Origin of the sequence: Borreliella americana (genome assembly GCF_021043605.1) — a bacterium.
Lineage (GTDB): Bacteria > Spirochaetota > Spirochaetia > Borreliales > Borreliaceae > Borreliella > Borreliella americana.
In genome coordinates, this window is the sequence record NZ_JAJNFB010000003.1 from 1 (window position 1) to 57671 (window position 57671).

The 57671-nt window shown below is 27.5% G+C and carries 51 protein-coding genes and 1 tRNA gene (1 of these 52 running past the window's edge); 29 read left to right on the forward strand and 23 right to left on the reverse strand.

Annotated elements, in window-relative coordinates; all coding sequences use genetic code 11:
- Positions 1 to 864: 1-phosphofructokinase (locus LRB30_RS01295; RefSeq protein ID WP_231018667.1), on the forward strand; the 864-nt coding region annotated here is incomplete at its 5' end.
- A gap of 77 nt (positions 865 to 941) precedes the next feature.
- On the opposite strand, the gene LRB30_RS01300 is transcribed toward LRB30_RS01295, so the two are convergent.
- From LRB30_RS01300 to LRB30_RS01325, 6 genes are all read right to left on the reverse strand, one after another.
- Positions 942 to 1259, reverse strand: a complete 318-nt coding sequence (locus LRB30_RS01300; protein ID WP_231014445.1) for a hypothetical protein — start codon at positions 1257 to 1259, stop codon at positions 942 to 944.
- 150 nt (positions 1260 to 1409) lie between these two features.
- Positions 1410 to 1483: transfer RNA gene (locus LRB30_RS01305), tRNA-Asp, on the reverse strand.
- 37 nt (positions 1484 to 1520) lie between these two features.
- Positions 1521 to 3359: an exodeoxyribonuclease V subunit alpha gene (recD, locus tag LRB30_RS01310; protein WP_231018668.1), complete on the reverse strand. Its 1839-nt coding sequence runs from the start codon at positions 3357 to 3359 to the stop codon at positions 1521 to 1523.
- Positions 3356 to 6865 (reverse strand): exodeoxyribonuclease V subunit beta, encoded by a 3510-nt coding sequence (gene recB, locus LRB30_RS01315; protein ID WP_231018669.1) that lies wholly within the window; start codon positions 6863 to 6865, stop codon positions 3356 to 3358. Before recB ends, recD begins: the two co-directional genes overlap by 4 nt.
- 5 nt (positions 6866 to 6870) lie before the next feature.
- Positions 6871 to 10110, reverse strand: coding sequence for an exodeoxyribonuclease V subunit gamma (locus LRB30_RS01320; protein ID WP_231018670.1), 3240 nt, complete (start codon positions 10108 to 10110; stop codon positions 6871 to 6873).
- Between the two features lie 3 nt (positions 10111 to 10113).
- A complete protein-coding gene (locus tag LRB30_RS01325; protein WP_231018671.1) occupies positions 10114 to 11559 on the reverse strand; it encodes a nicotinate phosphoribosyltransferase in 1446 nt (481 codons plus the stop codon).
- Positions 11560 to 11692: 133 nt separating this feature from the next.
- Here LRB30_RS01325 and zwf point away from each other — a divergent pair, with 133 nt between their 5' ends.
- The 3 genes from zwf (at position 11693) to LRB30_RS01340 (ending at position 16258) form a co-directional block, all read left to right on the forward strand.
- A complete protein-coding gene (gene zwf, locus LRB30_RS01330) occupies positions 11693 to 13129 on the forward strand; it encodes a glucose-6-phosphate dehydrogenase (protein ID WP_231018672.1) in 1437 nt (478 codons plus the stop codon).
- A 314-nt stretch (positions 13130 to 13443) separates the two neighbouring features.
- On the forward strand, positions 13444 to 14787 hold the full coding sequence (locus LRB30_RS01335; protein ID WP_231014640.1) for a Na+/H+ antiporter NhaC family protein: 1344 nt from the start codon (positions 13444 to 13446) through the stop codon (positions 14785 to 14787).
- A gap of 115 nt (positions 14788 to 14902) precedes the next feature.
- The gene (locus tag LRB30_RS01340) at positions 14903 to 16258 is read left to right on the forward strand and encodes a Na+/H+ antiporter NhaC family protein (protein WP_231014641.1); all 1356 of its coding nucleotides are present in this window, start codon (positions 14903 to 14905) and stop codon (positions 16256 to 16258) included.
- Between the two features lie 46 nt (positions 16259 to 16304).
- Here the strand turns inward: LRB30_RS01340 and LRB30_RS01345 are convergent, their stop codons facing one another.
- The 5 genes from LRB30_RS01345 to ylqF all read right to left on the reverse strand — a co-directional run bounded on the left by LRB30_RS01345 (position 16305) and on the right by ylqF (position 20935).
- Complete coding sequence (locus LRB30_RS01345; RefSeq protein ID WP_231018673.1) at positions 16305 to 17351, reverse strand: ABC transporter substrate-binding protein; 1047 nt, start codon at positions 17349 to 17351, stop codon at positions 16305 to 16307.
- Between the two features lie 19 nt (positions 17352 to 17370).
- Positions 17371 to 18162: an ABC transporter permease gene (locus LRB30_RS01350; protein ID WP_231014530.1), complete on the reverse strand. Its 792-nt coding sequence runs from the start codon at positions 18160 to 18162 to the stop codon at positions 17371 to 17373.
- Positions 18163 to 18165: 3 nt separating this feature from the next.
- Positions 18166 to 18969 carry an ABC transporter permease gene (locus LRB30_RS01355; RefSeq protein ID WP_231014529.1) on the reverse strand — a complete coding sequence of 268 codons (804 nt, stop codon included), beginning with the start codon at positions 18967 to 18969 and terminating at the stop codon, positions 18166 to 18168.
- Between the two features lie 5 nt (positions 18970 to 18974).
- Entirely contained in the window at positions 18975 to 20018 is a 1044-nt protein-coding gene (locus LRB30_RS01360) for an ABC transporter ATP-binding protein (protein WP_231014528.1), read from the reverse strand.
- A 77-nt stretch (positions 20019 to 20095) separates the two neighbouring features.
- Entirely contained in the window at positions 20096 to 20935 is an 840-nt protein-coding gene (gene ylqF / locus LRB30_RS01365; RefSeq protein WP_231014527.1) for a ribosome biogenesis GTPase YlqF, read from the reverse strand.
- A gap of 191 nt (positions 20936 to 21126) precedes the next feature.
- Between ylqF and LRB30_RS01370 the strand changes: the two genes are divergently transcribed.
- Together LRB30_RS01370 and LRB30_RS01375 are read left to right on the forward strand one after the other, a co-directional pair.
- Positions 21127 to 21792, forward strand: a complete 666-nt coding sequence (locus LRB30_RS01370; protein WP_231014532.1) for an N-acetylmannosamine-6-phosphate 2-epimerase — start codon at positions 21127 to 21129, stop codon at positions 21790 to 21792.
- A gap of 45 nt (positions 21793 to 21837) precedes the next feature.
- Positions 21838 to 23376, forward strand: coding sequence for a maltose/glucose-specific PTS transporter subunit IIC (locus LRB30_RS01375; protein ID WP_231018676.1), 1539 nt, complete (start codon positions 21838 to 21840; stop codon positions 23374 to 23376).
- 33 nt (positions 23377 to 23409) lie between these two features.
- Here LRB30_RS01375 and LRB30_RS01380 read toward each other — a convergent pair whose 3' ends face one another.
- The 3 genes from LRB30_RS01380 to LRB30_RS01390 all read right to left on the reverse strand — a co-directional run bounded on the left by LRB30_RS01380 (position 23410) and on the right by LRB30_RS01390 (position 26711).
- Complete coding sequence (locus LRB30_RS01380; RefSeq protein WP_231018679.1) at positions 23410 to 24396, reverse strand: alpha/beta hydrolase; 987 nt, start codon at positions 24394 to 24396, stop codon at positions 23410 to 23412.
- Positions 24393 to 24923, reverse strand: a complete 531-nt coding sequence (gene bosR / locus LRB30_RS01385; RefSeq protein ID WP_231014524.1) for an oxidative stress transcriptional regulator BosR — start codon at positions 24921 to 24923, stop codon at positions 24393 to 24395. The genes LRB30_RS01380 and bosR overlap by 4 nt, the downstream gene beginning before the upstream one ends.
- A 99-nt stretch (positions 24924 to 25022) precedes the next feature.
- Positions 25023 to 26711: a histidine kinase gene (locus LRB30_RS01390; protein WP_231018681.1), complete on the reverse strand. Its 1689-nt coding sequence runs from the start codon at positions 26709 to 26711 to the stop codon at positions 25023 to 25025.
- Between the two features lie 189 nt (positions 26712 to 26900).
- On the opposite strand from LRB30_RS01390, the gene groL reads away from it, so the two are divergent.
- From groL to LRB30_RS01420, 6 genes are all read left to right on the forward strand, one after another.
- Positions 26901 to 28538 carry a chaperonin GroEL gene (gene groL / locus LRB30_RS01395; RefSeq protein WP_231014385.1) on the forward strand — a complete coding sequence of 546 codons (1638 nt, stop codon included), beginning with the start codon at positions 26901 to 26903 and terminating at the stop codon, positions 28536 to 28538.
- A 65-nt stretch (positions 28539 to 28603) separates the two neighbouring features.
- Positions 28604 to 28900 carry a hypothetical protein gene (locus LRB30_RS01400; RefSeq protein ID WP_231018683.1) on the forward strand — a complete coding sequence of 99 codons (297 nt, stop codon included), beginning with the start codon at positions 28604 to 28606 and terminating at the stop codon, positions 28898 to 28900.
- Positions 28901 to 28908: 8 nt separating this feature from the next.
- On the forward strand, positions 28909 to 29226 hold the full coding sequence (yajC, locus tag LRB30_RS01405; protein ID WP_231014383.1) for a preprotein translocase subunit YajC: 318 nt from the start codon (positions 28909 to 28911) through the stop codon (positions 29224 to 29226).
- Positions 29227 to 29287: 61 nt separating this feature from the next.
- Positions 29288 to 31048: a protein translocase subunit SecD gene (gene secD / locus LRB30_RS01410; protein WP_231018685.1), complete on the forward strand. Its 1761-nt coding sequence runs from the start codon at positions 29288 to 29290 to the stop codon at positions 31046 to 31048.
- A complete protein-coding gene (gene secF / locus LRB30_RS01415) occupies positions 31032 to 31931 on the forward strand; it encodes a protein translocase subunit SecF (RefSeq protein ID WP_231014381.1) in 900 nt (299 codons plus the stop codon). Before secD ends, secF begins: the two co-directional genes overlap by 17 nt.
- Positions 31932 to 31956: 25 nt before the next feature.
- The gene (locus tag LRB30_RS01420) at positions 31957 to 33099 is read left to right on the forward strand and encodes a hypothetical protein (protein WP_231014380.1); all 1143 of its coding nucleotides are present in this window, start codon (positions 31957 to 31959) and stop codon (positions 33097 to 33099) included.
- Here LRB30_RS01420 and LRB30_RS01425 read toward each other — a convergent pair.
- Entirely contained in the window at positions 33096 to 33926 is an 831-nt protein-coding gene (locus tag LRB30_RS01425) for a DnaJ domain-containing protein (RefSeq protein WP_231014379.1), read from the reverse strand. The two genes, LRB30_RS01420 and LRB30_RS01425, sit on opposite strands and share 4 nt — an antisense overlap.
- A gap of 108 nt (positions 33927 to 34034) precedes the next feature.
- Between LRB30_RS01425 and psgB the strand changes: the two genes are divergently transcribed.
- Positions 34035 to 35168: a HemN-related non-iron pseudo-SAM protein PsgB gene (psgB, locus tag LRB30_RS01430; RefSeq protein ID WP_231014378.1), complete on the forward strand. Its 1134-nt coding sequence runs from the start codon at positions 34035 to 34037 to the stop codon at positions 35166 to 35168.
- Here the strand turns inward: psgB and rpiA are convergent.
- Complete coding sequence (gene rpiA, locus LRB30_RS01435) at positions 35155 to 35841, reverse strand: ribose 5-phosphate isomerase A (RefSeq protein ID WP_231014377.1); 687 nt, start codon at positions 35839 to 35841, stop codon at positions 35155 to 35157. The genes psgB and rpiA overlap by 14 nt on opposite strands.
- A 145-nt stretch (positions 35842 to 35986) precedes the next feature.
- Between rpiA and gpmA the strand changes: the two genes are divergently transcribed.
- Positions 35987 to 36733 (forward strand): 2,3-diphosphoglycerate-dependent phosphoglycerate mutase, encoded by a 747-nt coding sequence (gpmA, locus tag LRB30_RS01440; RefSeq protein WP_231014376.1) that lies wholly within the window; start codon positions 35987 to 35989, stop codon positions 36731 to 36733.
- Positions 36734 to 36794: 61 nt separating this feature from the next.
- On the opposite strand, the gene lysS is transcribed toward gpmA, so the two are convergent.
- Both lysS and era read right to left on the reverse strand, forming a co-directional pair.
- Positions 36795 to 38366, reverse strand: coding sequence for a lysine--tRNA ligase (lysS, locus tag LRB30_RS01445; RefSeq protein ID WP_231014375.1), 1572 nt, complete (start codon positions 38364 to 38366; stop codon positions 36795 to 36797).
- A gap of 82 nt (positions 38367 to 38448) precedes the next feature.
- Positions 38449 to 39321, reverse strand: coding sequence for a GTPase Era (era, locus tag LRB30_RS01450; RefSeq protein ID WP_231018687.1), 873 nt, complete (start codon positions 39319 to 39321; stop codon positions 38449 to 38451).
- 104 nt (positions 39322 to 39425) lie between these two features.
- Between era and LRB30_RS01455 the strand changes: the two genes are divergently transcribed.
- The 3 genes from LRB30_RS01455 to LRB30_RS01465 all read left to right on the forward strand — a co-directional run bounded on the left by LRB30_RS01455 (position 39426) and on the right by LRB30_RS01465 (position 40672).
- Positions 39426 to 39782, forward strand: a complete 357-nt coding sequence (locus LRB30_RS01455) for a hypothetical protein (protein WP_231018689.1) — start codon at positions 39426 to 39428, stop codon at positions 39780 to 39782.
- 9 nt (positions 39783 to 39791) lie between these two features.
- Positions 39792 to 40202: a hypothetical protein gene (locus LRB30_RS01460; RefSeq protein WP_231018691.1), complete on the forward strand. Its 411-nt coding sequence runs from the start codon at positions 39792 to 39794 to the stop codon at positions 40200 to 40202.
- Between the two features lie 62 nt (positions 40203 to 40264).
- Entirely contained in the window at positions 40265 to 40672 is a 408-nt protein-coding gene (locus LRB30_RS01465) for a DUF192 domain-containing protein (protein ID WP_231014555.1), read from the forward strand.
- An 8-nt stretch (positions 40673 to 40680) separates the two neighbouring features.
- Here LRB30_RS01465 and LRB30_RS01470 read toward each other — a convergent pair whose 3' ends face one another.
- Positions 40681 to 41352 (reverse strand): hypothetical protein, encoded by a 672-nt coding sequence (locus LRB30_RS01470; protein ID WP_231014552.1) that lies wholly within the window; start codon positions 41350 to 41352, stop codon positions 40681 to 40683.
- A 57-nt stretch (positions 41353 to 41409) separates the two neighbouring features.
- Here LRB30_RS01470 and LRB30_RS01475 point away from each other — a divergent pair, with 57 nt between their 5' ends.
- From LRB30_RS01475 to LRB30_RS01510, 8 genes are all read left to right on the forward strand, one after another.
- Positions 41410 to 42369 (forward strand): glycosyltransferase family protein, encoded by a 960-nt coding sequence (locus tag LRB30_RS01475; protein WP_231014551.1) that lies wholly within the window; start codon positions 41410 to 41412, stop codon positions 42367 to 42369.
- On the forward strand, positions 42353 to 43360 hold the full coding sequence (locus tag LRB30_RS01480; protein WP_231018715.1) for an N-acetylmuramoyl-L-alanine amidase: 1008 nt from the start codon (positions 42353 to 42355) through the stop codon (positions 43358 to 43360). The genes LRB30_RS01475 and LRB30_RS01480 overlap by 17 nt, the downstream gene beginning before the upstream one ends.
- Positions 43350 to 43901, forward strand: coding sequence for a flagellar filament outsheath protein (locus tag LRB30_RS01485; protein ID WP_231018693.1), 552 nt, complete (start codon positions 43350 to 43352; stop codon positions 43899 to 43901). The genes LRB30_RS01480 and LRB30_RS01485 overlap by 11 nt, the downstream gene beginning before the upstream one ends.
- A gap of 79 nt (positions 43902 to 43980) precedes the next feature.
- The gene (gene flaA, locus LRB30_RS01490) at positions 43981 to 44991 is read left to right on the forward strand and encodes a flagellar filament outer layer protein FlaA (RefSeq protein ID WP_231014549.1); all 1011 of its coding nucleotides are present in this window, start codon (positions 43981 to 43983) and stop codon (positions 44989 to 44991) included.
- An 80-nt stretch (positions 44992 to 45071) separates the two neighbouring features.
- Positions 45072 to 47666, forward strand: coding sequence for a chemotaxis protein CheA (locus tag LRB30_RS01495; RefSeq protein ID WP_231014548.1), 2595 nt, complete (start codon positions 45072 to 45074; stop codon positions 47664 to 47666).
- A gap of 7 nt (positions 47667 to 47673) precedes the next feature.
- Positions 47674 to 49074: a CheR family methyltransferase gene (locus LRB30_RS01500; RefSeq protein ID WP_231018695.1), complete on the forward strand. Its 1401-nt coding sequence runs from the start codon at positions 47674 to 47676 to the stop codon at positions 49072 to 49074.
- 11 nt (positions 49075 to 49085) lie between these two features.
- Complete coding sequence (locus LRB30_RS01505; RefSeq protein ID WP_002557258.1) at positions 49086 to 49571, forward strand: chemotaxis protein CheX; 486 nt, start codon at positions 49086 to 49088, stop codon at positions 49569 to 49571.
- 39 nt (positions 49572 to 49610) lie between these two features.
- Positions 49611 to 50051, forward strand: coding sequence for a response regulator (locus LRB30_RS01510; RefSeq protein ID WP_002557259.1), 441 nt, complete (start codon positions 49611 to 49613; stop codon positions 50049 to 50051).
- A 40-nt stretch (positions 50052 to 50091) separates the two neighbouring features.
- On the opposite strand, the gene LRB30_RS01515 is transcribed toward LRB30_RS01510, so the two are convergent.
- Genes LRB30_RS01515 through LRB30_RS01530 form a run of 4 tightly spaced genes read right to left on the reverse strand, consistent with a single transcriptional unit; the run spans position 50092 to position 53166 of the window.
- Positions 50092 to 50607: a hypothetical protein gene (locus LRB30_RS01515; RefSeq protein WP_231018697.1), complete on the reverse strand. Its 516-nt coding sequence runs from the start codon at positions 50605 to 50607 to the stop codon at positions 50092 to 50094.
- Positions 50604 to 51650, reverse strand: coding sequence for a hypothetical protein (locus LRB30_RS01520; protein ID WP_231013840.1), 1047 nt, complete (start codon positions 51648 to 51650; stop codon positions 50604 to 50606). Before LRB30_RS01520 ends, LRB30_RS01515 begins: the two co-directional genes overlap by 4 nt.
- A complete protein-coding gene (locus LRB30_RS01525) occupies positions 51644 to 52507 on the reverse strand; it encodes a hypothetical protein (RefSeq protein ID WP_231013838.1) in 864 nt (287 codons plus the stop codon). Before LRB30_RS01525 ends, LRB30_RS01520 begins: the two co-directional genes overlap by 7 nt.
- Positions 52504 to 53166, reverse strand: coding sequence for an HAD family hydrolase (locus LRB30_RS01530; protein WP_231013836.1), 663 nt, complete (start codon positions 53164 to 53166; stop codon positions 52504 to 52506). The genes LRB30_RS01525 and LRB30_RS01530 overlap by 4 nt, the downstream gene beginning before the upstream one ends.
- 275 nt (positions 53167 to 53441) lie before the next feature.
- Between LRB30_RS01530 and LRB30_RS01535 the strand changes: the two genes are divergently transcribed.
- From LRB30_RS01535 to LRB30_RS01550, 4 genes are all read left to right on the forward strand, one after another.
- Positions 53442 to 55052 carry an ABC transporter ATP-binding protein gene (locus LRB30_RS01535; RefSeq protein WP_231013835.1) on the forward strand — a complete coding sequence of 537 codons (1611 nt, stop codon included), beginning with the start codon at positions 53442 to 53444 and terminating at the stop codon, positions 55050 to 55052.
- Positions 55053 to 56204 carry an ABC transporter permease gene (locus LRB30_RS01540; RefSeq protein ID WP_231013833.1) on the forward strand — a complete coding sequence of 384 codons (1152 nt, stop codon included), beginning with the start codon at positions 55053 to 55055 and terminating at the stop codon, positions 56202 to 56204. It abuts the gene before it with no gap.
- Positions 56176 to 57102, forward strand: a complete 927-nt coding sequence (locus tag LRB30_RS01545) for an ABC transporter permease (protein WP_231013832.1) — start codon at positions 56176 to 56178, stop codon at positions 57100 to 57102. The genes LRB30_RS01540 and LRB30_RS01545 overlap by 29 nt, the downstream gene beginning before the upstream one ends.
- Before the next feature lie 154 nt (positions 57103 to 57256).
- On the forward strand, positions 57257 to 57671 hold the beginning of the coding sequence (locus LRB30_RS01550; protein ID WP_231013831.1) for a methyl-accepting chemotaxis protein. 1850 nt of this gene lie beyond the right edge of the window; only the first 415 of its 2265 coding nucleotides appear in the window; its start codon is at positions 57257 to 57259; its stop codon lies beyond the right edge, outside the window.

Here is a 57671-nt window from a genome sequence, read left to right on the forward strand (position 1 = left end):
CAGGAAGGAAGTCTTAATTATGCTTTAAATAACAATTTTTTTGCTGGTGGTAAGGGAATAAATGTAAGCACTGTTCTTAAAAATTTGGGAAAACCCAGTACGGCTTTAGGATTTTTGGGAGGTTTTACAGGTGATTATATAAGATTTTCTCTTGATTCTAGGGGCATAAAAAACGATTTTATTAAAATAAAGCATGATACAAGATTAAATATTAAAATGATAGCAAATGGCAGAGAAACAGAAATTAATGCCAATTCTCCAGATATTTCTGAGAATGAATTTGAACTTTTGAAAGATAAACTTAAAAGTTTAACAAGTAATAGTATATTGGTGATGTCAGGAAGCGTTCCTTTAGCTCTTGGTGAGAATGCATACAATGAAATAGCTAATAGCATTTCTAATGATGTTAGACTTATCATTGATACTAGTGGCAAGCCTTTGCAAAAAATTCTTAGATTAAATCCCTTTTTGATAAAGCCCAATATTTATGAACTTGAGGATCTTTTTAATGCTAAATTTAACTCTATAAAAGAATTGGTTAAAATCGGAAAAAATCTTGTAGAAAGCGGGGTTCAAAACATTATAATTTCCATGGGAAGTGACGGAGCTATTTTTATTGGCGTTAAAAATGTTGCTTTTAGGGCTTTTGTTCCAAAGATTAATTCTGTTAGTACCATTGGAGCAGGAGATTCTGTGATTGCAGGATTTGTATATGCTTTTGATAATGGAAGTACTTTAGAAGATTCATTTAAATTTGGTGTTGCAGCTGGTACGGCTACGGCATTAAAAGGTAATCTTTGCGAATTTCAAGATGTTAAAAAGATGCTTTGTGAGATTAGGATTGAGGATATTTGCACTTCTTAATCTTTTAAAAATAAGCTTAAGAAGTGTTTTAAAACTTTACTGTAGCTTTTCAAAAGCTACAGTAAAGTTTAGTTTGCTTAAATTTTTGATTTATATAATTTCTTTTTTACTAAGGCTAATAATCCTGTAGCTACTATTAGCAATGCAACTATAGCCATGCTTGCAAATAGGCTGGTGGTTGTATTTGATTGAGAAATTTTTGCAGCGATTTCTGTAGTTTTCTCATCGCAAATACAGTTAACATACCCGCATATTGGACAGATTTCTTCTATTCCAAATTGGCTTAAGTTCCCATTTGGAATTACATTTTCTTTTATTATTGTTTTGGTTTGTGCAAAAACAGATGTTGAAATCAAAAGTAAAGCAGTGAAAAATAGATATTTTTTTAGATTCATTTTACATTCTCCTTATATATTTTTTCTTTTTTAATCGCTTAAATTACAACTTTTAAATTAAATGTTTATAAATTTTTCTTAAAACCTGCCAGAATATCAATAGATTCTAAAAGAAAAGCTTCTGACACGATAAAATGTAAAATTCATCATCGGGAGCGACGGGTCTCGAACCCGCGACCTCCTGCGTGACAGGCAGGCGTTCTAACCATCTGAACTACGCCCCCAAAGCCATTCTTTTAAAAGATTATAGTAGTTTTTAATTTATTTGTCAATTTCTTTAAATGAGTTTATGTGTTCTAGTATTTTTGAATCTCTTTTGCTAGATTTTTTGCTTAGCTTAATTATAGTTTCTTTGTTAGAAATTATTTCTAAGCTATATTTAGCTCTTGTTATTGCAGTATACATAAGTTCTTTTGTCAAAAAAGGGTTATTTTCTAATATTACTTTTATATGTTTATATTCAGAGCCTTGGCTTTTGTGTATTGTTGTGGCAAAGCTGAATTCATAATTTGTTAATAAATCTAAATTTATTTTTTTATATTTTTCCTCTTTTCTTTGGAATAAAGCATAAAATTTAGAATTTTCATTAAAAATAACACCTCGTTCTCCATTAAATAATTTATTTTTATAGTCAGTTTTAGTTATCATTATTATTTGGCCAATAAAGTTTCCATAGGTCTTTTTTAGGTAAGTTTTTATTATTTCATTTAGGTTTTTAGTTCCAAATTTGCCAAAATTTTTTGAACTTAAAATTATATTTTCAAGTAAAGTTTCAAGTATTGTTTCAATTTTTGATTCTTTTAGCAATTTAAGATTAAAAGTGGGTATTTTTTTATATAAATTGTTTGTATATTCTATTAGATCTTTTTTTAAGTTTATTTTTTCTATTTCTTTCAGTTGAATATTTTTATTGTTATTAATATATTTGCAAATCAAAGAACTATCTTCTTTGTATATTGCTTTTGAGAGCAAATTTATTTCTTTGTTGCTTCTAAAATTTTCTTTAAGATCTTCTACATTATCGTTATTTATTTTTTTTAATCCTAAAAGACTTGAATATACATTTCCTTCGTTTACTGATGGGAGTTGATTTTTATCTCCTACCATTATTAACTTAGTGGTTATTGGAGTTGCTTTTAGCAGTTTTAAAAAAGTATATGCATCTACCATTGAAGCTTCGTCAATTATTATTACGTCAAAATTTAATTGATTTTCTTCATCGTATAGATTTTTTTTGTTTATGAATTTGATTCCCAATAATTTTTGGATTGTGTTGCATTCTATTTCTAAATTTTTGAATGAATAGTCGATACTTGCTTGCAGCCTTAGGCTAGCTTTTCCTGTAGGGGCTGCAATTGCTACTAATCCTTTTTTTTTCTTGTCTAATGTTTTGTTAATTGCTTTTAAGATATAGTTAATAGTTGTAGTTTTGCCTGTTCCCGGGCCCCCGCTTAATAGAAAAAAATTGCTTTTTAATGCCTTTCTTACTGATGTAATTTGCTCTTTATTTAAATTATTGGTATTTAAATTTGATATTATATTTTGTATTTTATTTTCATTTAATTTGCTGTTATGGTTTTCTAATCTTTTTATGATTTGTTTTATTAACTCTTCTTCTTCTCTGTAGTTTTTTTGAGTATAAATGTAGATATTGTTTTCCAAGATTAGGGGAGTTGTAATTTTAAGCTTATTATTATTAAATTCCATTATTATATTGTTTTTCTTTAAAAGAAAAACAATGTACGTAATAGTTTCTGGATTTCCAAATGTTTCTAGTCCTTTTAGCATTTTTATTAATTTGTTGTAACTTTTATTGGTTTTTTCTAGGTTTTCTTTTGTGAATATTATTGTATTTTGAATATCTTTTGCTAATAGATTTATGTCGGCCCTTAGGTGGCCTTTATCAAAGTAGTTAAATAAAAATATTAAAAATATTACAATATTTTCATTGTTTATGGACTTTGCAAGTGTTTGTGCTTTATAACAATTTTTTTTATTGATATTTAAAAGTTCAATTATTTCATAAAGTTTAAGCTCAGGGGTTAAAAATTTTTTGGTTTTATTTTTTAAAAATTCTCTTAATACTAAAAAATCTCTCATAAGTATCTTTTAATGCTTAACTCCAATATGATTTTGTCTAAATCTACGTCGTTAAATTTTGGAAGATTAAAATAAATACCATTTTCAAATTTTGATTTTAAACATTCAACATTGTTTTTAAATGCTCTTGTAAAAAGATATATTATTCCACCAAATTTTTGATTATATTCTTTTTTGTTTTTAAATAATATTTTTTTTATCCCAAGAGCATATATTTTATATTGCAAATCATAATATTCCTTTTTTATTGTATTTTCTAAATTTGTTATATTATAATCATCCCTATCTTTTCCAAGATAGTTTGTTTTATAATCTAGGATATATATTTTATTATTAGCTTTAAATATGAGGTCTACTATTCCTTTTAAATATCCATCGTTTAATTTTATGTGAAGATCTTCAAAGTGTTTGTCAAAAAGATATTTTTGTTTTTGAAATTCAGGATTTATTTTTATTAAAAATTCCATTTCTTTTTGTAATTCTTCAATATCACACAGTCGAGCATTAATTGCTCTTATATTATAAGTTAATATGTTGTAAATCATTTTAGTTAATGAATTTTGTACTTCTATTGTATTGAGATTTGGATTAATTTTTTGTATTTGTTTTTCAATAATTTTAATGTTATTTTTTTTAAAATTATCAAATGTATCTTTTGCTGTGCTAAAGATTATTTCCTCCATAGCAGCATGTAAAATGTTTCCACTGTCTTTTCCTTTGGGCAAGGTCTCTTCTAATCCAGGCTCATAATCAAGTTCTGTATCTTTTTCATAGTTAATATTTTTAAAATCATAGTTTTCATAAAATGCTTTATGATGAGCTTGTGCTGTTAAACTTGAAAAACTAGATGTATATTCTTTTTTAAACATGTTTTTAATTATTGGTTTTGGCGGAATTAATTTTATATTTACATTTGTATTGTCTTTTTTTTTATTGAATATTTTTTGTTCAATAAATTCATATATGTTAAAGTCATGTTTAATATCATCAACAGTAAAAATTTTTGCTATTTCTAATAATTTGCTAGTTATGCTATTTGTTTTTGTAATAAAAAGAGCAAATTTAGCTCTTGTTGCTCCCACATAAAATATATTTTTTTCTTCGCTTAGTATTTTTAGTCTTGCATGTTTTTTATTTTCTTCCAATTTAAAAAAATCATATTCAATTTTTCCGTCTTGATAAAATTTGTAAAATTGATTTTTTTTTGAAAAAAAAATGCTATTTTCTATTGGAGTTGTATTTATTAAGAACACAATATTTATGCTAAGCCCTTTTGATTTGTGTATTGTCATGAGCTCTATAGATTCATTATCATTATTTATATTATTTGTTTTTTCTTCTATTTCTTCAGGCTCTTCATTTATTATTAGGCTTTCTAAAGTAGAGATTAGAGATTGTATGTTTTGTTCTTTATAATATATTTTAGAGATGATCTCAAGTATTGTTTCATGAGTTTTTAAATTTTCAAGCTTACCTTCTTTAATAAGAAGACCTTTGTAATTTATTTTATTTTTTGCCCATTCAATAATTTTTTGATCTTTGGTAATATTTGCAATTTTGATCCACAAATTTTTTTCGAATGTGATTTTGTTAATTGCATTTACTAATGTTATTTCATTTTTTTCAAGCGAAACTGTTATATTTTCAATAAATTCTTCTATAAGGTGAATTTTGTCTTGTTTGATTAAAATTCTTTGTAAATTCCACGGCACATTTAATATTTTGCTGCTTAGAATATAATTTAAGGTTTTAAAGTTTTGCTTTCGGTCTAAGCACTTAATAATATAAAAAATTTCGCTAAATTCTTTGGTTTTTAAAAAATTTTCTTGAGTTTTGTTTGTTTGAATTTGCTCTTTTTTTAATGCTTTGTCTATTAAATTGATTTCATTTTTTCCTCTGCAAAGTACTTTAATGTCTTGCATTTTAATATTTCTAATTGTATTGTTTTGAACAATTTTCCCATATGTAAGCAAATATTTTATTGTTAGTGCTGTTTTTTGGTAAATGTCTTCTTCGTTTTCTGTATTTGTGGTTATTATATTGATTCCTTCTATTTCTTTTCCGCCGATGACAATTTTATTATTGTCGTTTTTTTTATTTGGAAGTGAATTGGTAAATTCAATTTTTTCCATTTCATCGGCTATTGCATTATTGTATATATTATTAAAAATTTTATTTAAAGGCCCGATGAGTTTTTTACTTGATCTGTGATTTATTTTTAGTACAACTCTGGCGTCTGTATTGATTTTATTTTTTATTTCTTTGTTATAAAATGAAATGTCTGCTTTTCTAAAGGAATATATTATCTGTTTTGGATCGGCTATGAATATTAATTTTATTCCTGCTTTTTTTAATATTTTAAATATTTCAATTTGTATTAAGCTTAAATCTTGTGCCTCATCAATTAAAATGATTTTGTATCGATTTTTAATTGCATTTAGAAGTTTTTTGTCTTCTGATTTTAAGTGATTTTTTAAATTTGAAATTATGTAATTTTGATCTATTGTGTTTGTTGATTTAATAATTTTTTCTAATTCTTTTTCTATATACTTTAGTATTTTGTATTCAACTTTTAAAATAACATATTGCTTTAAATTGTTTCTATTTTTATTTCTATTGTCCTCTGATTTATATTTTTCATGTTTAATATTAATTCCCAAACAGATTAAATCATTTTTAATTTTAAGTTCTTTAGGCGATAATTTAGAATTTTTTTTAGTTTCTTTTTCTATTAGAGTTGAAAAAAATTTATTTTTTAATAATGTTTCTGCTATTTTGAATATGTCGTTTTCTTTAGAGTATTCTATTTCAAGTTTACCAGTTTGAATATGTTTATTATAAAAACTTAATATTTCATCTTTTGTCATTTTATCTAAATTTTCTATTATTTTGTTGTAATCTTTGATCAGCTCTTCCTTTTTAAGAAGAATGTTTTCAAATGCCTTTTGGGTTTTAAGCCAATCCCCAAGCTCTTGAGTTGTGTCTCTTTCGTAAGCTTTTTTTATTTTTAAAACAATCTCTTCTGTTTTCTTGGCATCAGATTTAAATACTTTAAGTTCGTAGTCTTTAATATCAAGAGTTTGAATTAGTCTGTCTGATTTTCTTAAAAAGTCATAAACTATTTCATCTATTTCTTTTGAAAATTTTTCTTTAGGTTTATATTTGGAGTAATTTTCTGTTTCAATTTGAAAATTATTTAAGGCATGTAATGCAAATTTATTGATTGTTGATATAAAGAGTTTTTTTGATTGCTCATAAGCTTCTTTTAAAATTTCATTTGCTTTTGAGTTCGAGTAAGCATTTTCTATTACTTTTAGTATTCTTGTATGCATTTCTTCTGTGGCTTTTTTTGTAAAAGTTAATACCAAAATTTCATTTATAGAGTACATCTTGGTTTTTATTAAATTTATAACCACGTTTTCAAGTATGTGAGTTTTGCCGGTGCCCGCCGATGCTTCTATTAATATTGTTGTGTTATTTTGAATTTTTTCTAGGATTTTGTTCATAAATTTTAATTTTTTGTCCTTACGAATTTAATGTAAAATTTTTCTATTAATATTAATAAATTTTCGTCTAACTTGAAATCATGAGTGTCTTTAAATCTGTTATAGTAATCGCAGAGTGTTATTTCGCTAGGTTTTAAAAATCTCTCGTGTGCTTTGCTTATGAAATAAGCTTTGGAAGGATTTTTTATCTGCATTTTTATGAAATTCTTAAAACAATTTGAAAAATTATTTTGATTTGTTTTTGTTAAAATTTTAATTATCAAGCTTTGATAAATTGGAGTTGGATAGCTTGATATGTATGCAAATTGCATAAGCATATTTTCAATGTCGTCAATTATTATTTCTTTGTTATGATAACAAATAGTCGTTTTTGCAGTTAAGTTTTCAAGATCAATTTTTACTTCTGTTAATGAATTAAAGTTTTGTATTTCTTTTTTTATTAATAGTCCTGTTATATATAAATCTATTTCATTTTTTATTTTATCTGAGATACTGCAATAGTCTTTTTTTACAAAATTTAAATAAAAATAATCGTTTTCGACTTTATACACATTCTCAATATCTTTTTTTAATTCAAATTCTATATTTTTTTTTTGAAAATTTAGTTTTATTGTTTTACAGAATTTAATTTTACTTTTTGTCATTACTGAAAGCTTTTTAAAGCTTTCAGTAGCATTGTATTTTAATTTGTTTATTTTTTTAAAGATTTTATTTACAATCGTTTTTTGATCTATATTGAAGGGAATGTTTCCTTGTTGTATTTCATATTTAATGTGGTTTTTAATAATTTCTATTGCTTTTCTTGCATCATCTTTTTTCCCTATTATGTATTCATGCAGTAATGTTGAATTTATTATAAGTCTGTAAATAATTTCAATAATACTGAAAATTTGTTCTTCTTGTTTTTCTTTGATTTCATTTTCCAATCTTATGTCTTGTATTTTAACGTTTAAAATTTTTTCATAAAAGTGTTTGTAAGGGTTAGAAAGGGCGCTTTTTAATTCGTATAAATTTAGTTTAATTGGGCTTTCTAGTTTAATTTTATTTTGCTTAAACCTAATTGGTTTAGAATTTTGTAGTATTTTTGCGATATTAAATGCTTCTGGATCATAGTTTATTAAATAATTTTCTTTTACATCTTTAAAATATGCTAGGTCGTGGTTTTCATTTGGATGTTTTTCTATTTGAAAATTTTTTTCATACTTTTGTATGTGTTCACATATTTTGTTTATTGTTTTTGATGTATTAATTTCTGGGCTTAAGTTGTCTTGAAATGAATAGTAAAGGTAAAATTTTTCTGATGTTGCAAAAATCAAATTAAAAAGAGCCACGATTGCCTCTTTTTCGGTATTCTCATGCTCATAGTATTCATTTAATAAATTCATATTATCATAATTTATATTAGAGTTGAATTTTTGAAATCCCAAAAAATGAATTTCTTTTTTTTGAAGATATTCTATTTCTTTATAATTGGCGATCAATATTCCATTTTTTTTATACATTACTCCGTATTTTTCTTTTTCAAGACTTTCCTCAAACATAATCTTAAAAAGATAAAATTCAATTTTTATTTCATTGATTTCTTTTAAATAGTTTTTGTAAAGATTGTCATTTAAATCTTTAGGAAAATTTTTAAAGGATTTTATCTTATTTTGTAAATATTCATCGGTTGTATTAAAGTCTTCAAGGTCAATATATTTTTGAATAAAAATTTCTATGATTTCTGCCCATTCATGTACTTTATATGCTTTATTTTTAAAATAGTTTATATCTTCGTACAAGCTTTTTACTATTGTTATAAGCTTTATTATTGATTCTTGATCTTGGAATCTTATGCTTTCTTTTTGAGTTTCTTCTTCGTATTTTTCTTCAAATATTTCAGACATTAAAAATCGATTAAATCCATCTTCCCATGAGTTTAAAAAGGTTTGATCATAGTTTAGATTTTCTTTGTGAATGTTGTTTGCACCAAAACTAATGTTCATTGCATCGCTAAATTCTATTAAATAGTTTAATTCAGATGTTGATATATTAAATTTTTTCATTACTTTGTTGTTACTTAGTAGGTCAAATATTTCTTTTCTACTAAAATTGCTAATTGTTCCGTTTTTTGATATGAAAAGATCCATTAGCCTTTTTAAGGCTATTATGCTTTCTCCTTTTGACAAATTGTTATAACATAGAGCGCTATATTCGATTTCATATTTATTTAGGCACTCTTCTATATATGGCAAATATTCATTAAATTTTTCTTGCAAACAAGTTATTGCTATGTCGCTTAATTTTAGGTTATTTTTTTGCATCGAGTGTACTATTTGATTTGTTAAAATTTCTACTTCACGTTTTTGATTTTTAGCTTCTATTATTTTAAAACTATCGTCCAATTTTGAAATTGGAGTTTTTGCTATGATATTATTTTTAATGCTTGTTAAAAAATTTTTACTTTTAAATAATTCAATATCTACTTTTTCTAAAGCTTGATATTGAATTGGGCTGATTTTTGTTTTTGTTAACAACAATTCTTTAACAAGAGTGGATTCATAGTTGAGTAAATCTTCAAAAATTAATACATGCACGTCAAAGTTAAAAATTTTTTCTAAAGAGTTGAGAATTTTTTTTTCAACCTCTCTGTTATTGCCAATAAATATTATTTTTTTAATTTCAATTTCTATATTTTTTGTTGGTTTTTCTTGAATTATTTTTTTATGCAAGTTTAAAAGATTTTTTTGATTTTCAAAGAGCTTTTTAAATAGTTCTCTTTGCATATTCTCGTAGGGTTTTAAATTTTCTTCTTGGAATAAAAATCCATTGTCTTCCCAAGTTTCAATTAATTTTGAAAATTTTGAGTAATAATGGTGGAATAAATCTATTATTTTTGATGCAAAAAAGTATCTATTCTTTGTTGATTTGAAATCTTTTATGTATTTTAGCTTTTCAGTTTTTAATATGTTATATAAAATGAATTTTTCTGTTTCCAAGTAAAATGAAAAAGTGTTTTCTTCTATGTATTTTTTTATATTGGGATTTTTAAAAGAAATTTCATATATGCTTTTTACGGCATTTTTTTTAATATTTAGATTATAAGAAATCCCATTTAGTTTTGCTATAGTTTTTTTAATTTCTTCTCTTAAGAGATCATTTTTTACTATGATGAGTGTTTCTTTTTTAAAAATATTGTCGTTTTGAGTTAGTTCTTTAATTTTATTATAAATTTTATTTACTTTGTTAGTTTTATATATATGCATATATTAATTACTTTTGTTATCTTTTATGAGCTTGTTTTTTAACTTTCTTAAGTTTTTACTGATACTTACTTTATATATGTGAGGATTAATTATTCTCCTATATGTATGTTCAAGTTTGCTTAAGTCAAGCTTGGTTTTATTTCTAATATTGGTTAAGCTAGACTCGTAGCCTTTGCTAAGTTTCTCATTTTCTAAGACAGTATGAATTAGAAATTCAAAATCGTCATATTGTTTGATGGTTTTGAAAATGTTATCTTGTATTGGATGAAAAACGGTAAATTCTTTTCTTGAATCTAAATGGTTTTTGATTTTATCTTTTTCTTCTTTTAAAAATATAAAATCAAGGATCATTTGTCCATTTAAATAGATTCTTACAATTTCTTTTTCATCAGGCAATGTGGATTTTTCTGCGTTATTTGATATTTTTATTTTTGGTATAAATTTTCCATTTTTTTCTATAGAGATCATTTTATATACTCCCGAAAGGTTTGGATCTCCTTTTGCTGTAACTAAATTTGTTCCAACGCCCCAAATATCAATTGGCGCATTTATTGAATTTAAGTACATGATAATATTTTCGTCAAGCTCATTAGATGCAATAATTTTTACATGATTTAATCCATTTTTGTCTAATTCTTTTCTTGCTGCTTTGCTTAAATATTCAAGATCTCCGCTATCAATTCTTATTGAAAAGTTATTTTTCTCTTCCTGTTTTAGTTCTTTGAATATTTTAATGGCATTTTTTAATCCGCTGTTAAGCGTGTCGTAAGTATCTATTAGCAAGCTTACTTTTTTTGGATATGTTTTTGCATATTCTCTGAATGCTTGCTCTTCGTTTTCAAAACTCATTACCCAACTATGAGCCATTGTTCCTGTAACTGGTATATTGTATTTATATCCAGCTAGCATATTGCTTGTAAAATCTGCTCCTCCTATGTAGGCAGCTTTGCTGGCAGAGAGCGCTCCATTTATTCCTTGCGCTCTTCTTAGCCCAAGTTCTGCTAAAATTTTTGCACCAGATTCTTTTATTCTAGCGGTTTTTGTTGCTATCAAACTTTCAAAGTTTATTATATTTAAGACCAATCCTTCTATTAATAATAATTCTATTAAGTGTCCTTCGATCACGACTACTGGAGTATAGGGAAAAACCAGGCGACCTTCTTCTATTGAGCTTATTTTTATGTTTAGTTTAAATTCTCTTAGAAAGTTTAAAAATTGTTCATCTAATATATTAAAGCTTTTTAAATATTTAAGTTCATTTCCTCCAAAACGAATATTTTTTAATTCATTAATTAATGTGTGCATTCCAGCTAAAACAATATAGCCATTTTTAAACGGTGTTTTTCTAAAAAATACTTCAAATTTTGCTTTAGGATTAATGCCTTTTGTAAAATAAGCATTCATCATTGAAATTTCATAAAAATCTGTAAATAGTGATAGATTTTTCATTCTCCTTATTATATACTAGTTTTGTTTGTAAAAAAATGATATTTAATTAAATGATATTTAATTTTTGCTTGCTAATCTTTATGAATATGTTTTTTGTGATATATAATAAATTGACCAGATTGGACTAAATTCTATGAAAGAAAAAAGTGTTTCTAATTTTGATATTGTAATTTTTGGAGTTACTGGGAATTTGTCTAGAAAAAAACTTATTCCTTCACTTTTTAATTTATTTAAAAATAAATGTATTAGTAATTTTAGAGTTATTGGTTTTTCTCGTAAAATTTTTACAGATAAAGAATTTAGATTGTATATTAAAGATTCTTTATGGCAGGAAGAGACCGATTCTTTGATTGAGATTTTTTTAAATTTTTTTGTTTATGTATTTGGCGATTTTAATGAAAAGGAGCCTTATAAAAATTTATTTAAATTTTTAGATAAAAGTCGAGAAACGATATATTATCTTTCGACGTCTCCTGCATTTTATGGACCTATAATCAATCATTTGAAAAAGTATTTTTTAAGTGAAAGATTGGCTTTGTCAAAAATAGTTCTTGAGAAGCCTTTTGGCTCTAGCCTTGAGACAGCAAAAAAATTAAATACTTTGCTTTATTCTGCTTTTAAAGAAGATCAAATTTATAGAATAGATCACTATTTAGGTAAAGAAACGGTTCAAAATATTTTTACATTTAGATTTGGCAATTCTATTTTTGAAAATATTTGGAATAATCGTTATGTAGATTTTGTTCAGATTACGGTAGCAGAAGAATTGGGTCTTGATGGAAGGGTAGAGTATTATGATTCTGTTGGGGCTTTGAAGGATATGGTTCAAAATCATATTTTACAATTGTTAAGCCTTGTTGCAATGGAGTCTCCCATTAAATTTGATTCTGAGTTTATTCATGCTGAAAAAGTAAAAGTTTTAAAAAGTTTGAGAAAAATTAGCAAAGAAGACATTAAGCATTACATTGTTAAAGGTCAATATATAGGCTCACAAGTTCAAGGGGTTTTTAAAAAAGGCTATAAAGATGAAACAGAATTTTTAGGAAATTCAAATACTGAAACTTATTTAGCTATGAAGGTGTTTATTAATAATTGGCGTTGGTCTGGTGTTCCTTTTTATCTAAGAACTGGCAAAGGTCTTGCTAGGAAATTTTCAGAAATATATATTCAATTTAAAAAACCAAGCTTTACTCTTTTTAACAATAGTTCTGTTGATTTTTCCAATGCTTTAATATTTAGGATTCAACCAAGGGATGGAATTGAAATTAAATTCAATACTAAAAAACCCGGATATAATTATGAAATTCAAACTGCTAATATGGAATTTTCATATCACGGGACATTTAAAAGATTGTTTGATGAGGCTTATGAGCGTTTATTGTTAGACGCTTTTTTAGGGGATGGTACTTTGTATGCGACAAGCGATGAGATTGAAAGTTCTTGGGAATTTGTTTCAGACATTGCAAATAAATGGGCAGATATCGAAATTTGTAATTATTTTTATGGCTCTGAAGGACCAAAAGAGATAGATTCTATTTTAGAAAAAGACCATTTTTGGCGTAAAATTTAATCTTCTAGTTTTTTAAAAAATATTTTTTAAATAGATAAATAGATAAATGAGATAGAATTTTTTATGTAATTTATCCCTATCCCTTTTTAACGCTTGTTTTATTTATAATGAGTGCCTTCAGATTTTTATTTCTTGTGACTTAGTAGTAAAGTTTTTGATAAATTTTATTTTTCTTTTTATATATTTTAGGATAGTTTATGATTATTGTTCTTGATTTGATTGCAAATTTATGCATCAATCAATAATTTGCGGTATCATTAAAAAATATAAGTAATCTTTTTTATAAAAACAATGCTTATATTGAAAGGATGTATATGGAAAATATTGAAGTAAGAGGGCAGCCAAATTTTTTTGGACTTATTCCTTTTTTTGTTTTTATTATTATCTATTTAGTCACGGGAATTTATTTAGGGGTTATTGGTGTAGAAATGGCCTTTTATCAACTACCGGCTAGTGTTGCAATGTTTTTAGCTTCCATTGTTTGTTTTTTGGTGTTTAAAGGAAAATTTTCTGATAAAATTCACATATTTATTAAAGGAGCTTCTCAGTACGATATTATACTAATGTGTCTTATTTTTATGCTTTCAGGCGCTTTTTCTTCTCTTTGCAAAGAATTGGGCTGTGTTGAAGCTGTAGCAAATTTAGGAATTAAATATATTAATCCTAATTGGATTGCTTCTGGTATATTTTTTGTAACTTGCTTTCTCTCTTTTTCTGCTGGTACTTCTGTTGGATCTATTGTTGCAATTGCTCCTATTGCTTTTAATATTGCTGTTAAAAGTGGTATTAATCCCAATTTAATAGCGGCATCTGTAATGTGTGGGGCAATGTTTGGGGATAATCTTTCTTTAATATCAGATACAACTATTGTTTCTAGTCGAACTCAAGGTAGCAGCATTTTAGATGTTTTTATTAGTAGTAGTTTTTATGCTTTTCCATCTGCTATACTAACTTTTTTTTCTTTTTTCTTTCTTTCTGAAAATTTGTCTAATACCACAAGCTTTTTACATGAAGGTTCAATAGATTTGGTAAAAACCGTTCCTTATTTAATAATTATAATTTTTTCTTTGGCTGGAATGAATGTTTTTATAGTTCTTTTTTTAGGCATTTTTTCCATATGTCTTATTAGCGTTTTGTATGGTAATTTATACTTTCTAGATGTAATGAAAAACATTAATAAAGGGTTTTTAAATATGGCAGATTTAATTTTTCTCTCAATTTTAACAGGAGGAGTTTCTTTTGCCGTGATTCATAATGGAGGTTTTAAATGGCTACTTGTTAAATTAAAATCTTTAATTAGAGGGAAAAGTTCAGCGGAATTTTCTATTGGGGCTTTTGTTTCAATAGTTGGTGTTTTTCTTGCTAATAACACAATTGCCATACTTATTTGCGGAAAAGTAGCAAAAAATATAGCTTTTGAAAATAACATCAGTGTTCAAAGAAGTGCTTCTATTTTAGATATGTTCTCTTGTATTTTTCAAGGCATTATTCCTTATGGTGCTCAAATGATTATTTTAGTTAACTTTTCAAATGGACTTGTGTCACCAATTAGTGTTTTGCCATTTTTAGTTTATTTTGGGTTTTTATTTTTTTTTGTTATTTTATCTATTGTGGGCCTTGATATAAAAAAACTTTTTTTATTTTTTTTAAAAAAATAAAATTTTGAAAATTTTAAGATTTGCATTGTTTAATTTTGTTTGATTTTATTTAGAATAAATTGTTCTTAATTATGTTATATGATTTAGGAGGTTTAAATTGGAAAGAGATTTGAGGTTGGGAAGAGAAACTAATGTAGTTCCAAATTTTTGGGGACTTATGCCTTTTTTTCTTTTTATAGGGATTTATATTGGTACTGGAATTATTCTTTATTTTAATGGTATAGAAAGAGCATTTTATCAAATGCCTCCCTTAGTTGCTATGTTTATTGCTATTGTTTTGACATTTATTATTTTTAGGGGATCTTTTTTAGCAAAAATGAATAAATTCATTGAGGGATGTGCTCAGCAAGATGTTATTTTTATATCTTTAATATTTATGTTATCCGGTGCCTTTTCTGCTGTTTGTAAAGAAATAGGAAGTGTTGAGGCTGTAGTAAATATTGGCCTTAAATATGTTCCATTGAATTTGATAGTATGTGGCATTTTTTTAATTACTCTTTTTTTGTCTTTTTCTACTGGGAGTTTTATGGGTACTGTTGTTGCTGTTGCTCCTATTGCTTTGGAACTTGCAGATAAGGTAAATATCCCTCTTCCATTGATTGCTGGTACTATTCTTAGTGCTGGTGCATTTGGAGATAACATGTCTTTAATATCAGATACTCCTATTATTTCAAGTCATACCCAAAAGGTTAATATTGTTGATGTTTTTAAAAATGGAGCTTTTTATACGTTTCCAGCAGCAATTTTAGCAAGCATAGTTTTTGCATTTTTAGGTTCTTATTATTGCAAGACCGACAGTTTTATTATTGAGCCTGGTGAGATAAATTTTTTTAAAATTATTCCATATGTTTTTGTTATGGTTGTTGCAATCTCAGGTTTTGATGTATTTTTAGCCTTGTTTTTAGGTATTGTTGTTGCCGGCATTATTGGAATTTATTACGCAGATATTACTTTTTTATTGCTGGCTAAAAAAATCAATGAAGGATTTTTAGGCCTAGGGGAAATGTTTATTCTTGTTATTTCTACAGGTGGAATTTCTTATATGACAATTAAGTATGGGGGGTTTGATTGGTTGCTTTTAAAATTGCAAAAATTATCAAAGTCCAAAAGAACTTCTGAATTTGTCATTGTTGTTTTAGTTGGTATTTTGACCATGTTTCTTGCAAATAATGGGCTTGCTATTTTAATGAGTGGTTCTGTTGTAAGATCAATAGCTAAGGAGAATAATTTAAATTCAAAGCGTATTGCGGCCTTACTTTGTATGTCTTCATGCTTTTTTTTAAGCATTTTGCCTTATAGTATGCATGTTATAGCTCTTGTAGATTTTACAAAAGGCAAGCTTTCTCCTTTTGCCATTTTTCCATTTTTAATTTATCAAGGATTTTTGTTCTTATTGATTGCTTTATCTCTGATTGGACTTGATATAAAATTAGTATTTAAATCTTTTTTAAAAAATAGTTGCAAAACTTAAAAGCTTTAAATTTTAAAAGCTTTTAAGTTTTCTTAAATTTAAATATTCAAGAAGATAGATTTAAATATATTTTAAGGATTTCTTCTTTTATTTTTTTAGGTATTTTTTTAAAAATTTCAAATTTTGAAAAATCTTTTGGTAAAAATTTTTCTTCTAAATATAACTTCATTTCGGGGTTGTTTTTTGCCTCTTCTTTTATTCTTTTTATTACGTTTTTGTTTGGAGAATTATATCTAGTTTCTTTAAAATTTTTATAAGATGGCTCATTCTCGTATAAAAAGTTTATAAATTTGTAAGCCAAGTTTTTATTTGGAGCATCAATAGGAATTACAAATGCATCTATCCATAGATTTGTGTTTTCTGGCGCATAAAAATCTAAGTTTTTGTCTTTTAGCATAGCGTTTTGTGCTTCGCCGCTCCATGTGAGTTGAATAGATGCTTCTCCATTTAGCATTAATGATTTTGCAGGCACATCTGAAAAATATCCGATTAATAGTGGATTTTGGATTTTTAAAAGCTCCCCCGCTTCTTTAATTTTATCTTTATCATGTTCATTTATTGAGTATCCAAGTTTTTTTAAAGCAACTCCAATATTGTCTTTAGGGGAATCTAGCATTGTAATCTCTTTTTTGTATTTTTTATTAAATAATATGTCAAAACCTTGCATATCATTTAAATCTATTTTAGTTTTATTGTAAAGTATTCCCATTAATCCCCAGTAGGCTGGCACTGAATAAAGATTGCCAGGATCATGTTCCAAGTTTGTAAGATTTTGGGTAATATTTTTTGTTACATTTGGCAATTTTGAGTAATCTAATTTTTCAATTTTACCTTCATCAATTAATTCTTGGATTAAATATTCTGATGGGACTATTATATCGTAGTAATTCTTTGTGTTGTTAAATTTAGCCATCATTTCTTCATTGTTGTGAAAGATTTCGTAATTAATTTTTATATTGTTTTCCTTCTCAAATTGATCTAGCAAAGTCTCGTCAATATATTCTGCCCAATTAAATACGTTTAAAGTTATTGTGTCTTTGTTAGTGCAAGCAAAAGTTGTAAGAATTGCTATTAATATAAAAATTTTTTTCATAAGTACTCCTTTTTTCATTTTAAAGTTCAGCACCTGTTGTTAATTTTTTAATTCCTATAAATTTATTAATAATAAACAAAAGGCTTAATATTGTGAAAAACAATATTGCAGAAATAGCATTTATTACGGGCTTGATGCCCCTTTTTGTTAGTGAGTTTATTAGGATAGATAAATTATTGAATCCCTGCCCAGTGGTGAAAAATGATATCAAAAAATCATCTATTGATAATGTGAAAGCAATAAGAGCTCCAGTTGCTATGCTTCCGACGATTTCTGGATAAATTATATTGAAGAATATTTGAATTTCTGAGGCCCCCAGATCTTTGGCAGCATCAATAATATTGTTAGGAAGAGAATATAATTTGGGTAAAATTATTATTACTACGTATGGTGTTGAAAAAATTATATGTGATATTAGCATTGTGGAAAATCCCAATTGCATTTTTATTGTAGAATAAAATGTCATTAAGCTTATCCCTGTTACAATGTCAGGATTAATTATTGTTATTTTATTTGCAGATAATAGTGTTGTTTTTAATTTTTTGTTTTCTGATTTATAAATTGCATAAGCACCAATAATTCCAATAACAACAGAAGTCAAAGATGAGATTGTAGCTATTAAAATGGTGTTAAATATTGCTGATTTGATTTGACTTGAGGCAAAAATTTCTTTATACCATTTTAAACTAAATCCTTGCCATATGAATCCACTGTCACCAGAGTTAAAAGAATAAATTATTAAGATTATTATTGGAAGGTAAATAAAGCTAAGTATTAGAAATAAGAAAATGTTTTTAAAGGCTCTAAACATATTTTACTCTCCATTATTTTTTCGCATTAATTTTATTATTATTAAATTAAAAATTAATATCACTAACATTAAAATAAATGAGATTGCAGCTCCAGTATTCCAGTCTTCTATAAAGAGAAACTGTTTGCTTATTAGATTTCCTATTAAAATTTGTTTAGAGCCCCCTAGTAAATCTGAAATGATAAATACCGTAATTGAAGGAATAAATACCATAATTATTCCTGTTGCCAGGTAAGAGAGTGTTAGGGGTATTTTTATATAAAGTAATATTTGCCACATTCTTGCTCCAAGATCTTGTGCTGCTTCAATGTATTCTGGCTTAATTTTTAAAAGTCCTGTGTATATTGGCAAGATCATAAAAGGCAAAAAATTGTATACCATGCCTATTGTAACAGCCTGTTCATTATAAAGAAGATCTAAAGTTCCAATTCCTATCTTTTCAAATAAGTTATTGATGAATCCGTTTTTTCCAAGTATTCTCATCCAGGCATAAGTTCTAAGCAATGTATTTATCCACATAGGAAGTATTATCATGATTATTAATTTGTTTTGAGCACTTTTTTTTGATAAGGAAATTAGCCAGGCGGCAGGATAGCCTATTAAAATGCAAAAAGTCGTTGCTATTGTTGCGAGTTTTAGACTTCTTGAAAAGATACTAAGATAATTTGGATTTAAAAGTTCAATAAAATTATAGATAGTAAATTCATTTTTTTCATTTAAAAATCCAAGCAATATTATTATTAGTAAGGGAAAAATACTAAATGTCAATAGGAATATGGAATATATGATTAATATCAACTTTTTCACAACCATTATTCCTTGTGCATAACATGAATATCATCAGGTTCTAAGAATATGTCAACCTCTTCTCCAACTTTTGTAAGTCTTGTGCTTTGAACTATCCAATTTGTTTTTTGAATTTCTAGAGTCATTTCGTAATGAACTCCTTGAAAAATTGCCGATGTTATAGTTCCACTTAAATGTCCTTTTCCTTTTGGAAGCAGTTTTACATCTTCTGGGCGTATTACAAGGTCAACTGCTTCTTCAGATTCAAATCCCCTGTCAAGGCATTCAAATTCATGGCCAAGCAAACTTACAACCAGCTCCTTTTTATATGTTCCATCAAAAATATTACTTTCTCCAATAAAATCGGCTACAAATTTTGTTTTAGGTTCATTATAAATTTCTTCAGGAGTTCCTACCTGTAAAATTATTCCTTCATTCATTACAACAATTCTATCACTCATTGTTAGTGCTTCTTCTTGATCATGAGTAACATATATGAATGTGATTCCAAGTTGTCGCTGTATTTTTTTTAATTCTTTTTGCATTTCTTGCCGCATTTTTAAATCAAGCGCAGAAAGTGGCTCATCTAGCAATAAAAGCTTAGGTTCCATTACTATTGCTCTTGCTATTGCAACTCTTTGTTTTTGCCCTCCCGATAGTTCGTTAATATTTCTGTATGCATATTTTGGCATGCCTATCAGTGAAAGAGATGTTTTTACTTTTTCTTTGATAATATCTTTTGGCGTTTTTTTCATTCTAAGTCCAAATGAAATATTGTCAAAAACATTCATATGCGGGAAAAGCGCATAATTTTGAAATACAGTATTAATTTCTCTTTTGTTTGGGCTGGTTTTAGATATTTCTTTAGAAAAGAAATAAATTTCTCCATTTTTTTGATTTAAAAAACCACCCAATATTTTTATTAATGTTGTTTTTCCACATCCGGATGGGCCTAGTAATGTAATAAACTCATTTTTTTTAATTTTTAAATTTATGCTATCTAGAATTTTGTTTTCGCTGTTTTCATAATAATGACTTAGATTTTTAATCTCTAGGATACAATTATCCAACTAATTCCAACCTCCTTATGGCTGTATTAATACAAATCAAGATTATACTTAATATTATTATTTATGTAAATGCCTTTTTAAAGGGCATTATAATTCTTGTCAAGAATTATTTTGCCAAATTTACCTTCTCTGAATTCTTTAATTAATATTTTTGATGCTTTCTCAAGGTTGAGTTCATTTTTTTTACCGATTAATTTTCTTGCTTTTGCAAAATTTTGTAGAATATCAAGTGAATTTTTATGAAATATTTCGTATTTTTTTAGTAAAATATTTTTATTATTTTGATCCATTATTTCAAGCAAATACAGTGCAAGATCTATATTATCTACTATTTCATTTTTAATCATACCCAATATTGCAAGTTTTTTTGCAATCGATTGGTCTACTAGATTATGCCATAAAACTCCCGGCATATCAAAAAGATTGATTTCTTCATTTATTTTTACTATTTGTATATTTTTAGTATATCCAGGTTTATTAGCAACTTTTGCACTTTTTTTACCGGACAATAGGTTTATTATTGAAGATTTTCCAACATTTGGGGCTCCAATAATCAAAACCTTTATTTTTTCTTTATAATTTTTTATCTTTTTAACAATGGTTAATTTTTTAATAATATCTATTATTTGCTTACGCATTCCTTTTTTGTAAATATTGCTTATTATTACAGTATTGTCAAGATTTTCAAAATATTTTTTCCATTTTATAATTTCATTTATTTGAGCAATATCAGATTTGTGTAAAAGAATTATTTTAGCTTGATTTTTAATAATTTTTTCAGTTAATGGATTTTTACTGCTAAATGGAGCTCTAGCATCAAGTATTTCTAGCACAATATTAGCTTTTTGCAAATTATTCTTTATCAGATCCAAGGCTCTTTTCATGTGTCCAGGAAACCAGTTGATTTTATTTATCATGCCTAAATTATAGCTTAATGTGTATTGAATGATAAATTATTTTTATGTTTCGAATTTATGCTAGTTTTCTTTAAAAGAATTGTTTTTTTTAAAGAAAAAATATAATCTGTATTTAAGTTTTTATATTTCTTTTAAAAAAATAAATTTTATAGGAGGTTTGAATTATTATTGCAAAAATCAAAAGAGGGTTAATAGTATCTTGTCAAGCCCTTGAGAACGAGCCTTTACATAGTAGTTTTATTATGTCTAAGATGGCTTTAGCAGCTAAAATAGGTGGAGCTATTGGAATAAGAGCCAACGGAGTTAATGATATTAGCCAGATTAAGTTGGAAGTTGATTTGCCAATAATAGGTATTATTAAAAAAAATTATAATAATTGTGATGTGTTTATTACTCCTACCATGAAAGAGATCGATGAGCTTTGTAATGAAGGGGTAGATATAATTGCCCTTGATGCTACTTTTAGAAATAGACCTGATGGTGTGTTACTTGATGATTTTTTTAAAAATATTAAAAAAAAATATCCAAAGCAGTGTTTGATGGCAGATATTTCTTCTTTAGATGAAGCTATTAATGCCGATAAATTGGGATTTGATTTTATTGGAACAACTTTGTATGGCTATACAAAAAATACCAATGGCTTAAATATCGCGGACAATGATTTTAATTTTTTAAAGACCTTGCTTAATTCTAATTTGAAATCTACTTTAATAGTGGAAGGAAAAATAGACACCCCTTTAAAAGCTCAGAAATGTTTTGAAATGGGGGTTGATTTAGTGGTTGTAGGGGGCGCTATTACAAGGCCTGCTGAGATTACTAAAAAATTTGTAGAAAAAATAAATCAAATTAAAAAATAATTTTAAACTTAAGGGTTAATTTATTTTTTATTTTAGGAGGGTTTTATGTTAAAGGGTTTTGAACAAGCCCAGAAATTTGGACGTTCTTTTATGCTTCCCATTGCTATTTTGCCAGCAGCAGGATTGCTTTTAGGAATTGGAGGTTCTCTTTCTAATCTAGAAACTATTAAGACATATTCTTTTTTGAATATATTCTTCTTACAATCAATTTTCAAAATAATGAGTGCATCAGGTTCTATTATTTTTTCAAATTTAGCACCAATATTTTCTATTGGAATTGCTGTTGGACTTGCAAAATCAGATAAGGGTACATCTGGAATTGCAGCATTTATTGGCTACCTTGTCATGAATGCTACTATTGGAATTTTAATAGATGTATCAGGCAGGGCAGAGTCTTTCTCTAGCGGTGCTGTGGGTTTTGTTCTTGGAATTAAGACTTTAGAAACGGGAGTTTTTGGTGGTATTGTAGTTGGTATTTTGACTTATTATCTTCATAATAGGTTTAACAAAATAGATTTGCCCAAGATTCTTGGATTTTTTTCCGGATCTAGATTTGTGCCGATTGTTGTTTCTTTTTCTAGTATTTTTCTTGCTGTTATTATGTTTCTTTTTTGGCCATTTGTGCAAAGTGGAATTAATAAAGTAGGAGGCTTAGTAGATTCAACCGGCTATATTGGAACGCTTATTTATGGGGTTTTTTTAAGAATGCTTGGACCTTTTGGTCTTCATCATATATTTTATTTGCCATTTTGGACAACAGGTCTTGGGGGATCTGTTATTATTGATGGAAAGTTGGTTGAAGGGACTCAGAATATCTTTTTTGCAGAACTTGCTGCTCAAGGTACAAATAGATTTTTTATTGGAACTAGCCGTTTCATGAGTGGGCGATTTATTACTATGATGTTTGGTTTGCCCGGAGCCGCACTTGCTCTATATTACACTGCAAAGCGCGAGGAGAGAACAAAAGTTTTTGGTCTTTTGATGTCTTCAGCGTTAACATCATTTTTAACAGGTATAACAGAACCCCTTGAATTTTCTTTTCTTTTTGTAGCCCCTATTCTTTATGTTGTTCACGCCACATTTGATGGATTTGCTTTCATGCTAGCTCATATTCTTCAAATTACAATAGGGCAAACGTTTTCTGGAGGGTTTATTGATTTTGTTCTTTTTGGTATTTTGCAGGGAAATTCAAGAACTAATTGGCTTTTGGTGCCAGCTGTAGGCATCATTTGGTTTTTTCTTTACTACTTTACTTTTATATTTTTAATAAATAAGTTTGATTTTAAAACTCCAGGTAGAACTAAAGATTTAAATTCTGAAGATTCTCCAAGTTCTAAGAGTAGTGAATTTGAAGAAAATTATGCTACTAAGGTTATCATCGGGCTTGGTGGCGCTTCAAATATTGTTGAGCTTGATTGTTGTGCAACTAGGCTAAGAATTACAGTAAGGGATGTTCTTAAAATTTCTGAAAAAATTTTAAAAAAAACTGGTTCTAAAGGGGTAATTATTAAAGGTAATGGGGTTCAGGTAGTTTACGGACCAGGTGTTAGTGTTCTTAAGAATGAAATAGAAGAATTACTATAAGATTGATTTTTTAAATAAGTAATAGCCTTACGGCTATTGCTTATTAATTTTGTTTATGAAATCAACTGCATATTTTGTAAAGTATGATGTGTTTTGGGCACTTTTGTAGCTTTGGTTTCCAATAGGCACGTGCGCATGTGAATTTTCAAGAAGTATAATGGGAATATCCTTTTTTTTACCCCCATAATTTTTTATAAATTCGTTTATTTTTATTGGGTCTACTGTGTGATCATTGGGCGTGTGGGCTATTATTAAAGGTATTTTGATTTCGTCAAAATTATATGAATTTAATAATGTAACAAGGCCCATCATTGCAATAATTGCGTCTATATGCTGCACTTTTGAAGAGGGGCTTTTTATGCTCATGTGTTCTTTTCGTTTATATTCTTTTGTTTCAAATTTATTGTAGCCACCTGTTATAAGATGTGCAATTTGTCGCCCCCAAGGATAGTAAACGATATTTGTTCTCTTGTCATAAGGGAATATATTGGGAGAAATTAATGCTACCGAGTTTATTTGATCTGGATAGTTTGCTAAGGCCCATATGCTGGCAGCTCCCCCATTAGAGGTGCCAATTAATATTAATTTATCACCTATTAATTTACCAATATTAACGGCTTCATCAATGTCTCTCAGCCAATCTTGGGTAGTTATTCCCCGAAATGCATTTTTATTGTTAATCCCGTGTCCTTTAAGTCTTGTAAAAAAAATATTTGCATTAAGAGCTTTTGCAATATTATTTGGAACCGGATAAATTTCATTTTTTGATGCCCCAAATCCATGAATATAAACCACAGAATATTTTGTTTTTTGTGCTTTTTCTTTATACCAGATTATTTCTTTTTTTGTATTGTTTTCTAAATTAAATTGTAATTCTTCTTTTAATAAGTAATTGTCAATTTCTTCTATGTTTTTAGGAATTGGTTTTTTTGAAAATTCATTTTTAAATTTTATCCTAGGACTAACTAGTATTAAGAGTAATAAGAATATAAGTATAAAAATTATATTTTTTATATTCATAAAGTGATTCCCTTGTTTTCTGTTGGGACATTGTTGTTATTATGGGTATCTTTTTTATAGCAATTATTGCAATGTCCTGAGTAAATTATTTCAATAGATTTTGTTTCCCAGTCTTCTCCAAGTTTGTCTTTCAAAATATCTTTAATATCGTCAAGTTGAATAGGGTGGACTTGATTGCATTTATTGCATTTAAAGTGAGCTATTGTGGAAGCCAAGCTTAGATAAAATTTTGTTTCTTTTTGATCAGTAGTTTTTATATCTTTTAGTATATTTCTTTCTTTTAGAATATTTAATGTGTTGTATACTGTTGCTTTTGATAGGCTTGGGATTTCTTTTATAAGTTTGTTATAAACTTCTTTAGCTGTAAAGTATTCTTTTGGATTTGATGCTATGTACAGAATGATTCTGTTTCTCGAGTGAGACGCTTTCATTCCTAATTCTGATGTTAAGTTTTTCAATAATACAGGATCGTTTGTAATGCCGACTTTTTCCAATGCGGAATGCACGTCTGTTATGTTATCGTTCATATTATTATACCTTTTTTATTTAAATTTAATATTAAATACTTTTTATGTTCTTCTTAGGATAATTTTATACCCAGTTATTAATATTTTACTACTTATTATTTATTTATTTTCATATTTTTTTATATTAGTATAAAAAATTAAATTTTTTATTTTTGAATTCAGTTTTATTTTGTTATCAAAATTATTATTTAATGGTAGTATCATTAAATTTATTGTTTGAGAGTAATTTATTACATCTTGGATCTTAACTGTGTTATAAGAACCCCCTATATTTAAAATTAACCATTTTTTAGAATTTATTTTTTCAATTTTATAATTAATTGTATGAATAATATGTTTTTCAACATTTAAAAAGCTTATAAAAAAGTTACTGTTTTTATCATTTCCTTTAGATATCAAAAATTCTGTGCCATTAATGTAGCCTTTGGAATTGTTTTTAGTTATTATTATTTTTTCATAAGTATCAAGATCGCTATATTTTGCTGTTATTTTTAAATTGGTGCCTTTTGCAATTTCAAAAACAGGTATTTCAAGAGCTGAATATTCAAGAAGATAATCAGGATTGCATTTTTTTAATGTTTTTTTATCTAGATCTATTTTAGAAGGCCATTTTATTTTAATTGATATAAAGAAGCTAGAGATGTTCTCATCTATAAAAAAATCAATTGTTGATTTTTTAGCAGAGTTAAAAGCCAAATATTGTTTTATGCCTAAAATTTTTTCGTTTGAGAATGAAAATGAACTTTCAATAGCTGCTTCTTTTATTAATTCTTTTTTTGATGAAACTTTAAAATAGGTTCTAGATGTGTTTAGAAATTCAATTTTTTTGTCTTTAAATTTTATTTTATTTAATTTTCCATTTTCGAATTTGATATTATATTTATCGTGAGATAGTGTGAAATTTCCTTCCATATTGTATTCTAAGTTCTTAGGCACAATTGATTCTGAATTTTTGACAATTTCATCTTGGTGTTTATTTATTAAAAATTCTCTTAAGCTTTTTTCGTTGATTTGATAATCTTTGAGCCTTTTGTTTTGAAAATTTATTATTGGCTCTTGCTCTTTAAGGGAGTTAAATTTTGGAATCTCTAGTAGTTCAGTAGTAAGCTTGGATCCTTCTAGATTTTGTATCTTAATGCTGTGTAAGTTGTTTTCTAGGGCTTTTAAATAAAGTAAAAAATTTTTTAATTCTTGATTATCATAAGTTTCTTTGATTTCATAAAAGTAAATAAGAGTTTCTACGTTGCTTTTTGGAGAATCTATTTTTTGTACTTCATATAAATATTGGCAGTTATTTTTATAAAAAATTAAGTAATTTTTATTATTTTTACTTTGCCTTATTCCTTCTGTATAATTGAAATTAAGCTTTCTATAAAGCTCAGTCGCCTTTTTCCTAAACTTTTCTATGTTGTATATATAAAACATAATAGGCGTATTTTGAAATATGTCTTTATAACCACTTTTAAATGGATTTTTTAATGCCCAATACAAATCTAAATGTATCTCATCGTGCAGCATGTATTCATGAGGGCTTCCACTGTAAGTTCCAGGCATATATATATCTGTATTAGTTTTGAATCTTTCAAATAGCCATTTATTTAATTCCTCATGTTCTCTTAGAATTTCAAAAAAGTATATTGGAAATGTCCAATGTATTTTGTAAGCTAACTGTTTGTGCTCAATCAAATATTTTATATTTGATATTATTAATAACAGATTATCTTCTGAAAATTTAGTTATGGAAATAATAATAATATAAGTTTTCAATTTTTTTAGTTTTCTAAACATAAATTCTTTGTCTTTATAACATAAAGATTAGTCAATATTTACATTATATAATAAAAATTTGTGCTGGTTTTCTATATTTTGTATTTTTTGATGTATAGAAGCAATACGCTATAGCGAATGTATTAAGTTTATGTTAATCTTATATTGTTATATAAATTATTTTTATTTATAGAAAGGGGTAAAATTTTTATGGCTAAAGACATATATTTTAATGAAGATGCTAGAAAAAGCTTACTTAGTGGCGTTGAAAAATTATCCAATGCTGTAAAAGTAACTCTTGGGCCAAAAGGGAGAAATGTTCTTATTGATAAAAAGTTCGGTTCTCCAACGGTTACAAAGGATGGGGTTAGCGTTGCTCGTGAGATTGAGCTTGAAAATCCGTTTGAAAACATGGGGGCACAGCTTTTAAAGGAAGTTGCTATTAAAACAAATGATGTTGCTGGTGATGGAACAACAACCGCTACTGTTCTTGCTTATGCTATTGCAAGAGAGGGCCTTAAGAATGTGTCTTCAGGAATTAATCCTATTGGAATAAAAAAGGGAATAGATCACGCTGTAAATTTGGCTGCTGAGAAAATTCGTCAGTCTGCAAAAAAGATTACAACAAAAGAAGAGATTGCGCAAGTAGCTTCAATTTCTGCTAATAATGACAGTTATATAGGTGAAAAAATTGCTGAGGCAATGGATAAAGTTGGAAAAGATGGTGTTATAACAGTTGAAGAGTCAAAAACTTTTGATACTACGATTTCTTATGTTGAGGGTATGCAATTTGATAGAGGATATCTTTCTCCTTATTTTTCTACCAATAAAGAGAATATGAGTGTTAATTTTGATGATGCTTTCATATTGATATATGAAAAAAAGATTAGTTCTATTAAAGAGCTTTTACCAGTTCTTGAGAAAGTTTTAGGGACAAACAAACCTTTATTAATTATTGCTGAGGATATTGAAGGGGATGCTCTTGCTGCGCTTGTTTTAAACAGTGTTAGGGGAGCTTTAAAGGTATGTGCAATTAAATCTCCTGGTTTTGGCGATAGACGAAAAGCAATGCTTGAAGATATTGCGGTGCTTACTGGTGGTGTTTTAATCAGTGAGGAACTAGGCCTTACTCTTGAGACAGTTGAGATTGAGCAACTTGGACAGGCTAAAACTATTAAGGTTGATAAAGACAATACCACTATTATTAATACTGGCAATAAAGAACAAATAAAAGAGCGCTCAGAGCTCATTAAAAAGCAAATTGAAGATTCAACATCTGAATATGATAAAGAAAAACTTCAAGAACGTCTTGCAAAGCTTGTTGGCGGAGTTGCTGTTATTAATGTTGGAGCTGTTACCGAGGTAGAGCTTAAGGAGAAAAAACATAGAGTTGAGGACGCTCTTTCTGCAACTCGTGCTGCTGTTGAAGAAGGCGTTGTGCCTGGTGGTGGATCAACTCTTATTGAAGTTGCCATGTATTTAGATACAATAGATACAAGTAAATTAAGCTATGAGGAAAAGCAAGGTTTTGAGATTGTAAAAAGAAGTCTTGAAGAACCAATGAGACAGATTATTTCAAATGCTGGTTTTGAAGGATCTATTTATATTCATCAAATTAAAACCGAGAAAAAAGGGTTAGGGTTTGATGCTTCTAGCTTTAAGTGGGTAAATATGATTGATAGTGGAATAATTGATCCTGCTAAGGTTACAAGAAGTGCACTTCAAAATGCTGCTTCAATTGCTGGGCTTTTATTAACAACAGAATGCGCAATAACAGATATTAAAGAAGAGAAAAATACTTCTGGTGGTGGTGGTTATCCTATGGACCCAGGAATGGGAATGATGTAAATTAAAGCTTCACCGGTAAACTTGTGTTTTTGCCGGTGAATATTTTATTATTCAAAGGAATTATTTTGAGTGAGAATGAATTTGTTTTTTGTGTAGGCTATGATTGTTCAAAAGCAATAGTAGATAGGCAGCTTTTAAGAGAAAATAAAGGTAAAAGCGCTAAAGAACTTTTCGATCTTGGCCTTTACAGAAATGCTTTTAGCAAAGCTCTTTATAGAAATGACGATGATCTTATTAATTATTTAATTGAAGAGTATAATAAAATAAGTAACTCTAATTATACTAAAAAAGATGATTTTAAGCTTTTATTTGGAGTAGTTTATCCTGATGATATTAATAAGATAAAAGTGACATATGTATAGGAGGTTTTGTGTTTTTATTGCAAGAATTTAGCGGCAATAGTAGCTTCTTGCGAAGTTTATTAGTTTTTGTGCCTGTTATTGCTATATTTTGGTTTTTAGTGATATCTCCTCAGCGTAAGGAAGAGAAGAATAAAAAAGAAATGATAAAAAATCTAAAAAAAGGCGATAAGGTATTAACAATAGGTGGAATTTTTGGAGTTGTGAAAAAATTAGGCGATACGGATGTTATTTTAGAATTAAGTCCAAATAACGAGGCGGTATTTATAAAAAACTCTATTGATAAAGTTTTGTCTGAAAAAAATGAAATTAAAAAAAGTATTATTTAAAGGTAAAATTAGAACTGTTAGCTAATAATGGTATTTTTTAAAAATTTTAAGGATTTGTATAATGAAAAAAGGATCTAAGCTTATATTGATATTGTTGGTGACGTTTTTTGCATGTCTTTTAATATTCCCGACTTTAAAGTGGTATTTTTTAATGAGCGTTGAGGATAAAAAAATAAGCTCGTATTCACAAGAAGCTTTAAGAAATTATTCAAAGAAAAAAGCTTTGGATGATCTTGTTAAGCTTAAGGATCTGTATAATAAAGATCCTAATAGTAGTATTCCGGTTAGTCTTTCTTATTTAATTCCAATAGCAAAAAATAATTATAGGTCTTCAATGAAAATTCCACCCAATACTTTTACTGCTAAAACCTTACGTGAAGGATTTTTGACTGATTCGGATATGGGAGAAGTAAGCTTAGAGATATATAGATATTATGAGAACATAAAGAGGGGTAAAAGTAGAATAATACATCTTGGGCTTGATTTGTCCGGAGGGATGAGTGTTACTATTTCTCTTGATTATTCAAGTATTGAAAAAAAATTGGGGCGTTTTTTGACTTTTGCTGAGAGAGAGGATGCTATTTATCGGATAATGCAAATTCTTAAGGATAGGGTAGATAGGTTTGGGCTTACAGAGCCTAAAATTGTAAGAGAGGCTGGGGGAAATAAAATTTTCTTAGATATTCCTGGAGAAAAAGATGAGAGTAGAGTAGGCACTCTTTTGAGCGGAAAAGGTAATTTGACTTTTTATGTGGTTGATGATGAGTCTACATCTCTTTTACATAGAAAAATATTAGAAGCGGGTTCTCTTTTTTCTGTTTCTGAAATTCAGGCAAGTATGAACCTTCCAGATAGTAAACAAATTTTTCCTTGGTATGTTAAAGATTCTTATGGTGTGGATGATGAGTCATCGGTTCGTTATTATGTAGTTAATGTAAGTCCTGAAGATTCGTTTGATGGTGCTCATATTAAAGATGCTGGGGTTTCTAACGATCCTAGAACAGGCCGAGATACCGTTGCTTTTAGTCTTGATGTTGATGGAAGCGAAAAATTTTTTAAATTTACTCAAAAAAATGTTGGAAGGTCTTTGGCTGTTGTTATGGAAGGTAAAATTAAGTCTGTGGCAGGAATTGGGTATGCTATTACTGGGGGCAATGTTTCAATTCAAGGTGATTCTTTTGATAAAAAGGAGGCCTTATATCTTGCCTTGGTGTTTAAAACCGCGGCTTTTCCAGTTGATATTAAAATTGATGATTTGAGAATAATAGGGCCTACTCTTGGTGCTAGGACTATTGATCTTGGTATTAAAGCTTCTGCGTTTGCTCTTTGTTTAGTTTTTTTGTTCATGTGCTTTTATTATGGTTTGAGTGGCGTTGTCGCTGGATTTTCACTTGTTATTTATAATGTATTTTTAATTTTAGCAATATTGTCGGCCTTTAATTTTACTTTAACTTTAACAAGTATTGCAGGTCTTATTTTGACAATGGGTATGGCTGTTGATATAAATATAGTTATTTATGAGAGAATTAAAGAAGGAATTAGGGAGGGCAGAAGATTTGAAAATGCTTTTGAAGATGGTTTTAAAAAAGCATTTTTATCAATTATGGATGCAAATATAACGACATTTATTGCGGTGCTTTTTTTAACTCTTCTTGGGACAGGAGTTATTCAAGGTTTTGCGTGGTCTCTTTCTGTTGGAATTGTGGCATCCCTTTTTAGTAGTTTGATTTTTTCAAGATTTATTTTGGAATTTATCATATCTGTTAGAAAAAGCAAATTTATAAGTATATCTTGGAGTTCGAAATATGCAAAGAGTAATTAATTTTTCAAAATATGGAAGCAATGTTTTAATTGTTAGTTCCGTTTTGATTTTGTTTGGACTTATTTATACTTTTTTTTATCATGGCGGATACAATTGGGGGATAGATTTTTCTTCTAGGGTTAATATTAATATTTCAATAGAAAAATCAAATATTAAAGAAAATGAAATTAAAGAAATATTCTCTCCGATTTATAAAACTTTAGATGTAAATAGCATTTTTTCACCAAATCAGAATAAAAGTGAATTTTCTATTATGGTAAAGTCCGATGTCATTGATTATGCTTTTAAAACAGAAGTTCAAAAAACAATATTAGATAAACTTAAAAAAACATTTGATGCTAATATTGAAGTTTTAGATTCTTATTTTATTGATTCAAGTTTTTCTTCTACTTTGAGAATTAGGTCAATATTTTTGGTATTAGGAACATTTATCCTAATTTTGATTTATATAACTTTAAGATTTAAACTAAGTTATGCTATTGCTTCCATACTTTCGATATTTCATGATATATTTTTTATAGTTGCTTTTTTAGGAGTATTTAGAATAGAGATTAATAGCTATATTATTGTGGCAATACTGACCATTATTGGATATTCTTTAAACGATACAATAATTATTTTTGATAGGATTAGAGATAATGTTAAGCGATTAACCGATAACACATTTTTAAATGTATTAAATATAAGTATTAGTCAAACTTTATCAAGAACTGTTTTGACGTCAGTTACAACATTTGTTGCGGTATTTTCTATTTATGTGTTTACTGAAGGATCTATAAAGGATTTTTCTTTGATATTTATGGTAGGGGTAATTGTTGGAACTTATTCTTCTGTATTCATAGCGTCTCCAATACTTTTAAACTTGTATAAAAAGATAAAGTAGATCTTAAATAAGATGATATTGTGGCATGAAATTTTTTGATTTTGGTTCATTAGGATTTTATAGATTTTTTGATTTTCAAAAATATCTTAATTTTAGTATTTTTAGGTATAGTTTAATAAATTATTATTCTTATCGAGAGCAGTCAAGCCTTATTAACGATGCTAATTTACTAAAAGATAAGCTTGTGTTTTTGGATAAGATTTATAGAGATTTTAATCCCAGTATTAATAAATCTTGGGGTGCCAATAAAGCTGTTTTTTTAGATACTTTACTTATTATTAAAAATTTGATTAGAAAATATCATCCCAATTCCCAATTTTTAGACATTCATGAAGATGAATTGTTAGAAGATGTTTCATATTTTAATAAATTTTTAGACAAGCTTAAATATTTAAATTTTAGAGTAGATCTTAAACAAAAAATTGAAAATTTTGAAAAAAAGAGCAAAGCTCCATTTTCTTGCATAAGAATCGCTACATTCTTTATTCAAGAAGAATTTTTAGATCGACTTAGTAATTCATTAGATTTTTTCTCCAATGAGGCCAATAGTAATAATTTAGATGTAATTAATAAAGAAATTAATGATTATTATGAAAAAGTAGAGCAAATTAAAAAAAGTAGCAATATTAAAGAAACCCATAAAAAATTTATTATAGATTACACAAAAGAGAGAATTGATAAAATCATGAAAGATCATAGTCTTGACATTTCTAAGTTGCTTATAAAAATTGCTTTGCTTGAAATTACAATTCAATGTTTTGATAGCTATTATTTAAATTTATTAGAAATTTTACAAATTCTTTTATCTATTAATAATATAATTGAGATTGGTTTAAACGAATTACCAGACGCTATTTTTAATGAGTGGAATGAGCTTATTTATTTGCGAAGAAAAGAGTTTCAAAAATTTGTTTTAATCTCTGATTATGTTTTCCAAAAAAGGATTGTATCTACGATAAATTCTGGAAATTGGAAATTTTCCTTTTTTACTCTTGCTCCCAGACAAGGGGATGTTTTTCAGTTTTCAGTGGATATTGCTAAGAATTTTGATAATATTGAGGATGGAATCAAAGAATATGAATCTAAAATAAATAAATTTAATGAATATAGGTCGGGTTGGGAAGCAAATTTAAAAAATTTTGGTCATTTATTTTCAGAAACACTTTAGCTGTATATCTTTTTTAATCTTTCGTAAATAGTTTTTACCTCATTATTTATTATTTTTGGAATTTTTACTATCAAAGTGACTTTAAGATCCCTTTTTGAGTTGCTTCCAATTATGGGCATTCCTAATCCTTTTAAGTTTAAAATTTCTCCATTTTTTGCATCTGAAGGAATTTTAAGTTTTATTTTTTTTCCTTCAATTGTTTCAAATAACTTTTCGCAACCCAAAGCTATTTCCCACGGGTAAACCTCTATTGCTGTTTCTAGGATTTTTCCATTCAGCTTAAAATTTTTATAGCCTGATATATTAAATTTAACTATTAAACTTCCTTTTGTTCCAGAAATTGGATTAATAGGACCTTTATTGTTTATTTTTATTTTAGTTGTTTCTAATGTTCCTTTTGGGATTATTATCTCGATTTTTTTGTTGTTTATAAGTATTATTTTTTTACTTCCCATATAAGCATCATAAAGTGAAATATTTACAGTTATTTCTCTGTCTGTTGTTTTTCTTGAAGATCCTCCAAAGATTTTGGAAAAAAAATCTAAATCTTCAAAATTGTCAAATCTTGTGCTACTAAATTCTCTTTCAAAATGGTCGCTGTTGTTATTAAAATTGGTGCTACCCAAAGAGTCGTAATTTCTTTTTTTTCCAGGAGAAGATAAAATTTCATAAGCCTCGTTTATTTCTTTAAATTTTTCTTCAGCTATTTTATTTCCCTTGTTTTTGTCTGGATGATATTTTATTGCCAATTTTTTGTAAGCTTTTTTTATTTCTTCATTGCTAGCATTTTTTTGTATTCCAAGTATATTGTAATAGTCTTTGGTCATTGAAAAATCTCCTTCAAATCTCCCTTATTTATTATATTTTTTAAATATGTTTTAATATTTGTACTTTATATATGTTATAATTAAACCTAAATTTTTAAAAGACCAATTATGAGAGTAGATCTTTTACCTCTTGTTGAGTTAAGTCTTTATATTGATTTTTCATTTTGTTGTAAAGATTTTAACGTTTTAAATAGAATTTTAGAGGAATTAAAATATAATTTAACCTTGTTAGGTCGTCCAATTGTAAAAACACTTTACATTAAGCATGTGGATTTTTGTTTATGTAGGCAAGATAATTTAAAATTTATTTTCAATTCTTTGTTTCAATGTATTAATTTGGCTTTATTAGAAGAATTTACTTTAGAAATTATTCCGGGTTATGTTAATTTTGAAAAATTCAAACTTTTGAATGAATTTTGTGTTACTAGAATTAATCTTAGTGTTCAAAGTTTTTCTTTAGAGTTTAGAAAGATTATGGGGATGCCCGAAATTTCTTATGAAAAATTAAATATTTTGATTAACAATATTAGAAAATTTTCTTTTGATTTAAATATTGACATGACTATCAATATGCCTTTGCAAAAAAAATTGCATCTTAAGCGAGATTTGAAAGAATTGCTTTCATATATGCCTGAGCATATTTGTTTTAGCGATTTTATATGTGAAGAGGAAGGCTTTATCTTGAGAGATTTTTATAACGGTATTGATTCTGAAAAGCTGTGGTTTTATGCCCTAGATTGCTTAGAATCTAGTGGTTACATTAATTATGAAATTACTAATTTTGCATTAAAGGGGCATGAAAGCAAGCACAATAAACTAAATTGGGAGTTGAAACCGTATTTAGGATTAGGATCACATGCTGTAAGCCTACTTTTTTGCAATGACAAGAATAATAATGTAAGAGCTTTGATTAGAAAAGCTGGCAGTTTTGTTAAAGCAAATAATCATTTAGTAGCGTTTGAATTGTTAGAGGATTTGGAGTTTTTTGTTTATCATTTTATTCAAGGGCTTGGAACCATTCAAGGTGTCAGCTTGAGGGCTCTTAGACTTAGATTTGAGTATAATGAAAAACAATTTTTGCAGTTTATTAATTACTGCTCAACTTTAAGTAGAAAATTTGTTTTTGATGATAATATTATCCTATTAAGAGGAAGGGAAAGGTTTAAGTTAGATTTTTATTTAGTAAAAATTATAAACTATTTTAATGATAACTTTTTTAAAGTTAAGTTTAGGCTTCCTTAATTTGTTTGTCTTGATAATAAACTATTTTTGTGTTTTTATGGTTGAATATTCCAATCTCAAGTATACCTGGAAATAGTTTGAAGTATTTTTCTGTTCCTTCAGGATTTTCCACATGCATTTTTATATCTAAGATATAATTATTGTTATCAGTTATGGTGGGTCCTTTTTTCTCTTTACAAATTCTTAAGGTTGTCTCTAAATTCATTTCTTCAAGTCTAGTCATAATAAATCCAACAGCATTTTGGGCAACTTCTATGGGAATAGGCATTTTTGTTCCTAATTTTTTAACAATTTTTGTTTCATCTGCTATTATTAGTAATGTTTCTGAATTGTAGGCTATTACTTTTTCCATTAGATGGGCACCTCCCATTCCTTTTATTAAGCTTTTTTTTCCTAATAAAATTTCATCAGCTCCATCAATTGCAATGTCTAGATTTTTGTTAAGTTTTGAAAAATTTGATTCATAAGGAATTTGTTCTTTTGAGAGTAAATATTTTGTATCATTACTGGTTGTATAGAATTTTAAATTTTTTAAGCTACCCGATTTGATCTTTTCGCTTAAATATTTTATTGCATAATAAATGGTTGTACCTGTTCCGATTCCAAGGTTCATATTGCTTTTGATGTAGTGATCAATTGCATATTTAGCTACCAAAATTTTTTGATTTTCCATAAATTCTTTTCCTTGCTTGATAAAATTAAAGCTTAATTTATTTTAAAGTATATCATTATTTAATTAAGGTTGTAATCTTGACTAGATTTTATGCTAATTTATAATTATTAGTATTGGTAAATAAAATAATATGCTAGGAGATTTTATGTATAAATTAGTTTTAGTAAGACATGGAGAGAGTGAGTGGAATAGAGAAAATCTTTTTACTGGTTGGACAGATGTTAAACTTTCTGACAAGGGTATCGATGAGGCTGTAGAGGCGGGCTTGCTTCTCAAACAAGAAGGCTATTCTTTTGATATTGCTTTTAGTTCTTTGTTGTCAAGGGCTAATGACACTTTAAATATTATTTTGCGAGAATTGAGACAGTCTTATATTAGTGTAAAAAAAACCTGGAGATTAAATGAAAGACACTATGGGGCTTTGCAAGGTTTAAATAAGTCAGAAACAGCTGCAAAATATGGGGAAGATAAGGTTTTAATTTGGAGACGTAGTTATGATGTGCCTCCAATGTCTTTAGATGAGTCTGATGACCGGCATCCAATAAAAGATCCAAGATATAAAAATATCCCCAAAAGGGAACTTCCTTCAACAGAGTGTCTTAAAGATACTGTTGCAAGAGTTATTCCTTATTGGACTGATGAGATTGCAAAAGAAGTTCTTGAAGGTAAAAAAGTTATTGTTGCTGCTCACGGCAATTCTTTAAGAGCGCTTGTTAAATATCTTGACAATTTAAGTGAAGAAGATGTTTTAAAGCTTAACATTCCTACGGGCATTCCTTTAGTTTATGAATTAGATAAAAATTTAAACCCTATTAAACATTACTATTTAGGAGATGAAAGCAAAATTAAAAAGGCAATGGAATCTGTTGCTAGTCAAGGAAAGTTAAAGTAACGATTTATTTGTATTAAAGTGTTAATAAGTCATATAATTATGACTTATTTTTTTATTAATTTTAAGTCTTAAATGTATTACTTGTAATCTTTTCAAAGCGATCAATGCCAATTATTTTGATAAATCCAGCTAATTTGGGCCCTTTTTCTTTGTCGATTAAAATTTTGTAAATTTGTTTAAAAAACAAAGCGGGTTCTATATTATTTTCTCTTGAAATTTTATATATTTCGTTTTGAATATCTTGTTCTGTAGTAATTTCAAAATTTTTCTTTAAAAAATCCAAAAGTTCATTAATTGCTTTTTTGCTATTTTCTTCTAGTATTTCTATATTGTCAAATTTAGATCTTAATGAAAATTTGAAATCTTCAGGTGCAAAATCTCTTATCCAATTAATTGCACAGTTTATTTTATTTATTAGCTTATCTTTTTGATCTTCTTGAACGTTTTTCAAGTAATTTAAAATTTTATTTACGTTATTTTCAAATATTTGGCAGATTACACTTAAATGTCTAAATCCGATTTGATAAGGGATTTTTTTGCTTGGCATGTATGGCTGAGATAGTTCGTAAATTCTTTTAAATGCTCTTTTTTTTTCTTCTTTTATATCTTCTACTCCATAGTAGATTCTTTCAAACTTGTCGTAATCTTCGTATATTTTAATCACGTCAAGATCAAATGAGATTGAAAATTCAGTATTTGGTTTTGTAGCGACAAATAAAAATCTTGTGACTTCGGGTGTGTAGACTTCAAGAACATCTTTAAGTGATATGACATCTCCTGATGAGGAGGATATTTTTCCACCACGTCCTTTTATTGAAATAAAGTCATATTGAAATGTTACAGGAGGGCTGCCTTGAAAAATTTTTACAATATTTTTAGATGTATCAAAGCTGCCGCCACTGCTGTGGTGGTCTTTCCCTGCAGGCTCAAAGTCAACTTTTTCATATTTCCATCTCATAGGCCAATCTATTCTCCAGGGAAGTTTAATAGCCCATGTAGTTTTTATATCTAGAGATTCTTGATTTCCACACTCACAGGAGTATTCAACAGAGTAATAATTGTCATAATTATTTACAGTTGTTGTGTCTCTATTGCACTTTGTGCAAAATATACTGATTGGATACCAATTTTCTTCAAGCTTGGAAGTTCTATATTCGTTTAATGCTTCAGACAGTTCTTTTTTATGATCAAGTGCAAATTTTATTTGGTTTGCATAAGCTTTGCTAGTATATTGTTTACTTTGGTCAATGAATTCAGGATTGATCCCCACTATAGGCAGATATTTTTCAAATTCAATTTCGTTAGCCCTTGCATAACTTGTTTTGTGGCTTCTTGTGTCAGGAACCCTTGTTATTGCTTGCCTTAAATAAGTTTTAAGAAGTTCTTGCTCTGGCATATTTTGGGGAACTTTTCGAAATACGTCGTAATTATCCCAAGAATAAATAAATCTTACTTTTGATCCAGAGTCCCTTAGAGCTCTTGCTACAAGGTCTACCGAGATAACTTCTCTAAAATTGCCAATGTGCACAGTTCCAGATGGAGTAATTCCTGATGCTACTGTGTATAAGTTTTTTGGACCTTTTTCTTTTTTTATTTTTTCTGCGTAAAAATCTGCCCAGTGTGCTGTTTTCACATTTTATTCCTAATTTAAATTTAAGTAAATTTTAGCATTTTGTTTTTCAAGTTTCAAGAATTTAAGAAGTTGTAGTTAAATCTTAATTTATAAGTCTTTTTATTAGCTTATCTTCTTTATTCCAATTTTTTTTAAGCTTTACCTGTAAGAATAGGTTACATTTTGTTTCAAAAATTTTTGCAATTGTTTTTCTTGCTCTTTCTCCTATTGATTTTATTTCTTTACCGTTTTTTCCTACAATTATTCCTTTTTGACTTTCATTTGCTACAAAAATATTTGCCCTGATAAAAAGACTTCCTTTTTTATTTTCTAAGGTATCAATATTCACATACAAAGAATAGGGAAGCTCTTCTTTTAGGTTTTCAATAGCTTTTTCCCTTATTATTTCACTAATTCTAAAATTTATTTTTTGATCGGTGTAGTATTCTTGTGGATAATAAAGTGGGCCTTCTGAAAAATTTTCATAAATTTTATTTTTTAGTTCTTCTGTGTTAATTTTTTTTTCAGCAGATATTTTAATTATATTGTTATATTCTATTTCTTTTTCTTTTAGAAATTGCATTATTGCATTTATTTTTGTATTTTTAAGGTCGATTTTATTAAGTATTACTAAAAATTTGATTTTAGAGTTTTTAATTATTTCTAACATTTTATTTTCTTCCTCACCAGGTTTGTCTTGAGTGTCTATTATGTATAAAATGAGTTCAACTTCTCCTATTGAAGAGTGGATGTTTTTCATCATTGCAATGTTAAACTTTTTTTTACTCAGATGAAATCCTGGTGTGTCTATAAAAATAATTTGTCCTCTGTCGTCCGTAAAGATCCCTTTTATTTTATTTCTAGTTGTTTGCGGAATAGGGGATATTATTGATATTTTATGTCCACATATTGAATTTAAAAGGGTAGATTTTCCAGTTGATGGTCTACCAAGTATTGCTGCAAATCCCGATTTCATGCTTTAGTATTCCTTAAATATGTAATATTCATACATTTTTTATTATAATTAATTATATAGTATTTTAAATACTTATTTTTAAGTAAAATTTGAGGAATTTTCGTTTGGCAAAGGTAAATTTTGAAGTTTTTTGCGAGCAATGTGGTGAAAAAGTTGGACTTAATAGATCTATTTGTCCTAACTGTGCTGCTAAGCTTGGTGATATCGAATGTCCAAATTGTAGGCATGTAGGTCCAGTTTCTGCTTTTGGAGAAGGTTGTCCTAATTGTCATTACAGTCCTTTTCAAGAACTTAAAGAAAAACCTTTTAAAAGAAAAGAAAGAGTAAGAATGGTAAGTGATAGATCAGCCTCCAAGGTCTTTGTAAGGCTTTTCTATTTTGGGATTAATGTTAATATTTTGCTTTATTTATTTTCAAGTTTTTTATTTATTATACTTTTTCTTTATATTGTTTATGGCTAAAGGCTTTGTATGGGTATTACAGTTTTTTATTTATTTTCTATTTTTACATCTTTTGTTATGGGTTCTAGCATGGAGTCTGTTAAAGAGAATATTCTCAAGAGCACGATTTTTTATTATGATGTTGAAGAAGTTGAATTCCCTTATGCTAAGAAGCAAACTTTACAATTTATTGCTAAAACCCATTTAAAATATGCTGTTTTTAATTTTGACAAAAATAAAATGTTTTCGTATACTTTTGTTTTTGATAAAAAATTAATATCTCAGTATGCAATTTTTATTGAGGTAAAGAAAAAGTTTGGCGAGGCTACACTGGTAACACCTTTGAATTATTTATGGGATCTTGGTGATTGTATTATTGTTTTAAATAAAAATATTTTAAGAATGACTTTAAAATCTTATGTTTCAAATTATAATAAATGATTTTTAATAAGGCTTATAATTGGAAAAAAATTTTAAAACGGTTTTTATTTTTAGTTTTATCGATGTCTTTTTTATCTTTTACTGATCATTTTTACGATAAAGAAGTTGTGATAAATGGGGCCAGGTTTTTTGTAAAAATAGCATTTAATGAGTTTGATAGGGCAAAGGGCTACATGGGTACCCAAAAAGTTGAATATGGTAATGGAATGCTTTTTGTTTTTAAACAAGAGCAAAATTTATCTTTTTGGATGGAAAATACATCCTTGCTGCTTGAAATAGCTTATATTGATTCAAATGGAATTATTAAAGAGATTTATGATTTAGAACCGTACTCTAGGGTAAATGTTAATTCTCTTTATAAGGCAAAGTATGCTCTTGAGCTTCCAAGAGGCTCATTTTCTAAATTTCAAATAAAAATAGGTGACAAGGTACATTTTTGCTTTGATATTAATTCTTTATTGGTAGAATGATTTTGAAATTATTGGGCTTTAATTTCTTGAAGCTCTTCTTCGATTTGATCTTCTTTAAGTTCATTTTTATTAGATTCTTTTGTTAAATTTGTTTTTTCTTGCTTTAAGGGGGACTGTTCATTTGATTCATTTGTCTTGTTATTTTCTTTATTATTATCAGTGTTTTCGTTGTTGGTTGTTATTATTTTTTTAAAAATAGTTATTGTTGAGGCAATCTCATCAATTGCATCAAGCAAAAATGTATCACTTGCAAATTCTTCTGCTTTTACAATATATACCAAAGAGTTTATTCCTCTTTCTGTATTATGAATAATCTCCCATGATCCGAATACTCTGTTATTATAACTGTCGCTCATAAGTGAGTCAGATATTTCTTTTATTTTTTGTGTATTTATATCAAATACTTTTACAATTCCAAATATTTCTCTTATCTTTGAATTTTTATATGAGTTTAGTCTTGATCTGATGATTATCTCTTCTTTTTCGTTATTGTTTATATCTTTAAATGCTATAAAGTCATTTTCTGAGTCTATTTTATATTCAATTTTGTTTTTATCTAAAAATTTTTTAATTCTCTTGTCGTACTGTATATTCTTATGATTACAAGAAATGAGTGTAAAAATGATAATAACCATGCTATAGGATAATGTATTAATATTCATTGTTCTTGCAATTAACATTGTATTATGTAACATATGATTATTATAATTTAATTGTAAGGATTTTAAAAGTAATTTATGCGTCTTCCAGGTAGTAGCTATTCATATACTGTTATTCAATCTAAAAATAATTATTCACAAAAATCTTCTTTTGGAATTTCTTTCGTAATATTAAGCAGAGGAACAAAAATTTTTAGAGAAGATTTGTTTGAATTTTTATCAAATTTTGACTTTATAAGAGAAATAATTTCAATTGAAAAACAGAGTAATAGAAGTTCTTTGCAGTTTATCTCAGAAAGTTATGGCAAGTTAAAATTTATTTTACTTTCTGATGATTTAAATTCTGGAGAAAAGGTTAATTTAGCAATGAAAGAATCCAACTGTGATTTTGTTTTTGTTTTGCAAAGTGATATGTACTTGTTAAATCCTTTTTGGATTTCAAATATATTCGATGAAATAGTTAAAAAAAATATTCTTCTTGTTGGGGGTGAGTTTTTTGATAAAGAAGAGGAAATGATTCCTTCAATTTTTCTTCCCAGTATAGATAAAAAACAAAAGTTTAAGGTAATTTTAGTAAATTCTGAGAAAGACTATGAAAAAACTTTGATTACCATGGATTATTGCGGACTTTATTCTAAAGAGAAATTTTTTCAGCTTGGAGGTTTTGACGCAAGGATTCAAAATGAATACTTTCAGAGAATAGATTTTGGACTAAGAGCTGTTTATTTTGGAGAACGTGTTTATATTTATAGAAAGCTGAGAATCCAGTATACTGCATTAAATTCGCCAGAAAATTTGACCAAAAATAAAAGTTTTGTGATTTTTTTGCTTAAGAATTATGTTCCAATTTTTGTTGGTAATGGTGTTATTTTTTCTTTTTTAAGGTTTTGTAAAATTTGTTTAAAATACAAAATTAATCCTTTTCTCTTTCAAAGAGAATTTAAGGAGATAAAAGGTGAGATTATTAAAAATAGCTTAAGATTCAAAGGAGACTTAAAGAGTGCCATTGAGCTTTGGGAAAATGATATTATTTATTGATTTGATTTTGTTTTCATATTTAAGCTTGTATTCTAAGACCCTCGATTATTTAAATGTTCTTGATTTTTTTGATACTAATGTTTTTAGGTTTGATTTTAACATTGAAAATGATGTTTTTACAATTGAAAATGATAAGGGGTATTTGAAGTTTAGGGTAGGCTTTGAATATGCGCTTACATCTTCTGGTTATTATATGTTTATAGACCCAATTATTGACATTTGTGGAGAAATTTTAATAAGTCAAAAGGTATTAAAACAAATTGAAAATTATTTCAGCTCTCTTAAAGATTATAATAAACCCAGAATTACTTCAATAATCATTGATCCTGGACATGGTGGACATGATACTGGTGCGGTTGTAACTTTAAAGATAAATGGTTATGATGTTGTGCTTCAAGAAAAAGATTTTGCATTAACCTATTCTATATATTTGTCTAAAATTTTAAGTAATTATTTTGTAAATAAAAATATTTTGTTAACTCGTATAAATGACGTTTATTTGACTTTAAAGGAACGTTCGGAATTTGCAAATGCAATAAAGCCAAATTTCCCAAATAATGTTATATTTTTATCCATGCATGCTAACGATGCTCCAAACAGTGAAGCTAGAGGAGTTGAGTTTTGGTATCTTCCTAAGGATTCCAAAAGAGAAGTTATTAAAGATTTTAAAGGATATGATATTAAGGGTAATAGATACTTAAGCGAGCTTAATGATATACTAGATATTAAATATAAATATGAATCAAAAAGATTGGCTGAAATTTTGTATAAAGTGTTTAAGAATGAGCTAAGCGAAACTAATGTTAGACCAATCAGAGAAGAGCAATGGTTTGTAATAAAAAACAGCAGCATGCCTTCTGTGTTGATTGAAATGGGGTTTTTGTCCAATGTTTTAGATGCTAAATTAATTTTGGATTATAATTACATGAGCAAGTTTAATATTCTAATACTTAAAGCTTTAATGGAATTTATAAGTTTTTATGAAAAATAATATTTCGGATGTATTTTTTAAATATAATGCAATGATTTATAAATTTTTTAATTCGAAAAAAGAATATATGGTTAGAGTGCTTTTGGGGCTTTTAGCAGCGAGCTTTTTGTTTTCTATTTGCATGATTTTTTTAAATTATGATAATCTTTTTTCAAAAAAGATTTTTTATTTTCATTCTAGCAAGGGGTTTGTTTCTAATTTAAGATATTTAAGAGATGAAAAAAATTTGAAAGATAATTTAGATCTTTTAGTAAAAGATTTTCTTTTGGGAAGCAATGAAGGTTTTTCTTTTGGATTTTTATTAAGTGATACAAGATTTTTATATTCTTTTTTAAAGTATGGAGTTTATTATATAAATCTTTCAAGAGAATTTTATGATTCTTTTAATAATGGTGATTATAATGAATCTTATGAATCTTTTGATGTTAAGATTAATCTTTTTGCTGTGTCTTTGATAAAAACAATTCGCTTTAACTATCCTGGTAAGATAAAAAAGCTTGTTATTCTTGTTGAAGGGTGTATCTTGAAGGAGCAAAGTTGATAAGTTTAATTTTACTAATAACAACAATTAAAAAACGAAAATTTTATAAAAGATTTATATATATAAGGAGTTGGTTTACATGAAAAGGAAAGCTAAAAGTATTTTATTTTTTTTATTATCCACTGTTCTTTTTGCTCAAGAGGCTGATGGATTAGCAGAGGGTTCCAAAAGGCCAGAGCCTGGAGAATTAGTTTTAGATTTTGCCGAGCTTGCAAGAGATCCAAGTTCAACTAGACTCGATCTTACAAATTATGTTGATTATGTATATTCGGGCGCTTCTAGTATTGTTAAGCCGGAAGATATGGTTGTGGATCTTGGGATAAATAATTGGAGCGTTTTGCTTACTCCTTCTGCAAGGTTGCAGGCCTACGTTAAAAATTCAGTTGTTGCGCCTGCTGTTGTTAAGGGTGAGTCAAAAAGGTACGCAGGCGATACTATTTTAGGAGTAAGAGTTTTATTTCCAAGTTATTCTCAATCATCTGCTATGATTATGCCACCATTTAAAATTCCTTTTTATTCGGGAGAAAGTGGAAATCAATTTTTAGGCAAAGGTCTTATTGACAACATTAAGACCATGAAAGAAATTAAGGTATCTGTTTATAGTTTGGGATATGAGATAGATCTTGAAGTTTTATTTGAAGATATGAATGGCATGGAATATGCTTATTCTATGGGTACTTTAAAGTTTAAAGGGTGGGCAGATTTAATTTGGTCAAATCCCAACTATATTCCTAATATATCATCTAGAATAATTAAAGACGATGTTCCAAATTATCCTCTTGCTTCAAGTAAAATGAGATTTAAGGCTTTTAGAGTTTCAAAGGCACATAGTTCAAAAGAGCAAAATTTTATCTTTTATGTTAAAGACTTAAGAGTTCTTTATGATAAGTTGAGTGTTTCAATAGATTCTGATATTGACAGTGAGTCTGTATTTAAAGTTTATGAGACCAGTGGAACTGAATCTCTTCGTAAATTAAAGGCACACGAAACTTTTAAAAGAGTTTTAAAGCTTAGAGAAAAAATTTCTATGCCTGAAGGCTCTTTTCAAAACTTTGTAGAAAAGGTTGAGAGTGAAAAACCTAAAGAATAATCTCCGAAAAATTAGGTTTAAATTAATATGTAAAGCTACCTAAAGGTTGGCTTTACATATATAAGATAATAGGAAATAGTATGGAAATATTAGATTTGGAAAATGAAGAGCTTTTAGGAGTTTTTTTTGAAGAGGCTCAAAATCTTGTAGATATCCTTGAAGAGAATATTATGTCATTAGAGGATGATCCTAATAATTCTGATACTATTGATGAAATATTCAGGGCAGCTCATACTTTAAAAGGAAGCTCTGCTTCTCTTGATATGATGGAGCTATCTGATTTTACTCATATTGTTGAAGATGTTTTTGATGCTATTAGAGATGATAGGGTAAATATAAATAATGATCTTGTTGATCTGCTTTTAAGCTCATTAGATGTTATTAAAGAAATGCTTGCGTTTCGTCTTGATGGTAAGGTTTATTTGAATGACATAAGTGATCTTAAAAGCAAATTAAAGCAATTTTTAGTAATTGATGATCAGACTTTTATTAAGAGATTTGACGAAAATTCAACTAAAAACAATTTTTGTCTTTCAGAATCAGATCTTGAGGAGATAAGAGAAGGACTAGGAATTGGACAAAAGGTTTTAAGGATCAGCGTTGTTTTTAATGCAAATAGCGATTTTGAAGTTGAAAATGGTGGACTAAAAATATTTAATATTTTAAAAAAATTAGGATCTGTACTTCATACAATTCCTAAATATGAGCAAATCATAGAGGATAAATTTTTAAAAAGAGTTGATTATTATCTGATATATTCAGATATAGAGAGCGTAAAAAAAAGTTTAGATTCTTCAATTTTAATTGAAAGTTATTTGATTGATGAATTTAACGTAAAAGAAGAATTAAAAAAGTTTGCAGATGAAGAGATTAAAGATATTGGTTCAGATTCCAATTTTGTTTTAAATGATGATTTTGATTTTACAGAGGATGAGATTTCTGATTTATTTCTTGAGGTTGAAAATCAAAAATTATTTAAAGTTAGACTGGATTTTGTAAAAGACAATCCAATGGCTACTATTAGTGGGCTTCAAATGCTTCAAGCATTAAAAAGTCTTGGTAAAATTTTTAAATCTCTCCCAGATTCTAGCGAATTGTTGGCAGATAAGTTTTTTGATTTTGTAATATATTACTTAATATCAAATACCAGTGAAGAGAGTATTGCTAAAAAGATTAATTTACCAGATGTTGTTAGTCATTTTGAAATCAAAAATGTTAATTTAGAATCTTTAAAGAATGTAAAGCTAAAAGAAAACCATGAAGAACCTCTTAAGGAAAATAAAAATATTAAGAAAAATAGTCCAATTAATGTTAATTTAATTAGAATAGATAGTAAAAAAATAGATTACATATTAAATCTTGTTAGTGAGGCCGTAATAAGTAAATCATCTTATAATCAAATAAATTCAGAAATGATTACGTTATTTTATAATTTTAATTATTTTTATGATTATCAAGAAAGTTTTCAGAGAAATTTTTTAATTGATTTAAAGATAGTTTTCAAAGATGCAGGTTTAGCATTAGAAGATGAGATCGAATCACATATTAATTCTTTGATGAGTTTTAAAATGGAAAAGACCCTTAATGATATATCTGAATTGAGAAATTCTTTTTTCAGACTCCTTCAAAATTTTAAAATGACCTCTGGCAGACTGTCAAGAATAATTACAGATTTGCATGAAAGTGTTTTAAAAACTAGAATGTTGCCAATATCTAATATATTTTCAAGGTTTACAAGAGTTGTCAGAGATCTTTCAAAGAAATTAAATAAGATTGTAAATCTTAAAATGGAAGGAGAAGAAACTGAGCTTGATAAGTCTGTTATAGATGACCTTGTAGATCCTTTGATGCATTGTGTTAGAAATTCAATGGATCATGGCCTTGAAACAGCTGAAGAGAGAGTTAAAAAGGGAAAGAGCAAAGCGGGTACTATAATTTTGCGTGCTAAGAATGAGGGTAATGTAATATCAATTGAGATTGAAGATGATGGGATTGGTATAGATCCAAAGGTCATTAGGCGCAAATTAATTGAAAAGGGAACAATAAAAGAAGATGCAATTTACTCTGATTTTGAACTTATTAACTTAATTTTTTCTCCTGGGTTTTCAACAGCAGTTCAAGTTACAGACCTTTCAGGTAGGGGAGTTGGTCTTGATGTTGTGAAAAAAAGCATTGAAAAGCTTAATGGAACTATTTTGGTGGAATCAAAAATTGGCCTTGGAACAATTTTTAAAATTAAATTACCATTGACGTTAGTGATTATACAAGGTCTTTTAGTAAAGTCGGGGCCTGAAACTTATGTGATTCCTTTAAACAATGTTCTTGAAACTCATAGAATAACTGAGCATGATATAAAATTGCTTGAAAATTATCATGAAGTTTATAATTTAAGAGATGAAGTCATTTCTGTTCTCAGGCTTGATAAACTTTTTAACATAACAAGAGATGATTCATTAATAGAAAAATTTTTAATAGTTGTTAATACTAGCAACATAAAGACAGCAATTGTTGTAGACTTTATTCTTGGTGAGGAAGATTTTGTAGTAAAGCCTATTAAGGATAAATTTTCATCAAGTGCGGGTATAGTTGGGGCTACTACGCTTGGCAATGGTAAGGTTGTATTGATAATTGATGTTTTTAAACTTTTTGATTTACAAAAGGATACTAAGGAGTGAATCTCTTGTGCAGATAAAAGAAATTTATTTTGGACCCAAAATTTTAGATGATAAAAATTGTAATTCTAAATTGACCAATTTTGATTTTAAAGTTGTTTCTTTTGAGCTTGGTTCGGATCATTATTTAGTAGATATTATGCAGGTTAAAGAAATTAGAAAATCTAGTAATTTTACTTATGTTCCAAATGCTAAAAAGTATGTAGCTGGGCTTGATAATTTACGGGGCGAAATAATTCCCATTATAGATCTTAGAATAATGTTTAATTTAGAATTTAATAAAAAAGATCTTGAAGATATTATGGTTTTAAAAAACGAAGATCTTCTTATAGGGGTAATTGTTGATAAAATTAATAATGTTTTTTCAATAGATTCTAGCCTTATTCAAGATCCGCACCCAGTTTTATCTCAGGATTCTTTAATAAACTATATAAAGGGTATTGTAGATTATAACGAAAAGCTTTATATACTTCTTAATGTTTTTAAAATTTTTAATTATGGCGAAGAAGAAAAGTTGTTAAAACCCGGTCAAAATTTTGTTGAAAAAAGCGACTTTTTAAGCGATTGTGATAATTTAGATATGCTGGAAAATTATAAGAGTGATTTTCCCAATAAGGTTTCTTCAAAAAATGATGACAACAATGAAAATTCAACTCTAAGTAATACTGCGACTTTTAATTTGGAAAATATTAAAAAAAATCTTTTGAAATATTCGTTTAATGCTTCTTTAGTAAATGATGTGTTTTTGGAAAAAGTTGGAGTAAAATTTAGTATGGTTGATGCTGATTACTTGCCTTACGATAGTTTTTTAAATGAATTTTATTCAAAATCATCAGGAAATTTGTGGGGAGCTGATTGTTTGGAAGAATTTAAAAATGAAATTGTTAAGAATCGCTTAAGTTTTATTAATAACTTAAATTCTATTTTCAATGTATTGGAAATTGGTTGTGGTAGCGGGAAGGAGACTATGGCTTTAGCCAATGCTTTGTCTGAATATTATGTAAAACCTTTTAAGTTAACAGCCATTGATAATGATTTATCAAAAGTTGTTGAAACTTCTAAGTTGATGTTTTCAGAACCAGAAATTAGCATTAGCGAAATTTACCGTAGGAACTCTTTTGAACAAAGTCCCGGAGTTTATAAATTTAAGTCAGAAATTCTAAGCAATGTTTTGTTTGAATATTCCGATGCTCTTTTTTCAGATTTGCCTGATAATTTGGGAATGATTTTTTTAAAAGATGTTTTATGTTTCTTGAATAGTAAAGATCAAATTTTAATTTTAAATATCATTGCTTCTAAAGCTATTAAAGGGGCTCTTTTGGTTTTGGGAGATAACGAAGAGCTTAAAAATAATGATGTTTTTATAAAAGAAAAATCCACAAAATATTTTAACTTGTACAGGAAAGTCTAAAGGAGAAATTAATGAGAATAGATTATATAGAGCCATTTTTGGATGCTGCTTCTTCGGTTTTAAGAGATATGTTGCTTGTTGAGAATATAGAAATGGGTAAACCCGGTCTTAAGTCAATAAATCAAAAGATAAAAGGTGTTTCTGTAATAGTAGGACTTGCTGGGTCTGTTGAGGGTAGTATAATTATTGATATGGATATAGAAACAGCTCTTTTTGTTGCTTCTAAATTAAATTTTGAAGAGTATGATGATTTTGATGATGAAGAAACAAAAGAGATGGTTGCTGCAACTTTAACTGAGGTTGGCAATATTATTGCTGGAAATTTTGTTACTACTTTGCATGCCAAAGGTTTCGTATTTGATATAACCCCCCCAGCTTTTATTTATGGAGAAAATATGAAAATAAGTAATAAAGGTTCTGAGGCTTTAATTGTTCCTTTTTCTTTGCCTGATGGTAAAATTATAGAAGTTAATATTGCAATAAGAGAGAGGGTTTGATATGAAAAAAATTCTTTTTATTAGAAAAGAGAGGTTAATATGATCCAAAAGACTACAATTGCTGCAGATTCTTCATCTAAGCCTAGGGGAATCAATTATGATACAGGCATTCCTTTTAATGTTTTAATTGTTGATGACTCTGTTTTTACTGTAAAGCAGCTTACTCAAATTTTTACATCAGAAGGCTTTAATATTATTGATACGGCAGCTGATGGAGAGGAGGCTGTGATAAAATACAAGAATCATTATCCTAATATTGATATTGTCACTCTTGATATTACCATGCCTAAAATGGACGGAATAACTTGTCTTTCTAATATTATGGAATTTGATAAAAATGCTAGAGTGATAATGATATCTGCTTTAGGAAAAGAACAATTAGTTAAGGATTGCTTAATAAAAGGAGCAAAAACATTTATTGTTAAACCATTGGATAGGGCAAAGGTTCTGCAAAGAGTAATGTCTGTATTTGTTAAATAAATTATTTATAAAAAAAGTTCATACTTTAATTTTATTATTTTCATTCCCTTGGGAAAAAAATCATTTCATTACTTATTTTATCTAAATTCTTTAAAAAATAAGTAATGTTAAGGTTGAATATTTTTAGAGGTTCTGCATTATTCTCTATGTAAAGCTCTAATTTATAAAATCCTTTTTTTGTGTATATTAGTGAATAGCTTTTAAAAATCCCATTTATATTTTTAATTTTAAATATTTTATATTTTAAAAATTTTTTATCAATAAGTTCGCTTTGAATTAGATATTTATTTGCTTCTTTGTAGTTTGAATTTAATAGGCTGTAATTAGTTTTATTGAGCATTATGCTTTTTACAAAATGTTCTGTTAGTTTGTAAATATTTTTTTCTATTTCGCTTGTTGGGAAATTGGTATAGTATTCTTTTTCTAAAATTAAATTGTAAGACGAATATTTTTTTATTTCTTCATATGCTCTTTTGTCAATTGAGATGTCCAAAAGTCTGGCGTTAAGTTGAAAATTCAACAATGTAAGCAGTACTATAATTATTTGAATTTTCATTTTATTTCCTGGTTTTTATTAATTATTTTTTTTACTTTTTCAATTTCTAAAGGTATTTTGCTTTTTCGCTTTGCGCTTAATTTTTCTTTTAGTAAAAGATTGTTAAATGATTTTACAAGTTCATATACTTTTTCTTCGCTTAAAGTAAAAGGAATTTGAATTTTTCGATATTCTAATGGGTCTTGTAAAATTTTTGTCATTAAAATAATGGGATTTAAAAAACTTGCTTTAAAAAATTTATAAAAATTCATTAAAAAAATAGTAAATGATGCAAACAATGTAAATAGAAAAATTCCAAGAATAGAATCGCTTTTTCTTTGCAAATATTTATCTATATAAAATTTTGTTTTCTCTATTTCTATTACTCTGTATTCACTAGGGCTGTAGTAAACAAATATTTCGTCTGATTTTGAGTATATTATGTCATCTTTTTCCTTGATTATTAAGATGAAGGGATATTTTTCTTTAATGTAAGCTTTTTCATTTATTATTGATATATTTTTAATAATATTAAATTCTTGTTTTTCTGGTATTGAATTTACAATTTTTGAGCTTGATATTATTATAAAAAATGTAAATGGTAATAATAAACTCATTGAAAATGTTCTAGCAAATGCTATTAGTATTAGGTTTTTTTCTTTTGAATTATAATATATTTCTATTATTAGATCGTTAAATCTAAGGAGTCTTAAAAATCTTAACTTGAAAAGTGATAGCATTATTGGGTTTAATATTGTTTCATGAGCGACAATTATGTTTTTAAGCTGATATGAGCTATAAAATGCTAAAGGGATAAGGCAGTGAATTATATCGAAGAATAGATTGTTTCTGACATAGATTTCTAATCTTTGAGAAAGGTAAGCCTTGGTTATTTTGTATAAAAAAATGAAAATAAAAATTGTGTCAAATAGGAAACCAAGAAATATTAGTGCAAATCGTATTTTGTATGGTAAAAAAAGAATTATTGAGAGCTCTTCGATTAAAAGTTCAAATATTGAAAAAATTATTATTGCTTTTAAGAAAATTGAAAATTTTTTTACCATTTATTTCCCTTGGCTATTTCTGATAATTCTTTTATGATTCTTGAATCGTATTCTTTAGAGCCCGATTGTTTTATTGAAAACCAACTTTCATCATATCCAATAAAACCTTTAATCGGATTATTTTTATATTTTGGAGTTCTTGCTCTGGCTGAAAAAATGGCAATTAATGTTGAAATTGGGGACATTGTTTGTAAAGTCTCATATTTGAAAAAGCTTTCAATTATAAGCTTGGCTGTTTTTTCGTCTAGAAAATCAGTATCATTGCTTATTGCTTTTGAAGTTGATTCAATGTTTTTAGTAGTAAGCTCTATTCCTTTTTCAAAGCAGTATTTAATTACCAATACTTTTAAGAGCAGTAGTATCTTTATATAATTTTTTATGATGTCTGATGAATAAAGTGCTTTATTTTCCTTTTGTATTAAATATATTGTATAAGAATTTTTTCCTTCAAATAGCTTGTTTATATAAAAGGTAATGTATCCATTGCTTATAGCATTAAAATTATAAAAGAATTCTTTTCTTAAAGACGAGTTGACTTTGACAAAGTTAAATATTAAATTTAAGTCGTTTTTTGTCAATTCTTTGCTAAAAAGAGGCTTTACAATGTTAAAATCAATAGCTTCAATACCAGATAAAATAAATGGTGTGATCATTATATCTGTTTTATCTTTGACGTATTGAATTAGGTCTTTTATTTCTGATTCAAAATCATTTTTAATGAATGTAGCAATAGTTTTTTTGTTTTCTTTTAAATAGTTAAGCATTTCAATTTCTTTTTCTATGGCAGATAAACTTTTTATGCTTTCATGATTGAATAGATAATGATATAAATAAGGAAAATATGCTTTTGTATTCATTTTATTAGGTCCAATAGTTCAAGTGGGTTGTGTATTATATGTTTTGCTCCACTTTCTTTTAATTCTTGAACACTTCTAAATCCCCAAGAAACCCCTATTGGCATAAATCCAGCGTTTAGTGCGGTTAGCATATCCACATCGCTGTCCCCAATATATGCAATTTCTTCTTTTTGGACATTTAATTCTAATATCATATCAAGGGCATTTTCAGGATCTGGCTTTGGTGGAAATTTTTTTGAATAACCCCTGATTTCAAAAAAAGATATATTTCCAAAAATATTTTTTACCAAATTTATTAATTCTTCATGATTCTTATTGCTTAAAATTCCAATTGGAATGTTAAGTTTATTCATAGTTTCTAAAAGGGGTTTTATATTTTTATATGGTTTTGTTTGGAATGAAAGGTTTTTATTGTATTCTTTAACAAATTCTTTGTAAAGTTTTTCTTGTAAATTAGGATTATTATGTTCAAGAGATAATAGCTTTAGAGTGTCTATTACAAACTTGTTAAATCCTTTGCCAACAAGGGCATTGAATTTGCTTAGTTCTATTTTACTGTATCCTAAGTTTGAAAGAGCAGAATTCATTGAGAATGCAATATCCATTATGCTATTTACTAGTGTTCCATCCATATCAAAAATGCAGGCTTTGATTTTCATAATACTCTCTTTTGTAATAATTTATTTATTCTTTCATTTTAACATTAATTTGCTCTCTTTATTAAGGTTTTTATATTTTAAGCATTTTTTATTTATTAGCAATTAATTTTTATAAATAATTAATTTTTATAGATAATTAATTATTATAGATAATTTATTTTGTTTATTAAAATTTAAAATGCTATTGAAAATATAAATTTTAAGCTTTACAATATTTCATTAGAATAAAATATTGTAAAGCACTTGTGTTTGAGATTTATTAGAGTTAAAGCTTGATGAAAGAAGATGTACTAGTATTAGAAAATATTACAAAAAGGTATGGTGATTTTATTGCCAATGATAATATTTCTATTGAATTTAAGTCGGGCGAGGTTCATGCTATTCTTGGAGAAAATGGTGCCGGAAAGACTACCCTAATGAAAACTATTTATGGGATTCATCAAATAAATAGTGGCCGAATTATTTTAAAAGGGCAAGAAATAAGCTTTAAAGATTCAAGCGAAGCTATTCGAAATGGTATTGGAATGGTTTTCCAGCATTTTATGTTAATTCCGCAATTTACTGCTGTTCAAAACATTATTTTAGGATATGAAAATTCCAAATTTGGTTTTCTTGATTACAAACAAGCTAGAAAAAAGATAAGTTCTCTCTCGGAAAGGTATGGTTTAAAGGTAAATTTAGAAAAAAAGGTTGAGGACTTAAGTGTTGGTATGGGACAAAAAATAGAGATATTGAAAGTTCTTTATCGAAATGCAGATATTATTATTTTCGATGAACCTACAGCAGTGCTTGCTCCAAGTGAAGTTGATGATTTTATGAATATTTTAAAGGTGCTCACGCAAGAGGGGCATACTGTAATACTTATTACTCATAAAATAAAAGAAATTAGATCTATTGCAAAGAAATGTACAATTATGCGTCTTGGTAAGGTTGTAAAAACTGTTAATATTGCTGAGATTGATGACAAAGATCTTACAACATTAATGGTAGGAAAAGAAGTTGCACTTCGCTCATCTAAAATTAAATTTGAAAATCATTTTAATGTCCTTGAAATAAAAAATTTAAGTGTTAAAGATGAGAGAGGAGTTTTGAAAGTTAAAGACGTTAATCTTGATCTGAGAAATGGAGAAATTCTTGGGATATCAGGCATTGAGGGAAGTGGTCAGGAGGATTTAGTTGATGCAATTTTGGGTTTGAAAAGCATATTTAAGGGCGATATTTTGAAAAAAAATTCTTCGGGGAGTTTAGAATCTTTAAAGGGTTTAACTATTAAACAAAGAATAGATAAAAAAATTGGAAATATTCCTTCGGACAGGCAAAAACACGGCCTTATTTTAGAATTTAATGTTATGCAAAATATTGGACTTAAGAGTTTTGATGATCCTGATTATTTGAGATTAAAAAAAATTAATTCAAAGAATAATTTTGATTTAAAATTCAATTTTTTCAATTTTATTAAAAGACAATTTGATAAGGTTAAAAGACAATTTGTGGGGTTTGATCTTAATATTTTAAGGAAATTGAGCAATCAACTTGTAAGTTATTTTGATATTAGACCAAGAGATATTTTAAACAAGGTAAAGTATTTATCTGGGGGCAATCAGCAAAAAGTTATTGTTGCTCGTGAGATTAGTTTAGAGCCAGATATTCTTTTGGCTATTCAGCCCACAAGAGGCCTTGATGTTGGAGCTGTTGAGAATATTTACAAAAGAATAATAGAGCAAAGAGATGCAGGCAGATCTGTTTTATTGGTTTCTCTTGAGCTTGATGAGCTTGTTAATGTTTGTGATAGGATAGCTGTAATGCATGACGGAAAGATAGTAGGTATCTTAGAGGACAATTTTGATATTGATGTTATTGGTAAAATGATGATAGGTTTAAACTAAATGAAAATTAGTAAAAACGTATTTAGTAAATTTATGTTGAAGTTTTTAAATTCTTCAGCAGTTGTTAGTGTATTTGCTCTATTTGTTGGATTTTTAATTGTTGGCCTAGTGGTGATGGCACTTGGTCATTCTCCTTTTAGAATGTATTTTATAATATTAGAGATTATATTTTCTTCTCCCAAACATTTAGGCTATGTTTTAAGTTATTCAGCTCCTTTAATTTTTACAGGCCTTTCTATTGCTATTTCTTTAAAAGCGGGTCTTTTTAATATTGGGGTTGAGGGGCAGTTTATACTAGGATCCATTGTTGCTTTAATGGCATCAGTTTTGCTTGATTTGTCTCCAATTTTACATGTAATTGCTATTTTTATTATTACTTTTTTAGGGTCAGGTAGTTTGGGAATTTTAATTGGATATTTAAAAGCTAAATTCAATATTAGCGAAGTAATTTCAGGAATAATGTTCAATTGGATATTATTTTATTTGAATAATATAATTTTAGATTTTAGTTTTATTAAAAAAGATAATAGTGATTTTTCAAAACCCATTAAAGAAAGTGCATATATTGATTTTTTAGGTTCTTGGAAGCTCTCCCCAGAAGGGCTTGCTTATAGGTCTTCTCATCCGTTTGTTAATGAGCTTTTAAAGGCGCCTCTTCATTTTGGGATAATTTTAGGTATAATTTTTGCTATTTTAATATGGGTTTTGCTTAATAAAACTATTATTGGATTTAAAATAAATGCCACAGGAAGCAATATTGAAGCTTCAAGATGTATGGGGATTAATGTAAAAACCGTACTAATTTTTTCAATGTTTCTCTCAGCGGCTATTGCAGGCCTTGCTGGTGCTATTCAGCTCATGGGTGTTAATAGAGCTATATTTAAGCTATCTTATATGGAGGGAATTGGTTTTAATGGGATAGCCGCTTCTCTTATGGGAAACAATTCACCAATTGGCATAATATTTTCAAGCATTCTTTTTTCTATGTTGCTTTATGGAAGCAGTAGGGTTCAAAGTTTAATGGGCCTTCCATCTTCAATTGTATCTTTGATGATGGGAATAATTGTTCTTATAATTTCTGCTAGCTATTTTTTAAATAAAATTGTTTTAAAAGGTGTTAAGCGTGTCAAATATAATAATATTCTTGATTAGTGAAACTCTAATAAATTCTCAAACCTTGATTTTAGCTGGTCTTGGGGGTCTTATAAGCGAAAAATGTGGAATTATTAATATTGGGCTTGAAGGAATAATGACAATAGGAGCATTTTCTGGAGCTGCAGTTGCATATTTTACAAATGATCCGTTGTTTTCAATTTTTGCTGGAGGACTAGCGGGGCTTGTGCTTGCTATTTTGCACGCTGTTTTTACAATTTTTTTAAAATCAGATCAAATTATAACTGGAATGGCGCTTAATTTTTTAGGACCTGCTATTGCTGTTTTTATAAGTACTTTGATTTTTTCTTCTATTTCAACTCCACCTATAGAAATAAAGTTGCCGATACTTTTTGATGGAATTTTAAGCAAAAAATCTTTTATTTTTCAAATTTTTGGTAAAAGATATTCCGTATACATAGCAATCATAAGTGTGGTTTTATTTCATATTGTTTTCAAATACACTAAAATTGGGCTTCGAATTAATGCTAGCGGGGAAAATCCAGAGGTATTAGAATCTGTGGGAGTTAGTATAAATAAAATTAGATTTTTTTGTGTTCTTTTGAGTGGTTTTTTAGCGGGGGTTTCAGGTGCTGTTCTTACAACAGTGGTTGCATCAAGCTATGTGCAAGGGGTTACAGGGGGACAGGGTTTTATTGCTATTGTAATGTTAATTTTTGGAAAATGGACGCCTTTGGGAGTTTTAATGGGCAGTTTTTTGTTTTCATTTATGAAAACTTTGTCAATTGTTTTGGCTCAATTGCCCTTTTTGTCTTTAATAATGCCTCCCAAAATGTTAGTTATTACTCCATATTTAATTATTATTTTAAGTCTTATCTTTTTTTCAAAAAGAAATTATGCGCCTAAGTTTTTAGGAGTGCCCTATAAAAAGCATTAGCAGTTAATAATATTTTATAATTTGTTTTTCATATTATAAAAATTCTTTTAATTTTTTAAGAGTTTTTGATTTTTTGCTGTAAGTTTTTTTTTGATACCCTTTAGTTTTGAGTTTGTTTGATTAAATAAGTAGATGATTTGTGAGGTAGTTTATTATGTTGTTGAAGCTTAAATACGGTTTTGTTGGATTTTTATTATTGTTTTTAATTTTTATACTATTGCTTTTTTCTATGATTTTTAACTTTGTTTTATGTGGTTATTTGGAAGATTATTATAAGCAGCTTACAAGGGCACAAGTAAGAAGGGCAGCTTTTTCTACGCAATCTTTTTTAGATACTTTGTATGTCATAATTAATGGTGCGGCTTCTAATTTGGCACTCGAAACCATATCAGAATTTGCAATTTCTGAGAATAGAGGAAAAGATTTCTCTGAGTCTGAATTGATAGATTTAAGAAAAAATTCAAAATTTGTTATTGATTCTGTAAAGGTGAGTAAAAAATATCGACAACATTTATATAATTTTATGTCCAATCTTAAAAATGATACCTTTTTTGAAGAATTCGCTTTTT

What these genes read in the sequence shown, in the direction of transcription:
- LRB30_RS01300 (WP_231014445.1), bottom strand. Translation starts at nt 1,259, where the DNA reads ATGAATCTAAAAAAATATCTATTTTTCACTGCTTTACTTTTGATTTCA.
- recD (WP_231018668.1), bottom strand. Translation starts at nt 3,359, where the DNA reads ATGAGAGATTTTTTAGTATTAAGAGAATTTTTAAAAAATAAAACCAAA.
- recB (WP_231018669.1), bottom strand. Translation starts at nt 6,865, where the DNA reads ATGAACAAAATCCTAGAAAAAATTCAAAATAACACAACAATATTAATA.
- LRB30_RS01320 (WP_231018670.1), bottom strand. Translation starts at nt 10,110, where the DNA reads ATGCATATATATAAAACTAACAAAGTAAATAAAATTTATAATAAAATT.
- LRB30_RS01325 (WP_231018671.1), bottom strand. Translation starts at nt 11,559, where the DNA reads ATGAAAAATCTATCACTATTTACAGATTTTTATGAAATTTCAATGATG.
- zwf (WP_231018672.1), top strand. Translation starts at nt 11,693, where the DNA reads ATGAAAGAAAAAAGTGTTTCTAATTTTGATATTGTAATTTTTGGAGTT.
- LRB30_RS01335 (WP_231014640.1), top strand. Translation starts at nt 13,444, where the DNA reads ATGGAAAATATTGAAGTAAGAGGGCAGCCAAATTTTTTTGGACTTATT.
- LRB30_RS01345 (WP_231018673.1), bottom strand. Translation starts at nt 17,351, where the DNA reads ATGAAAAAAATTTTTATATTAATAGCAATTCTTACAACTTTTGCTTGC.
- LRB30_RS01350 (WP_231014530.1), bottom strand. Translation starts at nt 18,162, where the DNA reads ATGTTTAGAGCCTTTAAAAACATTTTCTTATTTCTAATACTTAGCTTT.
- ylqF (WP_231014527.1), bottom strand. Translation starts at nt 20,935, where the DNA reads ATGATAAATAAAATCAACTGGTTTCCTGGACACATGAAAAGAGCCTTG.
- LRB30_RS01375 (WP_231018676.1), top strand. Translation starts at nt 21,838, where the DNA reads ATGTTAAAGGGTTTTGAACAAGCCCAGAAATTTGGACGTTCTTTTATG.
- LRB30_RS01380 (WP_231018679.1), bottom strand. Translation starts at nt 24,396, where the DNA reads ATGAATATAAAAAATATAATTTTTATACTTATATTCTTATTACTCTTA.
- bosR (WP_231014524.1), bottom strand. Translation starts at nt 24,923, where the DNA reads ATGAACGATAACATAACAGACGTGCATTCCGCATTGGAAAAAGTCGGC.
- LRB30_RS01390 (WP_231018681.1), bottom strand. Translation starts at nt 26,711, where the DNA reads ATGTTTAGAAAACTAAAAAAATTGAAAACTTATATTATTATTATTTCC.
- groL (WP_231014385.1), top strand. Translation starts at nt 26,901, where the DNA reads ATGGCTAAAGACATATATTTTAATGAAGATGCTAGAAAAAGCTTACTT.
- secD (WP_231018685.1), top strand. Translation starts at nt 29,288, where the DNA reads ATGAAAAAAGGATCTAAGCTTATATTGATATTGTTGGTGACGTTTTTT.
- secF (WP_231014381.1), top strand. Translation starts at nt 31,032, where the DNA reads ATGCAAAGAGTAATTAATTTTTCAAAATATGGAAGCAATGTTTTAATT.
- LRB30_RS01420 (WP_231014380.1), top strand. Translation starts at nt 31,957, where the DNA reads ATGAAATTTTTTGATTTTGGTTCATTAGGATTTTATAGATTTTTTGAT.
- LRB30_RS01425 (WP_231014379.1), bottom strand. Translation starts at nt 33,926, where the DNA reads ATGACCAAAGACTATTACAATATACTTGGAATACAAAAAAATGCTAGC.
- psgB (WP_231014378.1), top strand. Translation starts at nt 34,035, where the DNA reads ATGAGAGTAGATCTTTTACCTCTTGTTGAGTTAAGTCTTTATATTGAT.
- rpiA (WP_231014377.1), bottom strand. Translation starts at nt 35,841, where the DNA reads ATGGAAAATCAAAAAATTTTGGTAGCTAAATATGCAATTGATCACTAC.
- gpmA (WP_231014376.1), top strand. Translation starts at nt 35,987, where the DNA reads ATGTATAAATTAGTTTTAGTAAGACATGGAGAGAGTGAGTGGAATAGA.
- era (WP_231018687.1), bottom strand. Translation starts at nt 39,321, where the DNA reads ATGAAATCGGGATTTGCAGCAATACTTGGTAGACCATCAACTGGAAAA.
- LRB30_RS01460 (WP_231018691.1), top strand. Translation starts at nt 39,792, where the DNA reads ATGGGTATTACAGTTTTTTATTTATTTTCTATTTTTACATCTTTTGTT.
- LRB30_RS01465 (WP_231014555.1), top strand. Translation starts at nt 40,265, where the DNA reads ATGTCTTTTTTATCTTTTACTGATCATTTTTACGATAAAGAAGTTGTG.
- LRB30_RS01470 (WP_231014552.1), bottom strand. Translation starts at nt 41,352, where the DNA reads ATGTTAATTGCAAGAACAATGAATATTAATACATTATCCTATAGCATG.
- LRB30_RS01475 (WP_231014551.1), top strand. Translation starts at nt 41,410, where the DNA reads ATGCGTCTTCCAGGTAGTAGCTATTCATATACTGTTATTCAATCTAAA.
- LRB30_RS01480 (WP_231018715.1), top strand. Translation starts at nt 42,353, where the DNA reads ATGATATTATTTATTGATTTGATTTTGTTTTCATATTTAAGCTTGTAT.
- LRB30_RS01485 (WP_231018693.1), top strand. Translation starts at nt 43,350, where the DNA reads ATGAAAAATAATATTTCGGATGTATTTTTTAAATATAATGCAATGATT.
- flaA (WP_231014549.1), top strand. Translation starts at nt 43,981, where the DNA reads ATGAAAAGGAAAGCTAAAAGTATTTTATTTTTTTTATTATCCACTGTT.
- LRB30_RS01495 (WP_231014548.1), top strand. Translation starts at nt 45,072, where the DNA reads ATGGAAATATTAGATTTGGAAAATGAAGAGCTTTTAGGAGTTTTTTTT.
- LRB30_RS01505 (WP_002557258.1), top strand. Translation starts at nt 49,086, where the DNA reads ATGAGAATAGATTATATAGAGCCATTTTTGGATGCTGCTTCTTCGGTT.
- LRB30_RS01510 (WP_002557259.1), top strand. Translation starts at nt 49,611, where the DNA reads ATGATCCAAAAGACTACAATTGCTGCAGATTCTTCATCTAAGCCTAGG.
- LRB30_RS01515 (WP_231018697.1), bottom strand. Translation starts at nt 50,607, where the DNA reads ATGAAAATTCAAATAATTATAGTACTGCTTACATTGTTGAATTTTCAA.
- LRB30_RS01520 (WP_231013840.1), bottom strand. Translation starts at nt 51,650, where the DNA reads ATGGTAAAAAAATTTTCAATTTTCTTAAAAGCAATAATAATTTTTTCA.
- LRB30_RS01525 (WP_231013838.1), bottom strand. Translation starts at nt 52,507, where the DNA reads ATGAATACAAAAGCATATTTTCCTTATTTATATCATTATCTATTCAAT.
- LRB30_RS01530 (WP_231013836.1), bottom strand. Translation starts at nt 53,166, where the DNA reads ATGAAAATCAAAGCCTGCATTTTTGATATGGATGGAACACTAGTAAAT.
- LRB30_RS01535 (WP_231013835.1), top strand. Translation starts at nt 53,442, where the DNA reads ATGAAAGAAGATGTACTAGTATTAGAAAATATTACAAAAAGGTATGGT.
- LRB30_RS01540 (WP_231013833.1), top strand. Translation starts at nt 55,053, where the DNA reads ATGAAAATTAGTAAAAACGTATTTAGTAAATTTATGTTGAAGTTTTTA.